Origin of the sequence: Mycolicibacterium arenosum (assembly GCF_024320865.1) — a bacterium.
GTDB lineage: Bacteria > Actinomycetota > Actinomycetes > Mycobacteriales > Mycobacteriaceae > Mycobacterium > Mycobacterium arenosum.
Genome location: NZ_JANDBD010000003.1, coordinates 574,137 through 631,807, shown reverse-complemented (window position 1 = coordinate 631,807; position 57,671 = coordinate 574,137). Strand labels below are relative to the sequence as shown.

40 protein-coding genes and 2 pseudogenes (2 of these 42 cut by a window edge) are annotated in these 57,671 nt (G+C 70.0%); 19 read left to right on the top strand and 23 right to left on the bottom strand.

All coding sequences use genetic code 11. The features are described from left to right. On the bottom strand, window positions 1-492 hold the 5' portion of the coding sequence (locus tag NM203_RS09990; protein WP_255059685.1) for a nuclear transport factor 2 family protein. Its footprint begins 93 nt before the window's first position; only the first 492 of its 585 coding nucleotides appear in the window; it begins with the start codon at window positions 490-492; its stop codon lies off the left edge, out of view. A gap of 134 nt (window positions 493-626) precedes the next feature. Between NM203_RS09990 and NM203_RS09985 the strand changes: the two genes are divergently transcribed. From NM203_RS09985 to NM203_RS09975, 3 genes are all read left to right on the top strand, one after another. Then, window positions 627-1,427, top strand: coding sequence for a helix-turn-helix domain-containing protein (locus tag NM203_RS09985; protein ID WP_255059684.1), 801 nt, complete (start codon window positions 627-629; stop codon window positions 1,425-1,427). 60 nt (window positions 1,428-1,487) lie between these two features. Next, complete coding sequence (locus tag NM203_RS09980; RefSeq protein WP_408633327.1) at window positions 1,488-1,721, top strand: DUF305 domain-containing protein; 234 nt, start codon at window positions 1,488-1,490, stop codon at window positions 1,719-1,721. Between the two features lie 349 nt (window positions 1,722-2,070). Beyond that, window positions 2,071-4,428, top strand: coding sequence for an arylsulfatase (locus NM203_RS09975; RefSeq protein WP_408633325.1), 2,358 nt, complete (start codon window positions 2,071-2,073; stop codon window positions 4,426-4,428). Window positions 4,429-4,536: 108 nt separating this feature from the next. On the opposite strand, the gene NM203_RS09970 is transcribed toward NM203_RS09975, so the two are convergent. The 3 genes from NM203_RS09970 to NM203_RS09960 are packed head-to-tail and all read right to left on the bottom strand — an operon-like array spanning window position 4,537 to window position 7,228. Continuing rightward, window positions 4,537-5,709: a sensor histidine kinase gene (locus NM203_RS09970; protein ID WP_255059683.1), complete on the bottom strand. Its 1,173-nt coding sequence runs from the start codon at window positions 5,707-5,709 to the stop codon at window positions 4,537-4,539. Further along, on the bottom strand, window positions 5,706-6,458 hold the full coding sequence (locus tag NM203_RS09965; protein WP_255059682.1) for a response regulator: 753 nt from the start codon (window positions 6,456-6,458) through the stop codon (window positions 5,706-5,708). Before NM203_RS09965 ends, NM203_RS09970 begins: the two co-directional genes overlap by 4 nt. A 59-nt stretch (window positions 6,459-6,517) precedes the next feature. Beyond that, window positions 6,518-7,228: a hypothetical protein gene (locus tag NM203_RS09960; protein ID WP_255059681.1), complete on the bottom strand. Its 711-nt coding sequence runs from the start codon at window positions 7,226-7,228 to the stop codon at window positions 6,518-6,520. A 200-nt stretch (window positions 7,229-7,428) separates the two neighbouring features. Here NM203_RS09960 and NM203_RS09955 point away from each other — a divergent pair, with 200 nt between their 5' ends. Beyond that, window positions 7,429-8,175, top strand: coding sequence for a hypothetical protein (locus tag NM203_RS09955; RefSeq protein WP_255059680.1), 747 nt, complete (start codon window positions 7,429-7,431; stop codon window positions 8,173-8,175). A 60-nt stretch (window positions 8,176-8,235) separates the two neighbouring features. Next, complete coding sequence (locus NM203_RS09950) at window positions 8,236-9,300, top strand: coiled-coil domain-containing protein (RefSeq protein WP_255059748.1); 1,065 nt, start codon at window positions 8,236-8,238, stop codon at window positions 9,298-9,300. A gap of 13 nt (window positions 9,301-9,313) precedes the next feature. Here NM203_RS09950 and NM203_RS09945 read toward each other — a convergent pair whose 3' ends face one another. From NM203_RS09945 to NM203_RS09915, 7 genes are all read right to left on the bottom strand, one after another. After that, window positions 9,314-10,483: a lycopene cyclase family protein gene (locus NM203_RS09945; RefSeq protein ID WP_255059679.1), complete on the bottom strand. Its 1,170-nt coding sequence runs from the start codon at window positions 10,481-10,483 to the stop codon at window positions 9,314-9,316. A 46-nt stretch (window positions 10,484-10,529) separates the two neighbouring features. Beyond that, window positions 10,530-11,801 (bottom strand): H(+)/Cl(-) exchange transporter ClcA, encoded by a 1,272-nt coding sequence (locus tag NM203_RS09940; RefSeq protein ID WP_255059747.1) that lies wholly within the window; start codon window positions 11,799-11,801, stop codon window positions 10,530-10,532. A gap of 91 nt (window positions 11,802-11,892) precedes the next feature. Next, window positions 11,893-14,031 carry a DNA gyrase subunit A gene (locus NM203_RS09935; RefSeq protein WP_255059678.1) on the bottom strand — a complete coding sequence of 713 codons (2,139 nt, stop codon included), beginning with the start codon at window positions 14,029-14,031 and terminating at the stop codon, window positions 11,893-11,895. A gap of 9 nt (window positions 14,032-14,040) precedes the next feature. Beyond that, complete coding sequence (locus tag NM203_RS09930; protein WP_255059677.1) at window positions 14,041-16,074, bottom strand: toprim domain-containing protein; 2,034 nt, start codon at window positions 16,072-16,074, stop codon at window positions 14,041-14,043. Window positions 16,075-16,160: 86 nt separating this feature from the next. Further along, complete coding sequence (locus NM203_RS09925) at window positions 16,161-18,209, bottom strand: AMP-binding protein (RefSeq protein ID WP_255059676.1); 2,049 nt, start codon at window positions 18,207-18,209, stop codon at window positions 16,161-16,163. A gap of 70 nt (window positions 18,210-18,279) precedes the next feature. Then, window positions 18,280-19,653 (bottom strand): DUF4407 domain-containing protein, encoded by a 1,374-nt coding sequence (locus NM203_RS09920; protein ID WP_255059675.1) that lies wholly within the window; start codon window positions 19,651-19,653, stop codon window positions 18,280-18,282. A gap of 250 nt (window positions 19,654-19,903) precedes the next feature. Then, the gene (locus NM203_RS09915) at window positions 19,904-20,209 is read right to left on the bottom strand and encodes a WhiB family transcriptional regulator (protein WP_255059674.1); all 306 of its coding nucleotides are present in this window, start codon (window positions 20,207-20,209) and stop codon (window positions 19,904-19,906) included. Between the two features lie 397 nt (window positions 20,210-20,606). On the opposite strand from NM203_RS09915, the gene NM203_RS09910 reads away from it, so the two are divergent. Beyond that, on the top strand, window positions 20,607-21,758 hold the full coding sequence (locus NM203_RS09910) for an FHA domain-containing protein (protein ID WP_255059673.1): 1,152 nt from the start codon (window positions 20,607-20,609) through the stop codon (window positions 21,756-21,758). Window positions 21,759-21,769: 11 nt separating this feature from the next. Here NM203_RS09910 and NM203_RS09905 read toward each other — a convergent pair whose 3' ends face one another. After that, the gene (locus NM203_RS09905; protein ID WP_308212820.1) at window positions 21,770-23,158 is read right to left on the bottom strand and encodes a MinD/ParA family ATP-binding protein; all 1,389 of its coding nucleotides are present in this window, start codon (window positions 23,156-23,158) and stop codon (window positions 21,770-21,772) included. Window positions 23,159-23,786: 628 nt separating this feature from the next. On the opposite strand from NM203_RS09905, the pseudogene NM203_RS09900 reads away from it, so the two are divergent. Beyond that, window positions 23,787-23,912, top strand: a pseudogene (locus tag NM203_RS09900) (ESX secretion-associated protein EspG); the annotation flags it as partial. On the opposite strand, the pseudogene NM203_RS09895 reads toward NM203_RS09900, so the two are convergent. From NM203_RS09895 to NM203_RS09875, 5 genes and pseudogenes are all read right to left on the bottom strand, one after another. Further along, window positions 23,909-24,193, bottom strand: a pseudogene (locus tag NM203_RS09895) (type VII secretion-associated serine protease); the annotation flags it as partial. The pseudogenes NM203_RS09900 and NM203_RS09895 overlap by 4 nt on opposite strands. Window positions 24,194-24,406: 213 nt before the next feature. Beyond that, a complete protein-coding gene (locus NM203_RS09890; protein WP_255059672.1) occupies window positions 24,407-24,664 on the bottom strand; it encodes an HPr family phosphocarrier protein in 258 nt (85 codons plus the stop codon). A gap of 34 nt (window positions 24,665-24,698) precedes the next feature. Further along, window positions 24,699-26,690 carry a PTS fructose transporter subunit IIABC gene (locus NM203_RS09885; protein ID WP_255059671.1) on the bottom strand — a complete coding sequence of 664 codons (1,992 nt, stop codon included), beginning with the start codon at window positions 26,688-26,690 and terminating at the stop codon, window positions 24,699-24,701. 21 nt (window positions 26,691-26,711) lie between these two features. Then, window positions 26,712-27,695 carry a 1-phosphofructokinase gene (gene pfkB, locus NM203_RS09880; RefSeq protein WP_255059670.1) on the bottom strand — a complete coding sequence of 328 codons (984 nt, stop codon included), beginning with the start codon at window positions 27,693-27,695 and terminating at the stop codon, window positions 26,712-26,714. 32 nt (window positions 27,696-27,727) lie between these two features. Beyond that, the gene (locus NM203_RS09875) at window positions 27,728-28,507 is read right to left on the bottom strand and encodes a DeoR/GlpR family DNA-binding transcription regulator (protein ID WP_255059669.1); all 780 of its coding nucleotides are present in this window, start codon (window positions 28,505-28,507) and stop codon (window positions 27,728-27,730) included. 102 nt (window positions 28,508-28,609) lie between these two features. On the opposite strand from NM203_RS09875, the gene NM203_RS09870 reads away from it, so the two are divergent. Beyond that, the gene (locus tag NM203_RS09870) at window positions 28,610-30,325 is read left to right on the top strand and encodes a putative PEP-binding protein (protein ID WP_255059668.1); all 1,716 of its coding nucleotides are present in this window, start codon (window positions 28,610-28,612) and stop codon (window positions 30,323-30,325) included. Window positions 30,326-30,374: 49 nt separating this feature from the next. Continuing rightward, window positions 30,375-31,346 carry a pirin family protein gene (locus NM203_RS09865; protein ID WP_255059667.1) on the top strand — a complete coding sequence of 324 codons (972 nt, stop codon included), beginning with the start codon at window positions 30,375-30,377 and terminating at the stop codon, window positions 31,344-31,346. Here the strand turns inward: NM203_RS09865 and NM203_RS09860 are convergent. Together NM203_RS09860 and NM203_RS09855 are read right to left on the bottom strand one after the other, a co-directional pair. After that, window positions 31,343-33,487, bottom strand: coding sequence for an FUSC family protein (locus NM203_RS09860; RefSeq protein WP_255059666.1), 2,145 nt, complete (start codon window positions 33,485-33,487; stop codon window positions 31,343-31,345). The genes NM203_RS09865 and NM203_RS09860 overlap by 4 nt on opposite strands. Continuing rightward, the gene (locus NM203_RS09855) at window positions 33,487-34,053 is read right to left on the bottom strand and encodes a TetR/AcrR family transcriptional regulator (RefSeq protein WP_255059665.1); all 567 of its coding nucleotides are present in this window, start codon (window positions 34,051-34,053) and stop codon (window positions 33,487-33,489) included. The genes NM203_RS09860 and NM203_RS09855 overlap by 1 nt, the downstream gene beginning before the upstream one ends. Window positions 34,054-34,243: 190 nt before the next feature. On the opposite strand from NM203_RS09855, the gene NM203_RS09850 reads away from it, so the two are divergent. From NM203_RS09850 to NM203_RS09805, 10 genes are all read left to right on the top strand, one after another. After that, a complete protein-coding gene (locus tag NM203_RS09850; protein ID WP_255059664.1) occupies window positions 34,244-34,879 on the top strand; it encodes a TetR/AcrR family transcriptional regulator in 636 nt (211 codons plus the stop codon). Window positions 34,880-34,996: 117 nt separating this feature from the next. Then, window positions 34,997-35,944, top strand: a complete 948-nt coding sequence (locus tag NM203_RS09845; RefSeq protein ID WP_255059663.1) for a class I SAM-dependent methyltransferase — start codon at window positions 34,997-34,999, stop codon at window positions 35,942-35,944. A 44-nt stretch (window positions 35,945-35,988) separates the two neighbouring features. Further along, complete coding sequence (locus NM203_RS09840) at window positions 35,989-37,383, top strand: aldehyde dehydrogenase family protein (RefSeq protein ID WP_255059662.1); 1,395 nt, start codon at window positions 35,989-35,991, stop codon at window positions 37,381-37,383. Window positions 37,384-37,440: 57 nt separating this feature from the next. Next, window positions 37,441-38,304, top strand: a complete 864-nt coding sequence (locus tag NM203_RS09835; RefSeq protein WP_255059661.1) for an SDR family oxidoreductase — start codon at window positions 37,441-37,443, stop codon at window positions 38,302-38,304. Window positions 38,305-38,335: 31 nt separating this feature from the next. Further along, window positions 38,336-39,310 carry an NADPH:quinone oxidoreductase family protein gene (locus NM203_RS09830; RefSeq protein WP_255059660.1) on the top strand — a complete coding sequence of 325 codons (975 nt, stop codon included), beginning with the start codon at window positions 38,336-38,338 and terminating at the stop codon, window positions 39,308-39,310. 25 nt (window positions 39,311-39,335) lie between these two features. Beyond that, a complete protein-coding gene (locus tag NM203_RS09825) occupies window positions 39,336-40,046 on the top strand; it encodes a haloacid dehalogenase type II (protein WP_255059659.1) in 711 nt (236 codons plus the stop codon). Window positions 40,047-40,050: 4 nt separating this feature from the next. Then, on the top strand, window positions 40,051-40,533 hold the full coding sequence (locus tag NM203_RS09820; protein WP_255059658.1) for a DUF456 domain-containing protein: 483 nt from the start codon (window positions 40,051-40,053) through the stop codon (window positions 40,531-40,533). Between the two features lie 34 nt (window positions 40,534-40,567). Continuing rightward, window positions 40,568-42,121: an HNH endonuclease signature motif containing protein gene (locus NM203_RS09815; protein ID WP_255059657.1), complete on the top strand. Its 1,554-nt coding sequence runs from the start codon at window positions 40,568-40,570 to the stop codon at window positions 42,119-42,121. 95 nt (window positions 42,122-42,216) lie between these two features. Then, complete coding sequence (locus NM203_RS09810; RefSeq protein ID WP_255059656.1) at window positions 42,217-42,537, top strand: EthD family reductase; 321 nt, start codon at window positions 42,217-42,219, stop codon at window positions 42,535-42,537. A 4-nt stretch (window positions 42,538-42,541) separates the two neighbouring features. Beyond that, entirely contained in the window at window positions 42,542-42,838 is a 297-nt protein-coding gene (locus NM203_RS09805) for a DUF503 domain-containing protein (protein ID WP_255059655.1), read from the top strand. Here NM203_RS09805 and NM203_RS09800 read toward each other — a convergent pair. From NM203_RS09800 to NM203_RS09785, 4 genes are all read right to left on the bottom strand, one after another. Then, on the bottom strand, window positions 42,835-43,647 hold the full coding sequence (locus tag NM203_RS09800; RefSeq protein WP_255059654.1) for a tyrosine-protein phosphatase: 813 nt from the start codon (window positions 43,645-43,647) through the stop codon (window positions 42,835-42,837). The two genes, NM203_RS09805 and NM203_RS09800, sit on opposite strands and share 4 nt — an antisense overlap. Further along, window positions 43,644-44,873: an acyl-CoA dehydrogenase family protein gene (locus NM203_RS09795; protein ID WP_255059653.1), complete on the bottom strand. Its 1,230-nt coding sequence runs from the start codon at window positions 44,871-44,873 to the stop codon at window positions 43,644-43,646. Before NM203_RS09795 ends, NM203_RS09800 begins: the two co-directional genes overlap by 4 nt. 77 nt (window positions 44,874-44,950) lie before the next feature. Then, the gene (locus NM203_RS09790; protein WP_255059652.1) at window positions 44,951-47,356 is read right to left on the bottom strand and encodes a PEP-utilizing enzyme; all 2,406 of its coding nucleotides are present in this window, start codon (window positions 47,354-47,356) and stop codon (window positions 44,951-44,953) included. 6 nt (window positions 47,357-47,362) lie between these two features. Then, window positions 47,363-57,671, bottom strand: the 3' portion of a protein-coding gene (locus tag NM203_RS09785; RefSeq protein WP_255059651.1) for a type I polyketide synthase. Its footprint extends 2,144 nt past the window's final position; 10,309 of the gene's 12,453 nt are visible here — the last part of the coding sequence; the start codon falls outside the window, past its right edge — the gene reads right to left on this strand; its stop codon occupies window positions 47,363-47,365.

Below are 57,671 nucleotides of genomic sequence, written 5' to 3'. Positions count from 1 at the left end.
CCGGATACCGAAGTAGTAGGCCAACATCCGATAGCTGGCCGGCAACGTCGCCCACCGCGTTCGGTCGATGGCAATGGCATCGCCGGGCTCTACCGGAGTGAGCGTGTCGCGCTCGTAGATCGTCGACAGGTCGCAGATTCGGAAGCGGCCCTCGCGGCGCTCCATCCGATAGACGCCGCGGGCGTAGCTGATGAGGTCAGCCTCGACGCCGTGCAGTTCGATGCGAAGCTCGATCGCCATCGGCATCGTCACCACCGCACGCTCCCCGCGGAGGTGAACGCTGGGAACCGATAACCGGTGTCGGGCGTGGTCCCCTCGCGCCGCCATCCCGCGCGACGCGGTGGCGAACTCCTGGCCGGTCCCGGTGAACCACATCGACCGCACCCGGGACTCCACGTGATAGGAACCGGCCATTTGATCCCACCACCCGCGATCGCGTCCCTCCCGTTCGTGCGCGATGACCTGCACGAGATCGGCGACCGAAACAGTCATGGCGAGAACCCCGTTCGTTGGCTGCGCTCCCCGATCGGTGCGCTCACCAACAAGTCTCAGCGGCCCCGCAACGATCTGGGTAGGCCCCGGTCATCCCGGGTACTGGCAGACCCACCCTTGGCTACGATGAGGTAATGACCAGCGGTAACGCGCTCGGCGAGTACCTCAGGCTGCGCCGCGGCCAGGTGCGGCCAGAAGACGTCGGACTGGTGCCCGGTCCACGCCGGCGCGTCGAGGGGTTGCGCCGTGAAGAACTGGCCGCGCTGGCCGGTATCAGCGCCGATTACTACTTGCGCATCGAGCAGGGCCGCAACGCGCATCCGTCACCGCAGATCCTCGACGCGCTGGCGCGGGCGCTCCGCATGGATGCCGCATCCAACGCTCACCTGCACCAACTGGCCCGTGACGACCGCCCCACCTATTCCGGCATCGAACACGTCTCGGACGAGGTTCTCACGCTCATCGACCAACTGGCCGTGCCCGCCTTCGTCGCCGGTAGGTGTCTGGACTGCCTAGCGTCGAACCGACTCGCACGCGCACTTTCGCCGAACTTCGCGCCGGGCCACAACCTGCTCCGACAACTGTTCCTGGACCCCGCCGAGCGCCAACTCCATGCCGACTGGGACGACGCCACCGCGGGCGTAGTCGCCGGACTCCGACAGGTCGCCGGCGGCCAAGCCACAGACCCCCGGCTCGACGTCATCGTCGACGAACTATGCGCCAGCAGCCCGCGCTTCCACATGCTTTGGGTGAAAGCCGATGTCGGCTACCGCCGAGCAGGCGCCAGCCACCTGCACCACCCCCTGGTCGGTGAACTACACCTGCGCCGCAACCGATTCCCCATTCCCGACTCCGACGGCCAACACTTGCAGCTCTACCACGCCCTACCCGGCACCGACACCGCCGACAAGCTCATGCTGCTGGCCAGCACTTGACGGAAAGACGATGGTGGGTGCCGTCACTCTTCGTGCGCGAAGACCGAGACGGCTGCAGCGATCGAGCTGATGCAGCGGTGGCTTCAGGACTGCGGCGCGTCCGCCACTCCCGCACCCGGTGGCGCTGACATGCAGGGACACGACATGCCCGGCCATCAGATGCCCGGCGCAGGCACGGGCGACATGACTGCGCTTCAGAACGCGCAGGGCGCTGAGGCCGGTCGGCTCTTTCTGACCCAGATGATTGAGCACCACCGGGGCGCGATGACGATGCAGGAGATGCTCGACAAGTAGCGGGTCGGCGGTGGGCCGGTCGAGATTGCGCCGAGTCCGGTGACACGGGTGAGTCGGCGGAGATCGACCCGCTGCCGCCGTAGCGTTCCTCGAGCGCGGTGACGCATCGGCGCGCCAGGCGATCGACGTCAATGGTGCTGTACAACATTGGCCATGGCGCGGGGTGGGATGAGTTGATGGGATTCGAGAAGCAGATCACCGCGTCGGTGGCCGGACAACCGGCTGCTGATTGTTTGACCAAGTCGTCAGGCTCCCTGACGACTGAAACGCGACCGGCGGCGTTCGTTTCCGCCCGCCTTTAACGAAGAGTCTGGCATCGTGAGCGATGACCGCTGAAAGGAAGTCACCCGTGCCGAACGGCTCACGCCACGTCCTCCCCATTCCCGACATCGTCCGGCCGGGCTACACCCCGTATGACGCCAAGGACCCTAACTCCCACTTCGCGCCGATCGAACCGCTGCGGCCACCCGCCGACGCGCCCAACATCCTGCTGGTGATGATCGACGACGCCGGCTACGGCGCGTCGAGTGCGTTCGGTGGACCCTGTAGCACCCCCACTTTAGAGCGACTGGCTGGAAACGGCCTGCGCTACACGAAGTTTCACACCACCGCACTGTGCTCTCCGACCCGGGCGGCGCTACTTTCGGGCCGTAACCATCACTCGGTGAACATGGGGGCCATCACCGAGATCGCCACCTCGGCACCGGGAATGACGTCCGCACGGCCCAACACGTGCGCGGCGCTGCCCGAGATCCTGAAACTCAACGGGTATGCCACCGCCCAGATCGGCAAGTGTCACGAAGTTCCGGTGTGGGAGACCAGTCCGATGGGTCCGTTCGACCACTGGCCCACGCCCGGAGGCGGTTTCGAGTACTTCTTCGGCTTCATCGGCGGCGAGACCGACCAGTACTATCCGTCGCTGTACGAGAACACCACCCCGGTGGAGCCGTCCGGCACCCCCGAACAGGGCTACACGCTCAACGAGGAGATGGCCGACAAGGCGATCGCCTACCTGCGTCGGCGCGCTGCGCTGACCCCGGACCGACCGTTCTTCATGTACTACGCGCCGGGCGCGACTCACGCACCGCACCACGTGCCGCCCGAGTGGGCCGACCGCTATCGCGGCGTATTCGACGAGGGCTGGGACAAGCTGCGTGAACGGATCCTCGCCCGGCAGATCGACCTCGGCACGATTCCGGCGGGCACCGACCTGACCGCGCGCAGCGAGGGTCTGCCGGCGTGGGACGAGATGGACGACGCTCTCAAGCCGGTGCTGATCCGCCAGGCCGAGGTGTACGCCGGCTTCATGGAGCAGACCGACTTCCACATCGGGCGGGTCGTTGACGAGATCGAGGAGCAGGGTCTGCTCGACGACACGCTGATCGTCCTGATCTGGGGCGACAACGGCGCGAGCGCCGAAGGGACGCTTCAGGGTTCGCTCAACGAGATGATCACACTCAACGGCATGCCCGAACTCGAGACACCGGAAATGCTGATCGCCGCCAAGGATCGCCTGGGTCTGCCCGGCACGGCGAACCACTACGCGGCGTCGTGGGCGCACGCGCTGAACACGCCGTTCCAGTGGACCAAGCAGGTGGCGTCCCACTTCGGGGGCACCCGCAATCCGATGGTGATCCACTGGCCGGCCCGGATCACGCAGTCCGGCATCCGACACCAGTTCGGTCATGTCAACGACATCGCCGCCACTGTCCTGGAGGCGGCAGGGCTACCGGAACCCACCGCGGTTAACGGCGTGCAGCAGCGCCCATTCGAGGGCACAAGCCTGGTGTACACGTTCGATGAGCCCGATGTCGACGAGCGTCACGACGTCCAGTACTTCGAAATGCTGGGCAACCGAGGCGTCTACCACAAGGGCTGGACCGCGGTAACCAAACACCGGACTCCCTGGGAGACCGGGGATGTCGAGTTGCCTGCCTTCGACGAGGACCGCTGGGAGCTCTACGACACCAGCTCCGATTGGAGCCAGGCCCACGACTTGGCCGCCGCACACCCCGACAAACTGGCCGAGTTGCAGCGCCTCTGGCTGATCGAAGCAGTCAAGTACAACGTCATCCCCATCGACGACCGCGCCGCCATTCGCGGCATGCCCGACGCGGCGGGCCGACCTGAACTGGCCATCGGCACCAGCCAGCGGATGTATCCGGGAATGAGCTTCGCCGAGGCGACCACCGTCAACACAAAGAACCGATCATTCGCGATCACCGCCCCCATCACGGTGCCCGACGCCGGTGCGGACGGGGTGATCATCGCGCTCGGCGGACACACCGGCGGCTGGTCGTTGTACGTGCACGAGGGCAGGTTGACGTTCTGCTACAACTTCCTGACGCTGAAGTACACCGTCGTGCGCAGCGCCGATGTACTGGCGGCCGGGGATCGGGAGGTGCGCATCGAATTCGGCTACGACGGCGGCGGTGTCGGCCTCGGCGGTACCGTCACTCTGTTCGTCGATGGTGCGGCAGTCGGCGCAGGGCACGTCGAACGCACTGTGCCCGCTGCATTTTCGGCCAGTGAGACCTGTACCGTCGGTGCCGATCCCGGCTCTCCGGTGTCGCAGGAGTACCCGGCCGGGAAGAACCGATTCACCGGAGGTATCGCCTGGGTGCAGATCGACGTCGGCGACCTCGACCCCCAACACCTTGCTCGCCAACGCGCCCAGCAGATCCGCGTCGCGATGGGTACTCAATGACGTTTGTGCCTGTACACCGTGGTGCGAGCGGACTTCCTTTCAACAAGTGTCCTCGAAGGCTCTGTAGCTGTTGACGCGCAAGTCGTGTCACATGGCTGTCCGTCTCTGTCAACCCGCCACGCGAAGGCTTGACACCTTGTCGTCTACGCCTGCCATGGGCAACTCGACGGTGAACGCGGCACCGGCGCCCGATCCAGCGCTCACCACCGAGATCGAGCCGGTGTGGGCCTCGACGAGGGCCTTGGCGATCGCGAGCCCCAATCCGGCGCCGCCGTGTTCGCGATCCCTGGCGGTGTCCGCACGATAGAAGCGTTCGAACACCCGCGGTAGATGCTCGTCGGAGATGCCCTCGCCGGTGTCGGCGACGACGATCCTCAGCCGTTCGCCGGCACGGACACAGCTGAGTTCGACGGATCCGCCGGCCGGGGTGTGCCGTAGGGCGTTGTCCAGCAGATTGCCCAGGATCTGGGACATTCGCTGCTCATCGGCCCACAGCGGCGGCAGCTCCGCCGCAATGCGGACGAACAGTGTCACCCCTTTGTCGACGTAGCGTTCCTCCACCGCCGCGACGCATTGTCGCGTCAGGCGATCGACGTCAATGATGGTGTACGACATGGAGACCGAACTCTCCTCGGCTTTGGCGAGGGCGGCGACGTCGTCGGAGAACCGCACCAGCCGACGGGTTTGATCGCGCAGCATGGCCGCAGTCTGCGGCGTGAGGGTGCGCACGCCGTCTTCGAGTGCCTCGATGTACGCCTCGAGCACCGCGACGGGTGTGCGGATCTCGTGCGCCAAGTCTCCGAACAACCGCTGTCTGGTCGAATCGACGGCCTGAAGCCGCGAAGCCATCTGGTTGAAAGCCGTTGACAGGGCGTCGAAGTCGTCGCCCAGATGCGGCGGTGACACGCGGATGCCGTAGTTCCCCTGAGCGACGTCGGTAGCGGCGGAGGCGACCTCGGTGATGGACCGTTGAAGCCGTCGGCTGACATAGAAGCTGACCGCCAGGGCGGCAAGCGCGGACACCGCGAGCGCACCTCCGATGGAGAGCATCGTCGCGTAGCCGTAGGCCTCCTCCGCGTGGACCTGCTCCAGCGAGTCCATCGGTACGCCCGCGCGGTGCAGATGCTCGCGAAACAGCGGCGGTCCGACGACGGCGGCCACGACGGCGGTCGTCACGACGCCGACTGCCAGCACGACGGCCTGCGCTGCCAGCAGTCGCAGACCGATGCCGGGGCCGCCCCGTGTTCGTCGTCGGCGGGTCGACGCAACCGGGGTACTCACTGCCCGGTCCCCATCCGGTAGCCCACGCCCCGCACCGTGATGAGGTAGCGCGGACGGGCGGCGTCATCGCCGAGCTTGCGTCGCAGATGGCCGATGTGGACGTCGACGAGGTGCTCGTTGCCCACCCACGGCCCGTCGCGGACGATATCGAGGAGTTGCCGTCGGCTCAGCACGATCCCCGGCCGACCCGAGAGGGCCTCGAGAATGTCGAACTCGGTGCGGGTCAACAGGATCTGTTCGTCGTCGATGCGCACCTCGCGGGCGGCGACATCGATGCTCAGCGCTCCGAACCGACGCGGGGGAGCGACGTCGAGTCCGGCGCTCGCGGTGGCCGATTGCAGGACGCGGGGCCGTCGCAGCATCGCGCGGATGCGCGCCACGAGTTCGCGCGGGCTGAAGGGTTTGGTGATGTAGTCGTCGGCGCCGACCGTGAGGCCGAGGACCTTGTCGATCTCGGCGTCGCGAGCGGTGAGCATGACGACGTAGGCGTCGGAGAAGGTGCGCACCTGCCTGCAGACCTCGAGTCCGTCGATTCCGGGGAGGCCGAGATCGAGGATGACGACGTCGGGGTCGAACTCGCGCGCCACGGCGATGGCGTCGACGCCGTTGCCGGCGACGACGGTCTCGAACTGCTCGCGTTCCAGATAGCTGGCCACCACTTCGGCCAGCGGAAGCTCGTCGTCGACCACCAGCGCGCGGTATCCCTTCGCGGTGTCAGGCGCCGACCGGTGATGCTCCATGGTCACCATGGTGCCCGCAGACGTGGACTCGGTGTCGCACGGTGCGCAACTGCCGCACCGCCTAGCTGTCAATGGCCGTGGTCGTGACCGTCGTGACCGTCGCCCGACGGTGCAGCCGGCGGTTCCGGAGCGCGGCTCGGTTCCGGTGCGCGGCTCGGTGCAGGCGCCGGTGCTGCCGGCGTCGCAGGCGCCGCCGGCTCGGGTCCGCTCACGTGATGACCGTCTGCATGCTCGGCGTCGGCGCCGTGGTGCTCGCCCTCCGCGCTGGCCGGCGAGTGATGGCCGTGCTGCAGGCCCGATGCGACTCCGACGGACGACGCCAGCGCGACCACGCCGACGGCGCCGACGAGGACCATCGCGCTGGCGAATACCGGCACCCGCTGACCGCGTAGCCCGCGGTGTAACACCCATCCTGCGCCCATGACGACGTACACCTGAAGCAGCAGCGCGCAGAGGTCCGCCGCCTGCACGATCTCCGGCACGCCCGCGTGCGGACCGAACGGGGCTCCGGCCGTCCTCGATACGGCCCAGAGGGCGATGGCTCCGAGGTTGGCCGCGATGCCGACTGCGAGCACTGCGGTCGTGGTTCTGGCCAACACCACCGTCGCCCACCCGAGTTGGAACATCGCCAGCGATGCGAAGAACAGTCCCGCCGGCATCCACTCCTGCCAGTGGTTCGGGACCACGGCGAAATGGATGACGGAGGCGCCGAGCGAGGCCAGCGCGGCCAGCCGTGCAGCGAGCCTGCTGTCGGTCTTCGTCGCCGTTCTTGTTGCCACTCGTCCGATGATGACAGCAGTGGACCCGATCAGTGGGGGCACGAAACCACATCTCAACGGGACCGAGACTGTTCCGTCACCGGTGGATTCGAGCTCCTCAGCGGCGATCTCGGCGGCGGGCCCGTAGGTGCTTGGCGATGGGTCCGATCCGTCGGGGGAATCCGGATCGCCTGCATGCCCGGTGGGTGCATCATGTGGCAATGGCGGCTGCCGCCCTCCTGCGGGCTCTCCGGCTGGGTGCCGCCATGACGCTGGCGGCGACACTCGCGACCGGATGCGGCGGAGCCGACGACGGTGAACCCACCGCCGGTCCTCCCGCCGAGGCGACGTTGGCCGTCGTCGGGATCGCGTACGACGCGACGCTGTCGCTGCGGTCCGCGCCCGGCGACGAGCAACGTGTCGTGGCTTCGCCGGGGCCACTCGCTGACGATCTGGTCGCCACTGGTCGAGCACGGCAGCTGGACTCGGCGATCTGGTACGAGGTCACGACCGACGGCGTGACCGGCTGGGCCGACTCGTCGGCGCTGGCCTACCTCGGGGCCACGTCCGACGCGACCGCCCGGATCGTCGACGAACTCGGGTCGCCTCCGACCGCTGCGTCGATGCTCGAGCTGGGCCGGATCGTCGCGTCGGCCGCGTCCCCCGAACCATCCCCGTCGTCTCGGGTGAGCGTCACCGCGGCGCCGACGGAGACCGACCCCGGCCAGGTCGTCTACGACGTGCTCGGGTATCAGGACGACTCCGTGGCAGGTGAGAGGCTGCGCGTAACCGGAACACCCGGAGCGGTTTTCACCCTCACGTCGATCGAGGCGACGGTGTATATGTCGGCGCGGCGTCTCGGACGACAGCAGGCGTCTGTGCGTATGACTCGTTGGTTGTCGGCCACTCGAGCCGTTCGGCGGTGGTGCTCACCGGGACGAGTGGACATCGACGACACCACTTCGTAGCCTGTCCGAGGCGCACGTCGCCAGTCCGAGATCGCTCCCGACAGGTTAAGGATCGCGACCATCCCGAGGATCGGCCACTCACTTCGGCGAACGGCGGCCGGTTGCGCGGCTGTCGTCGTCGTGCTCGCCATGTCGGTTGCGGGCGGAGTCAAGGCGGACCCGGCCGCCGATGCGATGGCCGAACTCAACGAGTTGTCCCGGCAGGCGGTCCAGACCCGTGAGGCCGTGACAGTGGCCCAACGCGACGTCGACGACAGGGTGGCCGAGCAGACGGTGGCCGAGGAGCGCCACCGCGCCGACCTGCAGGTCCTCGACGCCGCCAACCTCGAGCTCGCGCCGTACCAGGCGGCCGTCAACCGGCTGGCGTCGATGACCTACATGAGTGGAGGCACCGGTCAGCTGGCGGCACTGCTGACGGCGAGCTCCCCGCAACAGCTGATCGACCAACTCTCGCTGCAGCAGGTGATCGGCGGCGTGACGGCCGATCAGATGCAGAGGTTCAGTGCCGGGCGTGAGCGCGCCGCCGCCGCGGCCGCCGTCTCGCAGGCGTCGGCCGATAACGCCAGGGCCGCGGCCGAACAGGCTGCCGCGGTGCGCGCCGACCTGCAGAGCAAGTCGAGTGAACTGCAGCGTCAGATCATCGCCGCGGAGGCGAAGTACGCCTCGCTGACCCCGAACCAGCAGGCGGTGGTCGATCTCGCGGCCGCGGTGCCGCCGCAGCCGCAGGCTCCGCCCGCCGACCTCCCGCAGGCGCTGCCCGCGGACATTCCGGAGGCGCTGCCCGTCGGCGTGGCGAACGAAGCCGGGCTCCAGGCCAACACCGTGGTGGCAGCCCGCGCCGTCAGCGCTCAGTTTCCCCAGATCGCCGCCATCGACGGCGTGCGGCCGGATTCGAAACCGTGGCATCCGAGCGGCCTCGCGATCGACATCATGATCCCCAATTCCGAGAGTCCCGAGGGCATCGCGCTCGGCGACGCGATCCTCGCGTTCGCGATGAGCAACGCGGCTCGATTCGGATTGCAGGACGTGATCTGGCGGGGCACCTACTACACGCCCGCCGGTCCGCAGAGCTCAGGCTACGGCCACTTCGACCACGTGCACATCACCACGACACCGCGCCGCTGAGCCCGCGAATCCGCTAACGCGTCGGCAGCAGGGGATACACGGCGGACCCGACGAGGTGACGGCGCAACCGACCCTTCGACGCCCAGAAGAGGCTGTTCATCGCCGCGGCGGTGCCGCCGACGTCGTCGCGGGCGGTGAGGTAGGTCCACCGGTGCTCATCGGGAAGGCTGAAGAACCGCTCGAAGAAGACGGGCACGTCGGTGGGGGGCATCCGCAGCAGCGACTCCAGGCCGATCATGTGCACGTGGTGGACGAGCCGTGCGCTGCGCGACCACACGACCTCCCGCCCTGCCGCGAGCGCTCCGCCCCGGTCGCCCGGCAGGTTCGCGGCCAGCGCGGCCGCCACCTGCGGGGCGAGTCGCAGCGACGTGGCCAGGTTGAATCCGGTCGCCGGATGAATCAACGGCGCCGCCGCACCGAACCCGAGTGCCCCGCGGCCGCGGTGGCGCGGATGGTCGAGCCGGAACCACACCTTCTCGCTGCGGGCGTCCTCCGGGACCCGGACGCCGTGGCGGGCCAGCCGGGCGTGCAGGCGGCGTCGCAGCGTCGACATCGGGAGCCCCGGTCGTCGCGCCAGTGACGTCTCCTCCACCAGTACCCGGCCACCGCCGAGCGGTATCACGTAGAGGAACGTCGGCCACCCGGTCTCGCCGTGATCGGCGCGCCAGTCCATGAACAGGGCCTCGCCGGGCGCGATGAACGCCGCGGCGGCGTCCTCGTCGACGATCAATCCGTAGGCCGTCTGAGCCGCGGCCTCGCGCCGCGACACCGTCGGGTCCAGGGGCCGCGCGCCTCCGCCGGCGTCGACGACCACGGCGGCCCGCAGCTGCGACCCGTCGGCCAGGGCGACGACGCCGGACTCCGGCGATCCGACTGCGCGACCGCCGTGGACCCGTACCCCGGTCAGCCCCTCGACCAGGTGGCCTTGAAGAGCGGGCACATCGAGAACCGCGTACTCCCAACCCAATTCGTGTTCCGTCTGAGCGATCACCCGGCCGGCGGCGCGGGCCGCGATCACGGACTCCGGCAGGTGGGCGGGCAACTCGCGGCTCCACATCCCGTAGGTCGCCGTCCACGGCCGGTCCGGCGCCGGGTCCACCAGCCCGGTGGTCAGTCCGAGTCGCCCGCACGCCCCGGCCAACGCCACGCCGGCGGGCCCGCCGCCGACCACCAGAACGTCCATACCTCCATCGTGCCTTTCAGCTGCCGGTCTCCCGGACACGGGCCCGTCAGCTCTGCGGAGCCATCCGCTCGCGGAGGCTGTCGTAGATCGGCGGCGATCGCAGGAGCTCCGCGACGAGAACCGCCGCCGCCGTCGCGGCCAACATCGGCACTGCGACCGACGTCGTGCTCGTCATCTCGATGACGAGCACGATGGCCGTCACCGGTGCCCGCACGCTGGCGCCGAAGAACGCGGTCATCCCGACGATCGCCATCGGCACTGCCAATCCGGTGATGTCGCCGGGCCAGAAGGCGTTCACCGCGCCGACGAACAGCACGCCCCAGAGCGTGCCGACCGCCAGCAGCGGGGCGAACAAGCCGCCCGGCACGGCAGCGGCGTAGGACAGTGGACCGGCGACGAACCGCAGCGCCAGAAGGCCGGCGATTGCGAGCAACGCGAAGGTGTGACCGCCGAGAATCATCTGCGTCAAGGTGTCGCCCCCGCCGGTGGCGAGTGGCTGTAGGAACGTCACCAACCCGATGACCGCACCGATCACCGCCGCTTTCACGACCGCGGGAACGCGGGGTATCGATCGGACGCGGTCGAGAACGCTGAGCACCAACCGGTTGTAGACGGCGCCGAGGCAACCGGTGAGAAGGCCGAAGACGACGAAGAGGGGCAGCCAGGACAGCGACGGGGACGACAGTGAACCGACGATGAAGTCCGGGTGATCGCCGGCGATGAGTCGAGCGCAACCGACCGCGGTGGCGGTGGCGAAGACGGTGGCCAGAACGGTCAGGAGCCGGACGGACTTCGTCACCTCCTCGAGGGTGAAGAGGGCACCTCCGATCGGCGCATTGAAGGCGACCGCCAGACCGGCCCCGCCGAGGGCCGCCTGCAGCATCCTGATGTCCGCGTCGGGGAGGCGGGCGCGCCGCGCGGCTTCGGCTCCCACCGCCGCACCCATGTGCACCGTCGGCCCCTCGCGACCCAGGACGAGGCCCGATCCGATCGCCAGGACACCGCCGACGAACTTCGCCGGGAGTAGGCGCAGGAGCGGGGGCGTGGCGTCGCCCCGATGGACCGCCTCCACGTGCTGGATACCACTGCCGGCGGCCAGCGGCAGCCACCGCACGATCAAGGCCGCGAGGGTTGCGCCGATCGCCGTGGTGGCTACGAGCACGAGCCAGCCCGGTCCGGGCAGCCGGTGGGCCCAGTCGGCGAGGTCGACGCGCAACGCGTCCGCCGTCGCAAGACACCAGCGGAAGGCGCCGCCCACGAAGCCGATGACGACTCCGGCGACTATCGCGGTCACGCAGATGACGACGGCACCCCTCATGGACCGGCCGTCAGGAGCGCTGTCAATGAGCACCAACAGATTCTGCGGGTAGGTCCGGGTGTGGCGCAAAGGTGCGGTGTGCCGCGGGAACCTAACCGGCAGGCGTCACGTCCGCGCCGGATCCCTTGATCGACGACTTCGCCCGGCTCTCGGCGCGCACCGCCCGCCCGTTCCGCACGAAGCCCGTCTGCGAGATCGACGCCGACAGCACCGCGTCCTCACCGCTGACGAACGGGTGGAACCCGACGCCCGCGCCGCCACGGCCCTTCACCGGGATGTCGGCGACTTCGGTGACCTTCCAACCCTTTTCGGATGTCGACAGGATGGCCTCGCCGTTCTCACACGACACGGGTAGCGCGGCGATCACCTCGTCGCCGTCGGCGGCCAGCCTCACCCCGGCCACCCCGTTGCCCGCCGCGCCCTGCGGATTCACCGCGGCGGGGTCGATGCGCAGAATCTTCCCGCGCCGGGTCACCAGCGCCAGGTGGTAGCCGGCGGGCAGCACCCCCGAGCGCACCAGGCCGACGATGTCCGGCGCCACCGGGATGTCGCGGATCTTGTAGGGCAGGCCGCTGCCGGTGGTGAACTTGACCCGTCCGTCGGCCCACACCGCCCAGCCCAGCCCCGAGGTGAGCAGCTCACCGTGGCTGTCTGAGAACACGCCCCGATCATCGAGACGCCAGGAGGCGTTGACCTTCCGCTCGCGTGGCCCGTCCTCGTCGGTGCCGGCCGCAACGGGTGTCGCCGACGCGTCCAGTACGGTGCGACGGTCGAACTCGGTGCCCTTGAACAGTTTCGCGGTCTCCACCAACTCCTGGTCGATGACCTTGCGGCGGGCGTCGGGGTTGGACACCAGCTCGGTCAGCGCCGCGAACTCGGCGTCCAGCTTGTCGGCCTCGGCTTGCAGCTCGATGACGTCGAGCTTCGTCAGTCGCCGAAGTTGCAGCGCCAGAACGTAGTTGGCCTGCTCCTCGTCGATCTGGAACCGTTCCTGAAGACCCTGCCTCGCGTCGTCGACGGTGTCGGATCCGCGGATCACCGCGACCGCGGCGTCGATGTCCAGGTGGATCTTCATCAGGCCGGCCACCAGGTGGCGCCGCGCGGTGACCTTGTCCAGCCGATACTCGCTGCGCCGCAGCACCACCGAGTCGCGCAGGTGCAGGAAGGCGGAGATCAGTTCGCGCACCGACCACCAGCGGGGCACGCGATCCTCGTCGAGCGCGACCAGACTGGCGGCGAACGTCGACTCCAGCGGGGTCAGCGCGAGCAACTGGTCGCGGATCGTGTCCGCACTGTGTCCGCGTTTGGCGGTGACCACGATGCGCAGCCCGTTGCGGCGGTCGGTCAGATCGGACATGTCGGCCACGCCCGACATCTCGCCGGACTCGACCAGGGCCCGAATCCGTTCCTGCACGGTGTTACTCGCCACCCCCGGTGGCAACTCGGTGATGATGCAGTTCTTCCCGTCGACGGACACGGTGCCGCGCACGGTGAACTGTCCCCGGCCGGTGGTGATGTACTCGCGCAGCCCGGCCGTCCCGACCACGGTGGCCCCGCAGCCCCAGTCGGGGCCGGGAATGAGCTTCATCAACGTGTCGTCGGTCGTGTTGGGCCGCGCGAGCAGCGCCCGGCAGGCCGCCATGATCTCGCGGGGATTGTGGGCGGGCACCTTGGTGGCCCAGCCCTCGGCGATGCCGACGGCGCCGTTGCACAGGAGCACCGGCCACTGGGCCGGCAGCACGGTCGGCTCGGTCCACTCGCCGTCGAACGTCTGCACCATCGGGACGGCGTGATCGTCGAGTTCGGCGGTCAGCGCGGCGCCGGGCGCCGACAGCCGCATCTCGGTGTAGCGGTCGGCGGCGGGGATGTCGCCCTGGATGCGCGGGAAAGCGCCCTGTCCGTCAATGACTTTCACGCGCTGGAACTCGGCGGCCATCAGCGCGGCGGCGCCGTACATCGACGCGCCGCCGTGGGGGTGCAGGTTCCCGGTGACCGCCGAGCAGACCTTGGAGGACTTCTGCGGTTTGTTGCCGGGCAGCAGCTTCGAGTCGTGCATCTGATAGAGCAGACGCCGCTGGCCGGGCTTGAGCCCGTCGAACGCCGACGGGATGGCGCGGTCGCTGACGCTGTAGAGCGCGAAGGTCAGCTGATAGCGGTTCCAGTAGTCGTCGGCGCTCTGGTCGAGCACCAGGTCGGGATTCTGTTCGGGTACGTCCAGGGTGGCGGTCACGGTGATTCCCTACGTCAGGTCCAGCGAGGAGGTGTCGACGACGGCGGCGACATCGGCCATCCACGTGCGTCGACCCTCCGGCGGTCCACCGAACAGAGTGTGGTGCAGCTTCTTCTCACCGTCGTCGAGATGCACGCGAATCACCGTGCGCCGCTGCGGATCCAGCACCGTGTTCCAGAAGTCGTCGGCGTCCATCTCACCGAGACCCTTGTTGCGCTGCACCTCCACCCGGCGTTTGGACGTCGCTTTCATCTGGGCCACCGCGGCGTCGCGTTCCGACTCGTCCTGGCAGTACACCCGCTGGGTTCCGTCTTTGACGACGAACAGCGGTGGCAGCGTCACGTACACCATTCCGGCCTCGACGAGGGGCCGATAGAAGTCGAGGAACATCGAGATGAGGCTCGAGTTGATGTTGCCCCCGTCGGGGTCGGCGTCGGAGGCGAACAGGATCCGGTCGTAGCGGCACATCTCGGGGTCGCAGTTGTCGCGCACACCGCAGCCCAGGATGCGTTCGATCGAGTCGAACTCGTCCTTGATCCGCGCCTTGCTCAGGGTGAAGCCGTACACGTTGGGCGGCTTGCCCTTCAGCGGGAACGCCGCCTGGAAGGTGGCGTCCCTGGCGGCCTTGATGGTGCCCAGCGCCGAGTCGCCCTCGCACAGGAACAGTTCGGCTCCCGACCCGCGCCCGGTTTCCCGGCTGGGCAGCAGTTTCGGCGGCAGCGACAGGTTCGTCCCGAGGCCCTTGGCCTTCGACGCCGCCCTGGAGCGGGCTTTCGCACCCTCGGCGCTGCGCCGCGCCCGTGCGGACTCGAGGGCCAGCTTGGTCCACAGCGTCACGGTGTCCCCGTTGGCGGGGTTGGCCGCCCAGATGGTGACGGCACGCGCGACGTCGGGGGCCATCGCCACGTTCAGCGACCGCGACGACACCGCCGTCTTGGCCTGGGAGTCCCACGACACGTCGGGGGCGCGGGTGTCGACGGCCAGCGCGGTGACCGCCGCGAAATCCTGCGGTTCCGGCCCCTCCTCGCCCTTGGCCAGGCCGAGATCGCGGATCCGGGAGGCCCGCTCCGCCAGGGCTTCCGACAGGCCCTTCATGGCGGCCGTCAGATGGGATCCGCCGCCGGGCGTTCGGACGGTGTTGCAGAACGCGGCCACGGTCGCCGGCTCGGCGGGTCCGGCGCTCAGCGACCAGCGGAACGGGGTCGGGCCGCGTCCGGTGGTGTACTCACCGCGACCCTCCACGACGGCGCGGACGCTCGGCACCGGGGTGTCGGCGGCGGTGCACATGAGGTCCAGCAGTGTCTCGGTGCCCCACGGGCCGTGGAACGGCTCGACCAGCGCGGGGGGCACCTCGTCGCCGGGCCAGCCCTCGTCGACGACGGCGAGATGCACCCCCGGCGACATCCGGGCGGCCGCGTGCGCGCGCAGCAGGACCTCGCCGATGTCCACGGTCGAGTCCGGCACGACGACCGGATCGAAGAGGATGCGCACCGTGGTGCCGTGCGCGTCGGGTTTGCGGTTGCCGGTGCCGCGCAGTTTCTGCGTGTCCGCGCGGGTGAACGGGGCGGCCGGATCGAAGTCCTTGCCCTCGAACACACCGGGGTAGCCGCCGCCGAAGCTCTGCAGGTAGGTCTTGCCCGCCCGGCGCACCGTCACGTCGGTCCGCGCCGAGATGAACACCGCTGCCGCGGCGCCGATTCCGTTCAGGCCGGCTCCCGTGCTGGCCGCGTCGGTGTGTGCGGAGAACTTGCCGCCGGCCCGCGCCGTTCCCAGGGTCTTGACGATGCCGTTCTTGCCGTTCACGGGGTCCGAGTCGACGGGCAGGCCCCGGCCGTCGTCCGCGACGCTGACCGACCCGTCGGCGTGCAGGGTGATCGTCACGCACGAGCCGCCGTGGCCGGGTTCGGCGACCTCCTCGATCGCGTTGTCGACGATCTCGCGCAGCGCGGTGTTGAGCACGTCGAGGCCCAGGTTGACCGCCGGCCGCAGGCGTGTGTGCTGGACATCGTCGAGCTCGGTGATGTCGGCGGCGGTGTAACTCACTGCTGATCCTTCTCCATCAGGTGCACGGGGGTGGCGTACGCATTCTGCCCTGCACCACCGACGCTGCGCGCGTCGCCTCGCCGTGATCAGCCCGCCAACTGGCGTTTCAGTATCTTCCCCGTCACAGTGCGCGGCAGTTCGTCCACGAATGTGACGTCACGCGGAATCGAGAAGCGACTCAGCCGGTTTCGCACGAAGTTCTTGACCATCGCCTCGTCGAGCGTCGCCCCGTCGGAGCGGACGATGTACACGGCGAGGCGTTGACCGTATTCGGGATCGGGAACGCCGACGACCGCGACTTCGCTGACTTGCGGCAGCAGGGCCAGCGCCTCCTCCACGGGACGTGGGAAGACGTTCTCACCACCGGAGATGATCATCTCGTCGTCGCGGCCCGCGATGAACAGGCGCCCGCTGGCGTCGAGGTAGCCGAGGTCGCCGGTGTCCATCAACCGGTCGGCGACGGCGGGCGATGCCGCGTTCGTGTAGCCGTCGAAGAGCATGTCGTTGCCGACGAAGATGCGACCGACGGCACCGACGGGCAGGGGATTGCCGTCGGTGCCGAGGACGGCGACGCGCGTCCCGAGGGGTGGCCGGCCCGCGCTGGTGGGGGCGAGGCGAAGGTCGGTGGGATCGGCGATGGTCGCCCACGACACCTCGGTGGAGCCGTAGAAGTTGTACAGCACGTCGCCGAAGGTGTCCATGAACCTGGTGCAGGAGGCGCCCGGAATCGGAGATCCGCTGCTGGCAACGACTTTGAGTGAGGACGTGTCGTAGCGACTGATCACGGAGGCGGGTAGATCGAGGATGCGCTGAATCATGATCGGCACCACGACCAGGACCGTACAGCGGTGTCGGGCAACGGATTCGAGGCACTCCTCGGCGTCGAAGCGTTCCAGCAGTACCACCGAGGCGAGCAGCGGAGTGCTCAACTGCAGCGCGGCGAGGCCCCAGGCGTGGAACAGCGGAGCGGACAGCAGCATCACCTCGTCGCGGCGCAGCGGCATCCGCGACAGCATCGCGGCGATCGCCCCGAATCCGGGTGGCGTGGGGCGGCGGGCACCCTTCGGCGTGCCGGTGGTGCCCGAGGTGAGAACGACCAGTCTGCCTGGCTTCTTCGGGGGTGCCACCGGCGTCGCCTCAGTGCCGGCGGAGATGACGTCCTCGATCGAACGACGCTGGGCCACCGTCGATCTCGGGTGCGTCGAGAGTCGCACGATCCGGTCGGGGAGGTAGCGCACCAGCGGTTCGAACTCGTCGTCGACGAACACCACGTCGACCGCGTGGGAGGTGACGATTTCCTCGATCGCGCGGGCTGCCAGGCCGGGGTTGAGTAGCAGGGCGTTGGCCCCCAGCTTGCTCGCGGCGATCATGCACTCGACCATCGCCGCGCTGTTGCGGGCGAGGATCGCGAACGTGCTGTCCGTCGTCCAGCCCTCGGCGGCCAGCCCCGACGCGATGAAACCGGTGCGCGCGGCCATCTGCCCGTACGTCGTCGTCCCGTGCCGGTCGATCGACGCCACGGTGCCCGGTGAGCGCGCCGCCGCGGCACCCAACCCGCCCGCGAGGGTGAAGCCCCACTTGGCCAGCGAGTTGAGCTGCCGAAGACCGCGGTCGGGCCGGGAGGCGCGTGCGACGCCGCTGGCGATCATCGTTCTCAGGACGCTGAGTTGCAGTGAGTGCGCTTCCCCGGAGTTGGCCAGCACCGACGTCTGCTCCCCGTCGAGATACTCGGAGATGCGCAGCAGGCCGCTACGGACCCAGTCGCGAACGGCGCCGTCGCCGGTCTTCGCGAAGTCGGGGTGCAGCTGGCCGAGGGCGAAGATCCGCACCGTGATCCTCGCGCCGCCACCCTCCGGGACCAGCCGAATCGACGCGAAGCACCGACTCATCTGCGTCGCCTCGAGCCGCATCTCCATGATGGACTCGCGGAGCACCTGGCGCATCTGAAGCTGGACAACCGTGCCGCGCGGGCTGATCAGGCGAACGTGGAACAGGTGGGCCATGTCGGTGTGCAGCTCGCAGGAGCCGATGCCACGGAAGAACCGGGAGTACAGATCGGGTTCGCGCAGGATGCCCCAGACCGCCGGACACGCGTGATCGAGCGCCGTGTCGAAGGCGAGCACGTCGTGTGCCACGTCGGCCATTGTGGGTCATCCGCGGGCACCGCGGACCCGTTTCCCCGGCGGCCGTGGAACGCCGAGCGGGTTAGCTATCGGCGGGTGGCAGTTCGCGGACGTCGTCGCCCGCGCGAATCGCACTGTGCGCCGGACGCTTCGGGCCGTCGACCTCCACGACGAGAACCTCCTCGACCGGTTCGGCGGTGTCTTCGGTCTGCTCGGTCGTCACGCTCACCCGGTGGCTGCGCCGCAGGCTGAAGTGGATCTCCTCGGTCTCCTCGTACACCTGACGGGCGGCCCGCAGTGGCCGGGTGGTGGTGTCGATGGCGCTCGCGATGATCGGCGGCACGAACGGGCGCATCCAGCGCGCGGCCGCCTCGGCCACCTCGGGCACCACCGGCAGGACCGTGCGCCTCGCGGGCAGCGTCTCCCGCACGGCGGGTAGGGCCGCGGGCTCGTCGACCGGGGATTCGGCCACCACCTCGGGGACTCGCTCGGAGGCGACTCGCGTCGGGACCTCCAGTGCGGACGCCACTCGTCGGCGCTGCTCCTCGGAGTCGATCTCCGCCTGTGCTGCGACGGCGAGCCGCGCACTCTCGAGCTCCCGCTCGGCCCACATCGTCTCGACGGCGGCACGCACCTCGGCCTTCTTGACCGCGATCGCGGTGTCGGCCTCGATATCCGCTCGTTCCCGCTCGGCGAGTGCGGACGCGCGGCGATCCTCCGTGGTCTTGGCGCGCGAGATCCGGAGCAGTAGCGGAAAGAGGAACGCCAACACGAACACTCCGGTGAGCAGGGCCCGCAGCACGATCGCCGCGGGGCTCGCGAGCGTGTGGGCGTTCATGGCCAGCCAGCGGGCGCCGAACCCGCGGTCCGCTCCGGCGATCGCGGCGTCGCGCGCCCGCGTCAGCGCGGCCTGGTCGGCGGCGACCGCGGCGTCGAGCGCAGGCGCGAGCCGGTCGCGTTCGGACTCCGCCCTGTCGAGGCTCCGCTGCGCGTCCGCGAGGAACTCGTCGGCCGTGCGGAGTCCGGGTCCGGCGCCGGGCACACCGGTTATGCGGGTGGGCGGGCACTGCGGTGCCGCGCTGAACTCGCAGCGGGCGACGACCAGCGCGTCGTCGCGCCGGCGACTCGCCTCGGTGACGTCGTCGTCCAGAGCGGCTCGGGCCTGTCGCGCTCGCTCCAGGTCGCCGGCTGCCGCGACCACGGCGGGAGCCGTATCGGCGCCGCGAACGGCCTGGTCGTCGAGCCGGCGGTCGCTGGAACCCGCGAAGATCAGCATGGCGGCGAGCTCGCCGACGACGACACCCAGGACGACCGCCGCGATCGCGTAGGCGATGCCGCGCGGCCACGTCAGTGCGGCGGGGAAACGCTTGTCGAACATCGAAACTCCCGGAAATTCGGTGATGTTGAGCTGCGGCGGTGTCATCACGCCGGCGTGAGTGAAGCCATCGTCGCACATCGCCGAGCGCCTTCGCCGGTCTCGAAGGCGTGGAAACAGTCGAGCCGCCGACGCGTGTGCGTCGGCGGCTCAACGGGACGGTGCCGTCATCGCGCCTCTCGGCAAGTGGTCGCTCGAAGCGACTTCTGGGGTGGTACCCGGGGCATGTCCGGCACCGTCGGTTATTCGAACGGTGGAGGTGCCGCGGGTATTCCCCCGACCGCCGCCCGCGCTGCCGCCCCCTCGAATCGGCAGCGACGGCGGCGGGTGGTCAGGCGGCGTCCTCGACCGCTTCCAGGAACACCCGCCTCCCGGTGCGGACCGGATAGCCGTTGCGCTCGGCGAGGTCGCGCAGCTGACGGAGTGCGTGGCCGCGCCCGCGGCCGCCCTCGGGGATGACGACGCCGGCCCAGAGGCCTTCGGCGCGCGGCAGTTCGACGGCATCGCGAGCGCAGGCCCAACGCCTCGGGCACATCCGGCAGATGGCCTTCGCGTCCTCGTCCGCTGCCGTCACCCACTTCTCGGGGTTCGCGGTGCATGCGCCGATGGGCAGGCCGTCCAGTGCAACTGCGTTCATGGATCCTCCTTTGTCAGGCGCTGCCGTGGGTGCTGCGCTTCGGTGAAACGGAATCTATAGCAATAACCGTAGCGATGCAACAGTTTGAGATGGCGAGGTCAGCCGCTGCTGGGCGGTGGCGGTCCGAGTTGCGGAATTACACCGATGTACTCGCTGTGCTGCTGAGATGCAGGTGTCGCGCGATGCCCCAGGTAGGACTCGATGTTGCCGTCATCAGCCGAGCGTTGTCACCGCTACAGTTCAAGCGTAGCGACGACACGGTTAGGAACTGTTGCACTGGTGATCGACGGTCTGAAAACGCTTCGGAAATTCGCAGCCCAAGCCATAGCACTGCAGCGGGATTGGCTATCATTGCGGCACCGCGCAGCAGCCGCGCGACACCGTGTGGGGTATCGAGATGACGAGTTCAGAGGCGAACCTGGAACCGGGTTCGTTGGTCGTGCGGACCGACCGCTCGACGTACGTCGTGTCCCCGCGGATGGGCACCGCGACCATCGGCCGCGACCCGCACGCGCAGGTGCAGCTGGACGATTCGCGCATCTCCAGGGTGCACGTCCGTCTCGAACTCGTCGACGGCGCGTGGGTTGCCTCCGACACCAGCATGAACGGGATGTTCATCGGGTCGTCGCGAACCCATTCGGCGGTGCTCACCGACGGGATGGCCGTTCGATTGGGTGATCCGGCGGCGGGACCGCTGGTGCGGTTCGAGGTCACGCCCGTCCCGCCGCGGCCTGCGGAGGACGAGTCGACCAACCTCCTGGTGCCGATCGAACGGGATGAGGACGAGTCGACCGTGTCGCTGCACCCCGGCATGGTCCGTGCGGGCGCGGCCGCGGCGGCACGCAGGCGAGAGCTCGACATCAGCCAACGCAGCCTCGCCGCCGAGGGGATCATCAACGCCGGCGCGCTCATCGCATTCGAGAAGGGGCGAAGCTGGCCACGCGAGCGCACGCGAGCCAGGCTCGAAGAGGTCCTGCAGTGGCCGTCGGGCACCATTGCCCAGATCAAGGAGGGCCGGTCGACCCCGCCGACCCAGCCGAGCGGCGTCGTCTACGTCCAGCCACCCGCGACCCCGAGCGCCAACCCGACCCCGGCCGCGCAAGCCGGTGTGGGCGGAGACGAGTCGGCGCTGATCGCACAGGCGGTGGAGGCCGCGGTGAACAGCCTCGGGTCGACCATCGACGCGCTACCCCCGCTCGAGGACGCCGACTTCACCCCGCGCGCGAGTGCGATCCTGGTCGACCTGCGGCAGCTGGAGGCGGTCGCCGCTCGGGCCACCCGAATCGGCCGGGTGACGCCGACGCTCATCAAGGCGCTGAGCACCGTGCGGCGCGAGATCGAGGAGCTCACCCTGCTGGCGTCGACGGCGAGCACGGCCACGCTGGGCCAGCGGTTGTACGCCGCCCGGCGGCGCGCCGCGCTGACGGTCGGGGAGATCGCGCAGGCGGCGGGCGTACCGGAGGACGTGCTGGCGCAGGCGGAGGCGGATCAGCCGGTGTCCGCCGCGGAGACCGCGCTCATCGAGGCGCTGCTCGAGCAGCTCGCCTGACTGGGTGGGTCTTAGCGCTCCCGGTGGCGATCGTCGTTGGTGGGGAAGTGCTCGGCCAGCGCCGCGGCGATCTCGACGAACTTGCGACGTGTCGCCGGCGCCAGATCGCGGGTCCCCGAGATGACCCCGCCCGGTCGCAGGTGCGCGTCGAACGGCACCTCGATCACGGCCTGACCCTGCCCGGCGAACTGCTGCGCCAGGATGGCGCGAGTGCGCTTGTCGACGTGCCCGTCCGAGTCGTTGAGCACGACGACGGTGCGTCGCAGGAGGCCGGTCAGTCCGCGGTTGGCCAGCCAGTCCATGGTCTGGCCGGCCGTCGCGGCACCGTCCACCCACGGCGACGACACCACGATGAGGGCGTCCAGGTCGCGGAGCACTTCCTGGGTGACCGGGGAGTCCATCGTCGAACTGCAGTCGACGATCGAGATGGTGAAGTAGCGGTCGAGCCTCGCGGTCGCCTCGCGGTAGATCGCCGGGTCCAGGACGCGCCTGCGCGCCGGGCTGGCCTCGCCCGCCAGAACGAAGAGGCCCGCGGCGTTGTTGCCGACGCGGCTGCGGACGTCGGCGAACGTCTCGAGGTGCTGATCGGTGGCGAGCTCCCAGTAGGACCCCATCGCCTTGGGGTCGACGCGGCTGCCCAGCTTGCCGAAGGACGTGTCGGCGTCGATGGCGACCACCCGATCGTCCTGGCGCAACTCAGCGAAGATCGACCCGATGGTGGCCGACACGGTGGTCTTGCCGACGCCGCCCTTTCCCATCACGCCGATCTTGTAGTGCCCCCGGAGTACCGATCGAATGCGGTTCTCCTGCGCGGCCTGCTGGATCTCGTCCGGGGACTGGCCGGGGTTGACCAGTCCGAAAGTGGCGCGATACAGCAGTTTGCGCCAGCCGCTCCCCGGCGGCGTGCGCTTGGTGGGGACCAGTTGGTCGGCCCGAATGCGATCGGCGTAGGAACCCGTCGGTGGGGGCGGCATCACCTGCGCTCCCGGCGGCGGGTAGCCACCGGCCCAACCCGGGTGCAGCTGCTGACCGGGCGCGGGGCCCTGCGGGTGTGACGGCCGCGACGCGGGGGGCTGCGGGGGTGGCTGATGCTGGGGCGGCGGAGGGCCCTGCCAGCCGGGCTGTGCAGTCCATTGCGGCGAGCCGTCGGGCCGGTTCAGCGGCCCGGTATCCCTGGGCGTGCCGGGGGGCGGCCCGAATCGCTGTGACGCCGGGCGGCTCGGAGGCTCGCGCGGCGGCTCCGGTGCGGCCTCGGGCGGGGTGTACTCGACGGGCGGACGCGAGGGCAACGGCGTCGCGGCCGGGGTGAACGTCGGCTCCGCGGGCGTCGGTTCGTAGTCGGCGTCCTCGGGTCCGGTCCAGCCCAGATCCCTGCGCAGGGCGTCGTCGCGGTCGCTCACGGTGGTGGGGCTCCTTTCCCGTCCACTCAAGTATCAACCACGGACGGGCGGCGACGGTGAGATCCGGGACTGAGCGGCTGCTCAGCTAACCGATGGCAGACGGGGCGCATCCACCGGTGGGGGATGGCTGGGGGGCCGGGCCGAGCGGCCCTGCGGGGACCGGTTGGCGGCACCGCCGGGGTGGCGTGGGACGCGACGTTCGGAGGAGGAATGTCGACGAAATCTTCTCAGGCCGGTCGTAAAAGGCTGGTGCACAGGGTTATTCACGTGAAACATTCGCTTTTCCGCCGACGTGGCGAACTGGCGCCGTGGCGGAGAATTGGTGCGCCGGGCCCCTCGAAACCGCTGATAGGCTCGCTTCCGGCGAAAGGGGCGGCAGGCATGAAACGGCTCGATCTGGTCGCGCGGGCGAATGTCGGCGCGGGACAGCTTGGCAAAGGCATGGCACAGGATGGCCGTCCACTCCGATGACGGCTACTTTGGGTCGAGATCTGCCACGCGCCGTGCCGCCCGCGACGACGAGGTAGTAGATGGAAAGCGCTCAGGGGGTCCCACACATGTCCACGGAGTTGCGTGTGCACGTCACGCACCCCGGCGAGCCGGCGGCCGCGCGCGCCGAGGTCGGCGCATGACGGGGCACCTGGAAGACGTCGTCGCCGTCGAGGTCACCATCGACGGCATGCTCGTCATCGCCGACCAACTCCACCTCAGCGAGTTCCCGGTGACGATGGCCATCCTGCCCAACATTCCCCAGTCGCCACCGGGCTCGGCGGGCACCCGCGGCGACCCGTTCACGCCGGTGTCGATGACCGCGACGGTGACGCCGGCACCGGTGGCGAACTTCTGCGCCTCGGCGATGCGGAGGTAGTCGTTGGGCCACGGCTTGTCGACGAAGTTCGAGTTCGGAAAGGCCGTCGGCGTTCCGCATACGGCGCGCTGCTCGGTCGGCTGGTCGGGCCCCGTCTCGTCGGGTGGGAGTGCGGCGGGATCGATGACGGGGGGTTCGATGGCAAAGGCCGGAGGGGCGCTCAGCATCGCGAGCGTGAACGCGATCAGCAGGATGACGACACGCCGCAAGGCACGCCACCCCCTTCGGCGCATCGCCCTACGCTTAGCCCCCTGACCTCTTGCACCAGGTCATCCTATGGTGTCCCGACAGGGGGTCAGTCCGGTTTCTCGGCCGCCCGAACACGAAGGGCGGCGACGGCCCTGTTCAGGCCAATCGCCGCCCCTCGGGGGTGACTCAGCTCAGGCGTCGAGGTCCTGCGCGACGAGATCCGCAACGGTGTTCAGCGCGGCTTCGTCGTCGGACGCGACGGTCACCTGGGCTCCGTTCCCGGCGCCCAGCGTCATGATCATCAGCGCCGAACCGGCGTCGACGGGTTCACCTCCGTCGACGGCGAGGGTGACGGGCACCCCGGCGCTGACGACGGCTTCGGCGATGACGGCGGCGGGACGGGCGTGCAGGCCGATGGCGGAACCGACGGTGACGATCTTGGATGGCATGGCGTTCTCCTTCGAGGGGTTGGGGTTGATTGGATCAGACGGTGGCCAGCGCCGGGCTTTGCTCGGCGTCGACCTTGGGCTTGCCGAACTGCTTGGCGACGACGACGGCGGCGGCGCCGGCGACGGTGCCCGCCAGGATCGCGATGACGAACCACAGCTTGTTGTCGATCGCGAACAGCACGAAGATTCCGCCGTGCGGGGCCCGTGACGTCGCTCCGGCCGCCATGCAGATGGCTCCGGTGATCGCTCCGCCGAACATCATCGACGGGATGACGCGCAGCGGGTCGGCGGCCGCGAACGGGATGGCGCCCTCGGAGATGAACGACGCACCGAGAAGCCATGCGGCCCGACCGTTCTCACGCTCCGGCTCGCTGAACAGCCCCGGCCGGACCACGGTCGCCAACGCCATCGCGAGCGGCGGCACCATGCCCGCGGCCATGACGGTGGCCATGATCTCGAAGCTCGAGGTGGTGGCCGCCGCCAAACCGGCGGTGGCGAACGCGTAGGCGGCCTTGTTGACCGGGCCACCGAGGTCGAAGCACATCATCAGACCGAGGATGACGCCGAGCAGGATGGCCGACGTACCGGACAGACCGGTGAGCCAGTTGGTGAGGCTGGTGTTGACCCAGGCCAGCGGACGGCCGATGAGGAAGAACATGATGAGACCCACGACGAGCGAGGCGAACAGCGGGATGATCACCACCGGCATCAGGCCGCGCAACCACCGGGGGACGTTGAAGCTGCTGATCCAGAGGGCGGTGAAGCCGGCGATCACACCGCCCGCGATACCGCCGAGGAAGCCGCCCCCGACGAACACCGCGAGCGCGCCCGCGGTGAATCCGGGTGCGAGACCGGGTCGGTCGGCGATCGCGAAGGATATGTAACCGGCCAGCGCGGGCACCAGGAAGCTGAACGCCAGGCCGCCGAGCGTGAAGAGGATCGCGCCGAGGTACTGCATGAACCCGCCCTCGGGCAGGTTGGTCAGCGAGTTGTTGAGCGCGATGTCCTTGCCGTTGTCCGCGATCTCGTATCCCGCGAACAGGAAGCCGAGTGCGATCAGAAGACCGCCCGCGGCGACGAACGGGATCATGTAGGACACGCCCGTCAGGAGGATCTGCCGGGTGCGGGTGCCCCACCCGACCCCACCTCCGGCCGGGGTACCCGAGGACGGCGACGACGAGCCCGCGGCGGCTTCGACCCGCGCCGCGCTGGGATCGCTTGCCGCACTGACGGCTTCGCTGATCATCTTGGCGGGCTCGTTGATGGCGCGCTTGACGCCCGAGGCGATGACCGGCTTACCAGCGAATCGGCCGCGGTCCTTGACGCCCACGTCGGTGGCGAAGATGACGGCGTCGGCGGCGGCGATGGTCTCGGGTGACACCGGGGTGCTTCCCGAGGAGCCCTGCGTCTCGACGTGCAGGGTGACGCCTGCTTCCTTGGCTGCCAGCGCCAGCGAATCGGCGGCCATGTAGGTGTGCGCGATTCCGGTGGGGCACGCGGTGATCGCGATCAGCGTCGTGGTCCGCTTCGGCTCCACGGCGGGTGCCGGGGTGGCGGCTTCGGCCGCGGGGGCGGGGGCCGGGTTCACGACGCCCTCGACGAGCGCGACGATGTCGTCGGCCGACGCCGCGGTGCGCAGCGACTCGACGAACTCCTTGCGGACGAGGGCGCGGGCGAGGCTCGAGAGCAGCTTCATGTGCTCGGAGCCGCCGGACTCGGGAGCCGCGATCAGGAACGCGAGGTCGGCCGGGCCGTCGGGCGCGCCGAAGTCGACCTTGGGCGCCAACCGCGCGAACGCGATGGTCGCGGTGTCGACGTGCGGGGAGCGGCAGTGCGGGATCGCGATGCCGCCGGGCAGGCCGGTGGCGGACTGCGCCTCCCTGGCCATCGCCGCGGCGACGAGGCCGTCGCGGTCGGTGGTGCGGCCCGCGCCGTCGACCAGGGTGGCGAGCAGGCCGATGACGGCCTCCTTGTCGCCGCCTGCGTCGACATCGAGGGCGACGAGTTCAGCTGTGGTGGTGGACATCTCGCTACTTTCTGGTTGGTGTTACGGACGGGTGGACGCGGGTGCCAGTGCGTGCACCCTGACGGCGGACAAATCGAGATGCGCAGGCGACGGCAGTGCCGATCCCGGCAAGGCGGCCGCCGCACTGCCGTACGCGACGGCCATGCGGAGGCGTTCGGCCGGTTCGGCTCCCGCGACTTCGGCGCGCAGGTACCCGGCCAGCGAGCTGTCACCCGCCCCGACGGTGCTGCGCGGTGTGATCGGCGGCGGCGCGGCCATCCAGGCGCCGAGGCGGTCGACGAGCACCGCCCCCGCCGCCCCGAGCGTGACGAGGACGGTGCCCACTCCCTCGTCGACGAGCCGGCGCGCCGCCGACACCACGGGGCCCGGATCGCCCTGCGCCGCAGCCTGTTCGAGATCGTCGGCGGAGGCGCCGACCAGGCTGGCGAGCTCCTCGGCGTTCGGCTTGATGAGATCCGGGGCTGCGGTGCCGAAGGCGCGGGCCAGGGCGGCCAGCGGTCCCTCGGAGGTGTCGACGGCGACGCGGCAGGGCAGGTCGGCCAGCGTCGCCACCACGTCCGCGTACCAGGACTCCGGCATGCCCGGTGGAAGCGAGCCCGATAGCACCACCCACGACGCGTCCTGGGCCGCGGCGACGACGGTCTGTGTCAGCGCGACCAGTGCCGCCCCATCGAGGTGTGCGCCGGGCTCGTTGAGTTTCGTTGTGGTGCCGTCGGATTCGGTGATCGTCAGGTTGGTGCGAACGGCACTCTCGACGGGTACGCAGCGCGCGGGCACCGCGGCCGCCACCAGCGCGGCGACGAACGGATCGGACTCGGCGGCGGGCAGCAGCGCGACGGCGTCGACGTCGGCGAGTGCGAGCGCGCGGGCGACGTTGACGCCCTTGCCGCCCGGTTCGGAGGTCGCCGAGGTGACGCGGTGCACGGCGCCACGGGTCAGTGCGCCGCCGAGGGTGACGGTGCGATCGATGCTCGGGTTCGGGGTGACGGTGACGACTGTGGTCATGCGCGATCCGCCTTCGGCTACTCGCTGTGTGCTCATTCGGAAGCTCCTGCGGTGATGACCTCGACGCCTGCGGAGGTCAGTTGACGGCGGTCGTCGTCGTCGATCTCGGCATCGGTGATCAGGGTGTCGACGTCCTCTATGGGCGCGAAGCTGACGAGATCCTCGCGGCCGACCTTGGTGGAGTCGGCGGCGACGACGACGTAGTTGGCGCACTGGACCATGGCGCGCTTCACGGCGGCCTCCTCACTGTCGGGAGTGGAGAGGCCGTGGCGCACGCTGATGCCGTTGGTGCCGACGAAGGCGATGTCGACGCGCAGCGAGTCGAGCACCCGCAGTGCCTGCTCGCCCACCGCGGCCTGGGTCAGTCCGCGCACTCGACCGCCGAGCAGTTGCAGCGTCACCGAGCTCACGCCGGCCAACCGCGCGGCGATCGGGACGGAGTTGGTGACGACGACGAGTTCGCGGTCGGTGGGGAGGATCGAGGCGATACGGGCGGTGGTGGTGCCCGCGTCCAGCAGCATCGAGGCGCCGCTGAGGGGGAAGAACTCGGCGGCGGCCGCGGCGATGGCGTCCTTGTAGTCGGCCCTGGTCTCCTCGCGCTCGCCGACACCCGGTTCGACCAGGTGCAGGGCGCGGGCGGGAACGGCGCCGCCGTGCACGCGCCGCACGACGCCCGCCCGGTCGAGGGCGGCCAGGTCGCGCCGCACGGTTTCGGTCGTGACGTCGTACGTTTTGGCGAGGTCGGCCACCGATGCCCGTCCCTTGTTGATGACGTGCGCGGCGATGGCCTGTTGGCGCTCTTCGGCGTACATGCCCCTCCGTCCCTGTGGGAAATGCCCGGATTGAATGTTGATATATGTTGTTTTACTCCCGACCGTGTTGACTTGTCAATCATTTCTTGTAATCTGGTTCACATGAGTTCGTCGACTACGACTACGTCACCCTCCACCGCCGGCACCCTCGCCGCCGGAACCGTCCTGCAGGGCGTTCCCGCCGTCGCGGGTGTGCAGTACGCACCGGTGATCAGGCCCGGCAGCCGCCCGCGACTGGACGCCGACGCCCCGGCTCCGGACGTCGCAGAGGCGGATCGGCCCGCCGAGGCCGCCAGGTTCACCGCCGCCGCCGGTGCGGTGGCCGCGCGGCTCCGAGACCGCGCCGCCCTCGCGACCGGGGCCGCCTCGGAGGTGCTTGCGGCTACCGCGACGCTGGCTCAGGACCGGGCGTGGATCGGTGCCGCGGAGAAGCGGATCGGGGGAGGCGCACCCGCCGTCACCGCCGTGATCGGGGCGGTCGATCAGTTCGTCACGATGTTCACCCAGCTCGGCGGCTTGATGGCCGAGCGCGTGACCGACCTGCGCGACATCCGCGACCGCGTCATCGCCGAGCTCACCGGACTGCCCGAACCCGGCGTGCCGGTGCCGGACGTTCCGTCGATCCTGTGCGCCGAGGACCTCGCGCCCGTCGACACCGCGGGGCTGGACGCGTCACTGGTCGTCGCGCTCGCGACCACCCTCGGCGGGCCCACCAGCCACACCGCGATCATCGCCAGGCAGCTGGGGATCCCGTGCGTCGTGGCCGTCGACGGTCTCGACGCGGTGCCCGTGGGCACGATGGTCGCCGTCGACGGGACACTGGGCACCGTGACCGTGTCGCCCGATCCACAGACCGCCGCCGCGGCCGTCGCGGGTTCGCAGCGCGACGCCGATCTCGCGAACCAGTGGACGGGCCCCGGCGCGACGGCGGACGGCCAGGTCGTCGCGATTCTGGCCAACGTCCAGGACGGCGCCGCCGCGCGCGCAGCGGCCGAGACGCCCGCCGAGGGCGTCGGCCTGTTCCGCACCGAACTCTGCTTCCTGAACCGCGACACCGAGCCGACGGTCGACGAGCAGGCGGCCATCTACGCCGAGGTCCTGAACGCCTTCCCCGGCCGCAAGGTCGTGGTGCGCACGCTCGACGCCGGGTCGGACAAGCCGCTGAAGTTCGCAGGCCACCCCGACGAGGCGAACCCGGCGCTCGGGGTGCGCGGTATCCGCATCGCGGACGGCAACCTCGGCATTCTGACGCGGCAGCTCGAGGCGATCGCGCAGGCCGCCGAGGCCACCGGCACGTCGCCGTGGGTGATGGCGCCCATGATCGCGACGCCCGCCGAGGCCGCGCACTTCGCCGGCCACGTGCGCGCCGTCGGCCTGACGCCCGGCGTGATGATCGAGGTGCCCGCCGCGGCGTTGCTCGCCGATCGCATCCTCGACCACGTCGACTTCCTGTCCATCGGTACCAACGACCTCACGCAGTACACGATGGCCGCGGATCGCATGTCCGCCGAACTCGCCACGCTGACCGATCCGTGGCAGCCCGCGGTGCTCTCGCTGGTGGCGACCGCTGCCAAAGCGGGCGCGGCCGTCGGCAAGCCGGTCGGCGTCTGCGGCGAGGCCGCCGCGGACCCGGTGCTGGCGTGCGTGCTCGTCGGCCTCGGGGTGTCGTCGCTGTCCGCGGCGGCCGCGGCCGTCGCCGCGGTGGGCGCGAGGCTCGGCCGCGTGACGCTGGAGCAGTGCCGCGCCGCCGCCGAGGCCGCGCTGACGACGGCGAGCGCGGCCGACGCCCGCGCCGCCGCGATGACCGCCCTGGAATAATCGGACCGCAGTCCGGTTATACGCGGTAGTTCCGACCGAGGAGTTACCGATGCCAGCCATCACCGCAGACACGTTCACCCTTCCCCGTATCGCCGACCCGACGGTGACCGAACGTGACCGCCCGGTCCGTTCCATCACCACCGGCCCGCGCGGCTACGAGGGCGAGGGCTTCCCCGTCGTGCGCGCCTTCGCCGGCGTCCGCGCGGCCGACCTCGACCCGTTCATCCACATGGATCAGATGGGCGAGATCGAATACCAGCCCGGTCAACCGCGCGGGACCGACTGGCACCCGCACCGCGGCTTCGAAACCGTCACCTACATGATCGACGGCCGCTTCGCCCATCAGGATTCGCACGGCGGCGGTGGCCTCATCACCGACGGCGCGACCCAGTGGATGACGGCGGGTGCGGGCATCCTGCACATCGAGACGCCGCCTGCCGAACTCGTCGAGAGCGGCGGCACTTTTCACGGCATCCAGCTGTGGGTGAACCTGCCGCGCAAGGACAAGTTCGCGACGCCGAAGTACCAGGCGATCGAGGGCGGCGACGCCGCGCTGCTCGCCTCGGGTGACGGCGGCACGCTGGTCCGCGTCATCGCCGGTGACGTCGACGGGCATCGCGGCCCGAGTGGCACGCACACCCCGATCACATTCGTGCACAGCACGATTCAGCCGGGTGCGACGCTGAGCCTGCCGTGGAATCCGGACTTCAACGCGCTGGTTTACGTGCTGTCCGGCCGCGGCACCGTCGGGCCCGAGGGCAACCCGATCGAGCAGGGTCAGCTGTCCGTGTTCGGCAAGGGCGATCGCATCACGGTCGCGGCGGCTGGCCGGCAGGATTCGAACCGGCCGGCGCTCGAGGTGCTGGTGCTGGGTGGGCAGCCGATCCGCGAGCCGGTGTTCCACTACGGGCCGTTCGTCATGAACTCCAAGATCGAGCTGATCGAGGCGATGGAGGACTACCAGGCGGGCAGGTTCGGCACCATTCCGCCGAACGCTCTGATGCCGCACACCTCCCGCTAAATCTGCAAAGCGACAACGGGTTCGGGGTAGAGCAGCTCCAGCTCGCCGATGTTGGCGGCGACGGTCAGCAGCGGTAACGCGGCCGACACGGACAGCTCGCTGCCGTCGGACTCGGCCCGCAGCGCGAGCACGAAGTCGTCGCTGATGGGTCCGATTTCGTGCTCGGGCGCGCTGCCCCGAACCCGGTCGCATACCGCAGCGGTGTGCGTCTCGAGCACGCGGCGCACCCGCGGGTACGCGGCCAGCGGCGGCGGCGTGACGTCGGCGATCAACTCGGCGGCGTTGCGCAACCGCACGGCCCGGTTCGATGCGCGAATCACCGGTGCGCGCAGATCGGTCGGTCCGCTGCTCTCCGAAAGGTATTGCCGGACGGCGTCATCCAGGGTGCGCGACGCGGTGAGCGCGTCGTGGCCGAGAGCCGTGACCCGGTCATTGGCCTCCTCGTAGGCGCCGCGCGTCACGCGTCTCACGGTGGCGGTCAGGTAGTCGCTGCCCACGGCGTAGGCCGCATCGACGATCCTGGCCACCCGCGAAGTGGCGCCGCGCGGCCACAGCAGTGTGGACACCACGACTCCGACCAGTGCGCCGACGACGACGTCCTCGATCCGGATCAGGCCGACGCTCCAGCCCGTCGGCACGATCAGGTTGAAGATGATCAGCACCATCATGGTGAACATCGCCTGTCCTGCAACAAAACTCGCGACCTCGGGGACGTAAGCCGATCCGAACGCGACGATGGGCAGCAGCACCCACATCACCGGCGGATCGACACCGAGAAGTTCGATCAGCACCACGCCGAGCAGGAAGCCGAGCGTGGTCCCCGCGACGGCGCGCACGACGCGCGTTCCGGTGGTGAGCGCGCTGCTGCGCAGCACCGACATCGCCCCCAGCACCACCCAGAACCCGTGCTGCACCGGGAACACGTGCGTCACCGCCACCGCGAGCGCCAGCCCGAGTCCGGTGCGCACGCTGTTGCGGACGACGACGGCCCGCGTCTCGATGAAGCCCGCCGTCAGGTGGGCGATCGCCTCGGACTCCGACAGCACCCGGTCGGCGGCCCCCGCTTCGGGTAGCCGCCTGCCCAGCACGCGCGCCCACACCGGCCGCGCGTCGGCGGCCGCGGCGAGGCCGATGACGCGACCCGTCGCGGCGACACACGCCGAGATCGTCCGCAGGCTCAGCAACCGCCTGCCCGATCCGATCGCGGAGGCGTCGCTGGGTTCACCGAGGATCACCGAGAGGTCGTCGCGGTAGCGGTTCTGGGCGATGACGCGCTGCTCGGCCAGCGCGGCGGACAGTTCGGCCTGATAGCGCGCCCGGTCCTCGCCGCGCGGGGTGCGTAGGACGCCCGCGCTCGCCCGCAGCACGCGGACCAGCGGGATCCGCATCTCGAAGAGGTCGGCGCCGGTGGTCTCGGTGACGCGGTCACTGAGCCACTGCAGGTCGTCGACCACGCGCACCAGGGCGCGGCTTCCCGCAGTCAGCCCGACGGGCCGGTAGTCGGCGCCGAGGAAGTTGTCCTTCAGCGCGGTCATCGCGGCGGTCACGTCCTCGCCGGTCGCGCTGTTCTCGAGCCGGTCGGCCAGCGTGCGGCAGGCGGCGGCGGCGTGCCTGCGCAGATCGTCGTGGTGGCGCGGCGGGAACAGGAACATCGCCGCGGGCAGCGCGAGCGCCAGCGCGATCGTCCAGCCGAGCAGCCGCTCCGGGATCGGCCCGACCGGCGTGCAGGCGGGCAGCACGAACGTCAGCAGCGTCGAGCGCTGCCCGGCGGCGACGATCTCGCTGAGCACGCCGGAGAACGTCACCGCCACGGCGAGCGTGAACATCGTGGCGACCGCCAGCCACGGGTGCGGCGCCACCAGCGTCCCGACGGTGATCAGGACGAAACCGTTGAGTCCCAGCCCGCAGTAGGCCAGCGCGCGTGCCGGGCGGTTACCCGGGAAGTCGGCGATGACCACCAGCGCCACCGATCCGAAGATGGCGAACAGCGGCGTCTGCGAGCCGCCGACCGCGAACCCGACGACAGCAGCCAGTGGCAGCACGATGCCCGCGCGGAGCGCACGGCGGAAGGCGTCGTTCTCGGGATCGCGTTCGCGGATCCGCTGTACCGCTCTACGCCACAGGTCAGCGGGCGTCGGCATCAGTCGGCGTCGGGGGCGGTGCCGAACCGGCCCGAGTCCAACGCGTCGAGCAGCTGGTCGGCGATCCAGCGCAGATCCTCGGGGGTACACCGGACGAGCGCCTGCTCGTAGCCGACCAGCAGGTACAGCCCCCACGACGCGAACAGCCCAGCCTGGCGCTCGTTCCCGAGGATCTCCAGCGCGGAGTCGTGCAGGACGTCGAAGCGCTGCTGGTCCACGTCGAGTTGCACCGTGTGGACGTCGCGGTCGATGGAACTCCAGACGCGGATGGCGGACTCGGCGCCGTGCGGCAGGCCCAGGGCCTCGTTGATGAGGGCGCCGATGCGGGTTCGGGGGTTGGGCTCGCGCGCGAGCGTCTCGATGACGCCGACCGTGCGGACCTGCTCCCAGTGCGCAACGAGATCGCGGGTGTAGGCCGACCAGTTCGCGAAGTAATGATAGAAGGAGCCGGTCGTGACGCCGAGACGGTTGCACACCTCGGCGAGCTTGAGCCCGCCGTATCCCAGGTCGGACAGCACGTCGAGGCCGGTTTCGAAGTACGCCTCCCGCGATACCACGCTGGCCATGGGTGCAAACCCTAGTTGTCGCGCCTACCCCCTCACCTACGGATTCCGTCACGCAAGCGTCAGAGATGGTCGGCCGAAACGCGTGAAGTGCGGCGACTTACGTCCCTGTCGGTTTGCTGGAAGGAAAAGATTGACGTTTCCGCAACTGATTCGTAGCGGAATATCGCATGTCTTATGGCACAATTTGACCGTGCCGTATACCGCAACCAGGGGTCCTGGACGTCCGCCCGCAGCGAAGGCGGCTGAGACCCGTGAGCGCATCGTGCGGGCCGCTCGCGAAGTGTTTAGCGAACTCGGCTATGACGCAGCGACTTTCCAGGCGATAGCTGTTCGCGCCGATCTCACCCGTCCGGCGATTAACCACTACTTCGCAAGCAAGCGTGTTCTCTACCGCGACGTCGTCGAGAAGACGAACGAGATGGTGGTTGCCGCGGGCATGGAGAAGGCGCAGGGGCAAACCGCACTTCTGAAGCGTCTCTCGGCGTTCTTCTCGGCGGCGATGCAGGCCGATTCCCGTGATCGCTCGGCGGCGGCCTTCCTGGTCACGTCCGTGCTGGAGTCCCAGCGCCACCCGGAGCTGAGCCGGGACGAGCACAACTCGCTCAAGACGTCGCGCGCCTTCGTCACCTGGGCTGTCACCGACGCGATCGAACGCGGCGAGCTGACGACCGACACCGACGTGCCGACTCTCGTCGAGATGCTGGTGGCGGTCATGTGGGGGATGGGCTTCTACGCGGGTTACGTCGGCGGGCACGACGAACTCGGCACGATCGTCGACACCCTCGAGCGACTTTTGGCGAACAAGCTCTGGACCCTGCGCGACTGATTCGGTCCGCACCGCAGGTCGCTCGCGGGCAGCGGATAGCTTGCCTAACTTCATTTCGGTAGCATCGCGAAAGACTTGCGGCGGATTTGCTGCAAGCGCGAATCGACTGGAGTACCGATGAGCTCTCTGCGTTCCCACGACGACACCTGGGACATTGCGACGAGCGTCGGGATGACCGCCGTCATGGTCGCGGCGGCACGGGCCGCGGAGACCGACCGCGACTTCCCGCTCATCTCGGATCCGCACGCGAAGCTCCTGGTGGCCGGCGCGGGTACGGGCGCCTGGGAGTACATGCTCGACCCGGCTTTCGTGGCGCGGGTGTCCGAAGAGGACCCCGAGGTCGGCGCCGTCTTCGTTCACATGGCGAACTACCAGGCGGTGCGCACCCACTTCTTCGACGGCTTCTTCACGACGGCGACCGCGGCGGGCATCCAGCAGGTCGTCATCCTCGCCTCGGGACTGGATTCGCGGGCCTACCGGCTGGACTGGCCCGCGGGCACCGTCGTCTACGAGATCGATCAGCCCAAGGTGCTCGAGTACAAGTCGGCGACGCTGGCCGAGCACGGCGTGATACCCAGCACCGAACGCAGGCAGGTGGCCGTCGACCTGCGGCACGACTGGCCGGCTGCCCTTCTGGACGCCGGCTTCGATCCGGAGAAACCGACGGCGTGGCTGGCCGAGGGACTGCTGATGTACCTCCCCAGCGAGGCACAGGATCTGCTGTTCGAGCGGATCACCGAGCTCAGCGCCGCAAGCAGCCGCATCGCCGTCGAAACCGTCGGGGTGCAGGCCGCCGACCGCCGCGAGCGGATGCGCGAGCGGTTCGCGCAGCTGTCGGAGAAGTTCGACATAGAACAGACGATCGACATCGCCGAGCTGATGTACAACGACGCCGACCGCGCCGATGTCACCGAGTGGCTGAACGCTCACGGCTGGGCGGCGTCGGCGGTGACCTCGCAGGAGGAGATGACCAGGCTCGACCGCTGGGTGTTGCCCGCCGAAACCGACGGCCAGCCGATCGACGAGCGCGCGTTCTCCGAGTTCGTGACCGCGCAACGGGGCTAGCACGCTCTGTTCCCCAACCAGCTGGTTGGTTAGGATCGGCTGCTATGACGACCGTCGCGCCTGCGAGCACCGATACCTCCGACATCCCCAGCGTCGTCGCGAAGCTGCGAAAGACGTTCGCGACGGGGCGCACCCGCGACGTGGCCTGGCGTAAGCGCCAGCTCGAGGCGCTGGAGAAGCTGGTCACCGAGAACGAGGGCGCCATCGCCGAGGCGCTCGAGAAGGATCTTGGCCGCAAGCCGTTCGAAGCCTGGTTGGCGGATATCGCCAGCACGGCGAGCGAAGCCGCCGACGCCGCCAAGAACGTCGGCAAGTGGACCAAGCGCAAGCACCGGCTGCTGGAGAAGGCGCAGCTGCCCGGCCGCGCGTGGATCGAGTACGAGCCGTTCGGTGTGGTGCTGGTGATCGGCGCCTGGAACTTCCCCTTCGCCCTGACCCTCGGCCCGGCCGTCGGGGCGCTCGCCGCGGGTAACGCCGTGGTGCTCAAGCCGTCCGAGGTGTCGCCGGCGTCGTCGGCGCTGATGGCCGAGTTGGTGCCCAAGTACCTCGACACCGACGCCGTCGCCGTCATCGAGGGCGACGGAGCGGTCAGCCAGGAGCTCATCGCGCAGGGCTTCGACAAGCTCTGCTTCACCGGCGGCACCGAGATCGGCCGCAAGGTCTACCAGGCCGCCGCCGAGCACCTCACGCCCGTCACGCTCGAACTGGGCGGCAAGAGCCCGGTCATCGTGGCGGCCGACGCCGACATCGCCGTCGCCGCCAAGCGGATCGCATGGACCAAGCTGATCAACTCCGGCCAGATCTGCATCGCGCCGGACTACCTGCTGGTCGACGCATCCGTTCGCGACGAACTCGTCGCGAAGATCGGTGAGACCATCGCCAAGTTCGAGGCCGGGTCCAGCGGCAAGAAGATCGTCAACGAGCGGCACTTCGGCAGGCTCACCGCGGCGCTGGCCGCCACCAAGGGTGACGTCGCGGTCGGTGGCGGTTCCAACGCCGCGAACATCGAGATCGAGCCGACGGTCGTCGTCGATCCCGCGCTGGACGAACCGCTGATGACCGACGAGATCTTCGGCCCCATCCTGCCGATCGTGACCGTGAAGAACCTCGATGAGGCAATCGATTTCGTGAACTCGCGGCCCAAGCCCCTGGCGGCCTACCTCTTCACGAAGAGCAAGGCCACTCGTGAGCGCGTCATCAAGGAGGTGACCGCGGGCGGCATGCTGGTCAACCACCTGCTGTTCCAGTTCTCGACCACCAAGCTGCCGTTCGGCGGCGTCGGTCCGTCGGGGATGGGCTCGTATCACGGCCGGTTCGGCTTCGAGGAGTTCAGCCACCGCAAGTCCGTGCTGACCAAGCCGACCCGACCCGACTTAACGACCATGATCTACCCGCCGTATACAGATAAGGCGTGGAAGCTGGCGCGCAAGCTCTTCTGAGTTCGGGCGCCACCCCTCGTCAGTTGTTTCAGCGTCGAACGAGAGATTAGGAAGTTCATGCCCGGAGTACAGGATCGCGTCGTCGTCGTCACGGGAGCAGGCGGAGGGCTGGGCCGCGAGTACGCCCTGACGCTCGCCAAGGAGGGCGCGAGCGTCGTCGTCAACGACCTCGGCGGCTCGCGCGACGGATCGGGTGCCGGCCACAACATGGCCGACCAGGTCGTCGACGAGATCAAGGCGGCCGGTGGCCGCGCGGTCGCCAACTACGACAGCGTCGCCGAACCCGAGGGCGCGGAGAACATCATCAAGACCGCTCTCGACGAGTTCGGCAAGGTCGACGGCGTCGTCAGCAACGCGGGCATCCTTCGCGACGGCACGTTCCACAAGATGACGTACGAGAACTGGGACGCCGTCCTCAAGGTGCATCTCTACGGCGGCTACAACGTGATCCGCGCGGCGTGGCCGCACTTCCGCGAGCAGAGCTTCGGCCGCGTCGTCGTCGCGACCTCGACCAGCGGCCTGTTCGGCAACTTCGGCCAGGCCAACTACGGCGCCGCGAAGCTCGGGCTCGTCGGCCTGATCAACACGCTGGCCCAGGAGGGCGCGAAGTACAACATCAAGGCCAACGCGATCGCACCCATCGCCGCGACCCGCATGACCGAGGACATTCTTCCGGCCGAGGTGCTCAAGAACCTCACCCCGGAGTTCGTCGCTCCCGTGGTGGCCTACCTGTGCACCGAGGAGGTGCCCGACACCGATGCGATCTTCATCGTCGGCGGCGGAAAGGTGCAGCGCACCGCGCTCTTCCAGAACGAGGGCCTGACCTTCACCGCGCCGCCGTCGGTCGACGACATCGCCGAGAAGTGGGCCGAGATCACCGATCTGTCCGCCGCGAAGCAGGCCGCGTTCAACCTGCGATGAGCGCTCGCGCGAAGAGCCATTGGCTGCGCTGATGAAGGCGATTGTCGCGCAGTCGCTTTCGGGCCCGGATGGACTGGCCTACACCGACGTCGACGAACCCGTTGCCGGCGACGGCATGGTGGTCGTCGACGTCGGTGCGGCCGGTGTCTGCTTTCCCGACCTGCTGCTGATCCGGGGCGAGTACCAGCTCAAGCTGGACCCGCCCTTCGTACCGGGCACCGAGGTGGCCGGCGTCGTGCGGTCCGCCCCGGAAGGCTCGGGACTGACTGTCGGGCAACGGGTTTCGTCGGTGTCGATGCTGGGCGGCTGGGCTGAGCGGGTCGCGGTGCCCGTGACGAGCGTCGTGCCCACGCCGGCCGGTGTCGACGATGCGGCGGCCGTGGCGCTGCTGGGCAACTACTACACGATGTACTTCGGGCTGGAGCGCCGCGGCGGGCTTCGCAGCGGCGAGACGGTGCTGGTGCTCGGGTCGGCGGGTGGTGTCGGCACCGCCGCGATCCAGATCGCGAAAGCCATGGGTGCGCACGTGATCGCCATGGTGCACCGGGAGGGCGCCGAGGACTTCGTGAGGTCCCTCGGTGCGGACGTCGTGCTGCCGCTGAGTGACGGCTGGGCACAGGCGGTGCGCGACCACACCGACGGCCGCGGCGTCGACCTGGTGGTCGATCCGATCGGCGGGCCCGCCTTCGATGACGCGATCCGGGTGCTCGCCACCGAGGGCCGGTTGCTGGTGCTGGGCTTCGCGTCCGGTGGTGGCATTCCCACCGTTAAGGTGAATCGGCTGCTGCTCCGCAACGTCAGCGTGGTCGGCGTCGGTCTCGGCGAGTTCATCAACCGCACACCGGGATCGCAGGCCGAGATCGCCGCGGGTGTCGCGAAATTGGTGGAGGAGGGCCTACGTCCACCACCGCCGGTGCGGTACCCGCTCTCCGACGGCCGGGCGGCGCTGCAGCTGCTGGCTGACGGGGGAGTGAAGGGGAAGCTGGTGCTGGAGCCGGGCCGATGAGCGCTTGCGCGAAGAGCCTCCGGTAATGGCATTGCGCGCGTTGGCCTTCGATGTCTTCGGCACCGTGGTGGACTGGCGGAGCAGCATCATCGGCGAGCTCGAGATGTTCGGCGAGAGGCACGGCCTGGCCGAGGACTGGCCGGCCTTCGCCGACGCCTGGCGGGCCGGTTACCCGGCGGCCATGGACCGGGTGCGCACCGGCGAGCTGCCGTGGCTGAAGATCGACGACCTGCACCGGCTGATCCTGGACGAACTCCTCGACCGCGCGGGCATCGTCGTGCCGGATGACGATGTCGCCGAGTTGAATCGCGCATGGCACCGGCTGGACCCGTGGCCGGAAGCGGTCGAGGGGCTGACGCTGCTGAAGCGCTCCTTCACGATCACCACGCTCTCGAACGGCAACGTGTCACTGCTGACCAACATGGCCAAGCGGGCGGGGCTGCCGTGGGACTGCGTGATCTCCGCCGAGCTGTTCCGGCACTACAAGCCCGATCGCGAGGCGTACCTAGGGTGTGCGGAGTTGCTCGACGTGGCGCCCGGAGAACTCGCCCTGGTGGCTGCGCATCCCAGTGATCTGCGCGCCGCGCGGGACGCGGGCCTGATGACCGCCTACGTGGCCCGGCCGCTGGAGCGCGGCCCCGGCCGCAGGCCACCCCGCGTCGAGGACGGCGAGTTCGATTACACCGCTGACGACTTCGTCGACCTCGCGCGCACGCTGGCCAGCCGCATAGGCTGAACCTGTGGACACCCTGGGACTGGTACTGGTCGGCGTCGCGATCTTCGTCGGCTTGCTCGGCATCCTGCTGCCGCTGCTACCCGGAACGCTGCTGGTGTTCGCCGCCATCCTGGTCTGGGCGCTGGTCGAGCGGACCACGATCGGGTGGGTGACGCTCGGCGTCGTCACGGTTCTGCTCGGAGCGGCGCTGCTGATCAAGTACCTGTGGCCGGCCAAGCGGATGAAGACCGCCGAGGTCGGCACGTGGAGTCTGCTCGCCGGCGGCGTACTCGGCATCGTCGGCTTCTTCGTGATCCCCGTGGTGGGACTGATCATCGGGTTCGTGCTGGGCGTCTACCTCGCCGAGTTGGGAGTGCGGAAGGACCAGCGGCTGGCGTGGACGTCGACCAAGCACGCGATGAAGGGCGTCGCGCTGTCGATCCTGGTCGAACTCGCGGGTGCGCTGCTCGCGGCCGGGGTGTGGCTGGGCGCGGTGCTGGTCTTCTAACGGAGTGTCCTACCCGCAATCTATAGTCGAACATGTGTTCGAAGACTTGAGTGCGGCGGCGTTGGTGGACGTGATCACCGCGCGTGCTCGGTCCAGTGCGGCTGCGGATGCGGAGAAGTACGCGGCGATCGCGGAGTTGGCGCGGCGCCGGCTGCGCGACGGCGTGGAGCTGGAGGACGCTGCCGCCGATGCCGTCGACGGGGCGGCCGCGGAGATCTCGGCCGCGTTGAACATCGGGCACGGCCGCGCGCTCGGGGAGATCGAGATCGCGACCATGTTGCGCGACGGGTTCCCGCGCGTGGCGGAGTTGTTCCACGGGGGTCTGGTCACCGGTCGCCGGGTCTGGATCCTGGCCAAGCGCACCGATCTCGTCGTCGATCCGGACGTGATGGCGCAGTTGGATCGGGTGCTGGCCGACCGCATCCTCGGGTGGGGTCCGGTCTCGGAGTGGAAGTTCGAGCAGCTCGTCGACGCCGAGATCGCCCGCATCGATCCCGCCGCGGTGCACCGGGTCCGCGAGCAGGTCCGCGACCGCGACTTCGTCGTCGGCCGCCACGACGGGTCGGGCACCGTGGCCTACTGGGGTCGGATGGCCGGCCCCGACGCCGCGATCGCCGTCACCCAGATCCGGCGGATGGCGCGCAGCGTGTGCCCCGACGACCCCCGCACCCTCAAACAGCGCCGTGGTGACGCGCACGCCGCGCTGATGGCCGGATCCACCGTCCTGGCGTGTCGATGCGAGAACCCGGACTGCGCCGCCGCCGAGGGGGACGACGCCGCGGCCGGCAGTGTGAGCATCCACGTCATCACCGACCGGGCCACCCTCGACACCGCCCTCGCCGGTAGTGCCAGTGGCGCGGCCGAGTCCGATCTGCACGGCCCCCGCACCGTGGAGGGCGAACTCGACGAGATGATCGACGAGGTCGAGGAGGACGCCCAGCACGACGCCGACACCCGCCCCGACGACCACGTCGAGGAACCACCCGTCCCCGACGACGGGCCCGAGTCACGGCCCTTGGCGATCATCCCCGGCCACGGCGTCGTCCCCCCGCCCCTGCTGGCCGACCTCATCGCCCGCGGCAGCAGAGCCCGAGCGATCCGAATCCCGAAAGCCGACCCCGACACCGGCTACCGTCCCTCGGCGGCCACCGATCACTTCGTTCGCCTGCGCGACCTCACCTGCCGGGCACCGGGCTGCGATCGGCTCGCCGAGTTCACCGACATCGACCACACCGTGCCGTATCCGGCCGGGCCGACGCATGCCGGTGGTCTCAAGTGCGATTGCCGAAAGCATCATCTGATCAAGACGTTCCACGCCGGCTGGTCCGAGGAACAGTTGCCCGACGGGACGGTCATCACCACCACGCCCACCGGGCACACCTACACCACCAAGCCCGGCATCACGCTGCTGTTCCCCGGCGCCGACGTCACCACCCCCGCACCCCGACCCACCCGGCCACCGCCGCCCAGCCCGTACCGCTCGATGATGATGCCCCGCCGAAAACGCACCCGCGCTCAAGCCAGAGCGGATCGCATCAAAGCCGAACGCGCACAGAACATGCGCGACGAGGAACCCCCACCGTTCTGAGTCGACACCTGCATCCGGGTCTGCGCTGCCCGGTGTCGCGGCGGCCACGCTGCGATACTAGGAGTCCGCGCGTTGCCCACCTCGAGGAGCCTCCCATGTCCGAAACGAAGGTCACGGTCATCTACGACAACCCGGTGGATCCGGAGGCCTTCGAAGCGGCTTACGAGGCAGAACAATTGGAGGCCGCGCGAGCGATCCCCGGACACACCCGGTTCGAGACCTCCAAGGTGTGGCCGAAGGAGGACGGGTCACCGACGCCGGCCTACCGGATGATCGACCTGTACTACCCCGACTACGACGCCGCATGCCTCGCCGTGACGACGCCGGAGGCGGGCGTGTTCTTCGAGGCGCTGGGGCGGTTGTCCACCGGTGGGGTCCGCATCCTCATGTCCGACGTAGAGGTCCCGCAGGGCTGAGACCGTGTGGATCGGCTGGCTCGAATTCGACCTACTGCTCGGCGATGTGCATTCGCTCAAGGAGAAGCGGTCGGTGATCCGTCCGGTGCTGGCGGAACTGCGGCGTAAGTTCACGATCTCGGCAGCGGAGACCGGCGCGTTGGATCTGCACCGCCGGGCGGGCATTGGGATCGCCGTGGTGGCCGCCGACCGGGCGCACGTCGTCGACGTCCTCGATGCGGCCGAGCGACTGGTGGCCGCACGCCCCGAGTTCGAGCTGCTGTCAGCCAAGCGGCGACTGCGCCACAGTGACGACGATTAGCCGATCAGGGTGGCGCGCAGCCGATCCACGTCCGCCGTGGTGACGCCGAGGGCCTCGAGATAGCCGGGCACCGAACCGAACTGGTCCTCGACGACCGACAGCGCGGTGTGCAGGTACACGTCGCGCACGCCGAGTACCTCCTCGGTGAGCCGCGCTTCGGCGAACGTGACGATCTCGTCGGTGGTCTCCTCGGTCCGGTTCCGGATCGACTCGAGGATGCTGTCCCGCAGCCGAGGCACCGCCTGGTTGCTGCGCAGGAAGTCGGTCAGGATCGCGTCGCGGTTGATGCCGACGGCCTCGAGCACGATCGCGACCGTGAAGCCGGTCCGGTCCTTGCCCGCGAAGCAGTGCGTGATCACGGGCTTGCCGTCGGCGAGTAGCGAAATCACTTCGCGCACAGCGGTTTGCGCACCCGCGAGGGTGGGGAAGTTCCGGTACTCCTCAGTCATGAACCGGCCGGCGGCGACGGCTGTGTCTTCGGGGTCCTCCCGCCCCTGATTCTCCTCCATCAACTTCTGGAAGCTGCTCTCGTGCGGCGCCTCCGCGCCCGGCTTCGACAGCTCGTGAAACGGCAGCCGGTGGATCGCCACCCCGTCGGGCACCTGGCCCGCGCCACGCCGTTCAACCTCGCGGTCGGACCGCAGATCCGCCACCTGGGTGATGCCGAAGCCGAGAAGCGCTGCCCGCCCGGCGTCGTCGAGCCCGCTCAGCTCACTCGATCGGAAGAACCGGCCCGGCCGGATGCCGGTCTCCTCGGCGACGTCACGGAAGTTCCACGCCCCTGACAGGGCGTCAGGGTTCGACGTCACCTGCCGGTGACCGCCGCGGCGAGGACCGACTTCTCCCGGCCCAGTTCGGCCCGCGCGATGCTGCGGATGTGCACCTCGTCGGGCCCGTCGAACAACCGCATGGCGCGGTGCCAGCCGTAAAGCCGGGCCAGCACGGTGTCGTCGCTGACACCCGCGGCGCCGTGCACCTGAATGGCGCGGTCGAGCACGTTGCACGCCATCTGCGGGGCGACCGCCTTGATCATCGCCACCTCGTTGCGCGCTTCCTTGTTGCCCTTCTCGTCGATCACCCACGCCGCCTTGTGACACAGCAGCCGCGCCTGGTCGATCTCGTTGCGCGACAACGCCACCTGCTGCTGCACCACGCCCTGCTCGGCCAGTGGCTTACCGAACGCGATGCGGCTGTTCACCCGATCCACCATCAACGCCAGCGCCCGCTCGGCCACGCCGATCGCTCGCATGCAGTGGTGAATGCGGCCCGGCCCCAGCCGCGCCTGCGCGATCGCGAAACCGCTGCCCTCCTCGTGCAGCAGGTTCGTCGCGGGCACCCGGACGTTGTCGAAGGAGATCTCGCAGTGCCCGTGCTGATCCTGCCAACCGAACACAGGCAGCGACCGCTCGATGCTCACCCCCGGCGTATCGGTGGGCACCAGGATCATCGACTGCTGCTGGTGACTGGCCGCATCCGGGTTGGTGCGGCCCATCACGATCAGGATCTTGCAGCGCGGGTCGGCGGCACCGGAGATCCACCACTTGCGGCCGTTGATGACGTAGTCACCGCCGTCGCGCAGCATCGTCGTCTGGATGTTGCGCGCATCGGAGGAGGCCACCGCGGGCTCGGTCATCGCGAACGCCGACCGGATCTCGCCGTTCAACAGCGGTTCGAGCCACTGCTTGCTCTGCTCCTCAGTGGCGAACAGGTGCAGCGTCTCCATGTTGCCGGTGTCGGGAGCCGCGCAGTTGGTGGCCTCGGGCGCCAGCTCCATGCTCCAGCCGGTGAGCTCGGCCAACGGCGCGTACTCGAGGTTGGTCAGCCCGGACTCCGAGGGCAGGAACAGGTTCCACAGCCCCCGGTCGCGGGCCAGCTTCTTAAGCTCCTCGACCACCGGCGGAACGGTGTGGTCCTTGGGCCCCTTCTCCTCGCGATACGCGTCGTAGGCGGCCTCGGCCGGGAACACGTGCTCGACCATGAAATCGGTCAGCCGGTCGTGGTAGTCCCGGCCCTTGGCCGACATCGCGAAGTCCATGACCGTCACGATATGACACCCGTCGAGAACAACGACGGGCAGCTAGCTTGTCTGATGGTTCCTCGCGCAAGCGCTCGTCACGCGAGGACCGTCACCGTCCCCGTGGCCCCGTCGACCTCGATCAGGGCACCCGGCGTCAGGCGCGTCGACGCCCCGCGCGCGTTCACCACACACGGCACGCCGAACTCCCGCGCGACGATCGCCGCGTGCGAGATGGGCCCGCCCAGTTCCGTGACCACGGCCGCCGCGTAGGCGAACGCCGGGGTGTAGCCGACGTCGGTCACCTTCGCGACGAGCACCTCGCCCGGCTGCAGCTCGCCGATGGTCTCGGGCGCGATCACCCGGACCCGCCCTGTCATGCGGCCGCCGCCGACCCCCATGCCGTGCAGGACCTCGCCCGGCGCCAGCGGAGCCATCGGCGCGGGCGTCGGGTCCCAGTGCCCGCTGAACGCCTCCGGCGGAACCATCTCGGTGAGCGTGCGCTGCTGCGCCCGCCTGCGCGTCACCACCGCGGCCATGTCGGGCGGCGGCGCCTCGAGCTCGTCGACTTGGAGGTAGAAGACGTCGTCGACGGTGTCGAGCAGACCCTCGTCGACCAACCGGCGACCGGCCTCGCGCAGCAGCGTTCGCACCACCCAGATCGCCCGCACCATCCGGTCGCGCCGGACCTCCCGCTCACGCAGCTGGGCGGCCGCCGCGGCGGCGACGGGCCGGACCCAGAGCGGCACGTCCGGCGGCGCTGGTGCGTTGCGCGGGCCGTGCTCCGCGGCCTTGGCGACGATGCGCATCAGCAGGCTCGGATCGTCCGAATAGGTGGTGCTGCGCATCTCCACCTCACCGGGCCCGCGGTGACCGATCAGCGCCAGCTCGTTGCGGAAGGCGGCGGTGAACTCCGGGACCTGTGCGGCGAGGTCGTCGAACGTCACGCCCGGCGTGGCGAGCAGCTCGGCGGTCGGCGCGTCCGCGCGAGCGGCGGCGGCCAGCCGGTGCACGGCGCCGAGCGACTGCGCGCTGGCCAGCTCGGGACCGGTCGAGGGGAGAACCTCACGCCCGCAGAGGAGCCGGAGGATCACGCCGTACGCGGTGCACACCAGGATGGACGCCGACGCGAGTACCCAGCCCTGCACCGCGTGGTCGCGGCCGAGCAGGATCAGCGTGCGCAGATCGCGGTCGTCGAGCGATTTCGGCTCGCCCGCAAGCTCTTCCAGCCGCGCGACGTCGGCGACGAAGTCGCGGCTGTCGATCTTCGACCCCGCCGACAGCACCAGCAGGTTGTTGGCGAACGTCACCACGGCACGCAGGAAGCGCCCGACGGTCTGCGGTTCGACCGGTGGACGTTCGGCGCCGAACAACTCCAGCCCCTCGGCCGTCCTACCGAAGAAGCCCGACAGGATCATGTCCGGTTTCACCAGAGGCACCGTCGTGGCCATGAAGTAGCCCGACGTCATGCCGGCGTACAACCGGTGGCCGAACACCCCGGTGGTGCGCACGGCCATCTCCCGCTGCACGGCGCCGCCGGGACGCAACCGCGCCGCGATCACCATGCCCGCCGCACGCGTGCCTAGGACGGACACCGATGCCGACGACGGCGTGAACGGACCGGCCAGCGCCTCGGACAGATTGGTGGCGATGAATGCGGGGAACCGGGGGTCGATCGGGGTGTCGAACTCGCCGTTGGTCAGCCCGCTGCCCGCGGGCTGCGGCGCCACCCCGTCGGCCGACGGGGCTTCCGGCGACGGGATCGACCGCACCCGCGGCAGTCGCCACGGGAAGGCGAGCAGCCTGTCGCCCAGCGTGATCCGACCGCGGCAGGCGAGTGCGAAATCCTCCACGCACCGCTCGGCGGTCCACGCGGGGGCCACGCCCCACTCGGTGAGCCGCACGGCGTCGGGCTCGAGTTGCGGCGCGGCGGCACGGCCGGGTACGACGCGCCGCCCGATCGCGCGGGCGATGGCCCGCACCGACGTGTGACCGGGCGCGGCGACGTCGACGAAACCGCCGGGCAGCGTGTGGTCGAGCAGCGAGCGGACGTACACGCGCTGCACGTCCTCGGGGTGGACGACTCGCAGCGGTGCGTCGGCTGCGGAGCTGCGGATGACGGGCCCGGTGAACTCGCGCACGGTGGCGTCATCGACGTTGCGGCCCAGTACCTTCGCGGTTCTCACCACGATCACGCCGGGGGCGTCCGAGCCGGTGTCGAGCGCCGTGACGACGCGCGGCACGCCCGAGTCGGCGGCGGTGCGGGCGAACACCGTCGCCTCGTTGGCGTCGGCGCCGAAGTGCGCGGCGGCGTCGGCGCCGACGAACGCGAACGCGAGCGTGGCGTCGTCCATGGTGTCGAGTTCGACGAAAACGGCTTTGCCGTACCAGCTTTCAGGCCGACGCGGGCCGACGCCCACGACGTCGTGGCCCATGTTGGTCAGTCGCTGCGCCACCCCGACGCCGACACCCGAGCCGTCGAGCCCGCCGAGAACAACTCTCATCGGTCCTTATGCGTCCTCGTCGTCGTCGAACGCCGCCAGCAGGTCCTGCAGATCCATGTCCGCGATGTCCTGCGTGCGATCGCCCGCATCGGCGGGGGCGTCGTCGACGGCGTCGGGATCGGCAGCCAGGTTCAGCAGCATGTCGAGCACCCCGGCCTGACGCAGCCGCTTGATCGGGATGGACGCCACGACCCGCTGGAGTTCCTCCTCCACCTTGGTGGTCGCGGGCGCCGCGCCCCCGTTGTCGGCGTCGTCGCTGAGCTGGGCGCGAAAGTACTCGGCGAGCGCCGACGGGTTCGGGTAGTCAAAGATCAGCGTCGGCGACAGCGTGAGCCCGGTGGCGGCCTTCAACCTGTTGCGCAGTTCGACGGCGGTCAGCGAGTCGAAACCGTGCTCCTGGAACGCCAGATCGGCCGCGATGGCCTCGGGCGTCGGCAGCCCCAGCACCGTCGCCATGTGCGAGCGCACCAGCGACAGCAGCACGGCGTGCTGGTCCTCCACCGACAGCCCGGCGAGCTTGGCCGTGAGCGCCGACCGCGACTGTGCGGCCGCGAGCGAGTCGCCGACCTGGCGGCGGGCCGGGCCCGAGATCAGCTCGATGAACATCGGCGGCAGCGTGCCCGCGGCCGACTTCGTGCGCAGCGCAGCGCGATCGATGCGCGCCGGCACCACGTACGGCTCGTCGACGATCAGCGCCTTGTCGAACAGACCGAGCGCCTCGTCGACCGACAGCGCGAGGATGCCGTCGCGGGCGAGCCGCGCGATGCCCGCGCTGTCCAGGTCCTGCGCCATGCCACCGGCCTGGTCCCACAGGCCCCAGCCCAGCGCGACGCCGGGCAGGCCGAGGTCGCGGCGGTGCGCGGCGAGCGCGTCGAGGTACGCGTTGGCCGCGGAGTAGTTGGCCTGGCCCGATCCGCCGACCAGTCCCGCCATCGACGAGAACAGCACGAACGCGGACACGTCGAGGTCGCGGGTCAGCTCGTGCAGGTTGTCGGCGGCGTCGACCTTCGCGCGCAGCACGGTGTCGACCCGCTCCGGGGTCAGCGACGTGACGACGGCGTCGTCGATCACACCGGCGGTGTGGAACACCGCGGAAAGCGCTCGCGGATGGTCGATTTCCGCGAGCACCTTGGCCAGCGCGTCGCGATCGGACACATCGGCGGCGACCACCCGCACGCTCGCACCCGCCGCACCGAGTTCGGCGACGAGGTCGGCTGCGCCGGGCGCATCCGGTCCGCGGCGGGACACCAGCAGCAGGTCCCGTGCGCCGTGTTCGGCCACGACGTGCCGTGCCACCGCGGAGCCCGCCATGCCGGTGCCGCCGGTGATGAGCACGGTGCCCGCGGCCCATGCGTCCGGCATCGTCATGACGACCTTGCCGATGTGCTTCGCCTGGCTGAGGTGCCGCAGTGCGGCGGGCGCGCGGCGGACGTCCCACGTGGACACGGGCAGCGGCTTCAGCACGCCGGTACGGCTCAACTGCGCGACGCCGGTCAGGATCTCGGCGACCCCGTCGGCACCCGCCTCGAACAGGTCGAAGGCGCGGTACCGCACCCCCGGATGCTCGGCGGCGACGGCGTCCGCGTCGCGCATGTCGGTCTTGCCCATCTCGAGGAAGTGCCCGCCGCGCGGCAGCAGACGCAGCGAGGCGTCGACGAAATCACCTGCCAGCGAGTCCAGCACGACGTCGACACCGCGACCGCCGGTGACGGCCAGGAACTTCTGCTCGAAGTCCAGTGTGCGGGAGTCGCCGATGTGGTCGTCGTCGAAGCCCATGGCGCGCAACGTGTCCCACTTCGGCGTGCTCGCCGTCGCGAACACCTCGAGGCCCCAGTGCCTGGCCAGCTGGACCGCTGCCATGCCGACACCGCCGGTGGCGGCGTGGATCAGCACGGATTGGCCGGGTTGCACGTCGGCGATGCGGCGCAACGCGAAGAACGCGGTGGCGAAGCCGACGGTGAAGCCCGCGGCCTGCGCGTCGCGCCAATCCGACGGCACCGGAAGGACGACGCGCGCATCGGTGGTGGCGACGGTGCCGGTGCCCTCGGGGAACAAACCCATCACGCGGTCGCCGACGGAGACCCCCGTGACGCCCGCGCCGATCTCGGTGACGACACCGGTCGCCTCGATGCCCATCACGGCGTCACCCGGATACAGCCCGAGCGTGATCATCACGTCGCGGAAGTTCGCCGCGATGGCGCGGATCGCGACCCGGATGCGGCCCGCCTCCAACGGGGCGTCGGCGTCGGGAATCGGTTCGAGAACGAGGTCTTCAAATGTCCCCGACGTTTCCGACTTACTGACGGCCAACCGCCAGGCGTCCGCTGGCGGGGTGAGGACCGCCTCGGCTGCGCGGCTCGGCAGCACCCGCGCGTGATGCAGGATTCCGCGCCGGATGACCACCTGGGGTTCACCGGTGGCGATCACGGCGGGCAGGTCGATCGGCTCCTGAGTGTCCGTGTCCACCAAGACCACTCGGCCCGGATGCTCGGTCTGCGCGGCGCGCACCAGACCCCACGCGGTCGCACCCGCGAGGTCGGTGAGCTGCTCGCCCGGCAGGGCCACCGCGCCGCTCGTCATCACGACGAGCGTGCCCGCGGGTTCGGCGAGCCAGGTCTGCAGCCGCGCCAGCGCGGTGTGCGCCGTGTCGTAGACGCCTGCGATCCCCGGCTCAGCCGCGGTACGCAGGTCGAAGACCGGAATCTCCTCGTCCGACGGGGTGACGTCCGCGGGAGTGACCGGCGCCCAGATGACCTCGAACAGCTCGCCGTTGTTGGTCGTGCCGATGGCCGCCGCAAGTTGGGCGGCCGTCACCGGCCGGGCCACCATCGCACCGACCGACAGCACGGGCAGACCGAGGCCGTCGGCGAGGTCGATCGACATCGAGCTCGGGCCGGTCGGCGCGATCCTGGCCCGCACGGCCGAGGCGCCCGAGGCGTGCAGCGACACCTTCTGCCAGGAGAACGGCAGGGCCAGCTCGTCGGAGTCCATGCCGAGAATCACCGCGTGCAGCGCACCGTCCAGCAGCGCGGGGTGCACGCCGAAGCCGGTGGTGGACACGTCCTGCGGCAGCCGCACTTCGGCGAAGATCTCGTCCCCGCGCCGCCACATCGCGGTCAGCCCCTGGAACGCGGGACCGTACTGGTAGCCGCGCGCGGCCAGCACCCCGTAGGCGTCCGCGACGTCGATCTCGCGGGCACCGACCGGAGGCCACACCGACAGCTCGGCGCCGGGCGCGGACACCTCGGCGCTCAGCTCGCCTTCGGCGTGCAGGGTCCAGGCAGCGCCGTCGGCGTCGGGCCGGGAGAAGATCGAGAACACCCTGGCGCCACCGGCATCGGGGGCGCTGACGACCACCTGGACCGCGACGCCCTCGGGCGCCAGCACCAGCGGCGCGTGCAGCATTAGCTCGTCGACCGCGTGGCAGCCGACCTCGTCGCCGGCCCGGATCGCCAACTCGACGAAGCCCGCACCGGGGAACAGGGTGACGTCGGCGACGGCGTGATCGGGCAGCCACGACTGCGTCGAGGCGGCGAGCCTGCCCGCCAGCACCACGCCGCCGGTGTCCGGTGACTCGATGACCGCACCGAGCAGCGCGTGCTCGGTGCCGCCGAGACCGAGGCCCGTCGCGTCGGTGGCCCCCGCGGTCCGGCTCGAGAGCCAGAAGCGGCGACGCTGGAAGGCGTACGTCGGCAGGTCGGCGAGCCTGCCGCCGCTCGCCGGGCCGCGCCACGCGACATCACCACCGCTGCAGGAGTATTCGGCGAGCGCCGCTAGCAGGGTGGTCGCCTCGGGGCGGTCCTTGCGCATCACCGCGGCCGCGACCGGCTCGGTGACGGCGTCCGGGTTGTCCAGCGTCTGGGTGATCGACGCCGTCAGGCCGCTCGCGGGGCCGAGTTCCAGGAAGCGCGTGACGCCGTTGGCGGACAGTGCTCGCACGCCGTCGGCGAACCGGACCGCTTCCCGGATGTGGCGCAGCCAGTACGCCGAGGTGCCGAAGTCCGGACCCGCGACCTCACCGGTGACGTTGGAGATCACGGGGATGGTCGGGGCGGACACCGACATGCCGCCTGCGAGGGTGTTGAACTCGAGCAGCATCGGCTCCATCAGCGACGAGTGGAACGCGTGCGACACCGACAGCTGATGCGTGCGCCTGCCCTGCTCGCGCAGCACGTCGGCGACGGCGGTCACCGCGTCGTGCGGACCCGAGATCACCACGGAGCCGGGCGCGTTGACGGCGGCCACGGACACTCCTGCGGCGACCTCGCGCTGCAGCAGCGGGATGACCTCGTCCTCGGTGGCGGCGACGGCGACCATCGAGCCGCCTTCGGGCAGCCGCTGCATCAGCCTGCCGCGCGCGACCACCAGGGCCGCCGCGTTCTCGATGGACAGCACGCCTGCGACGTGCGCCGCGGTCAGCTCGCCGATGGAGTGGCCGATGAGGTAATCGGGCCGCACACCCCACGATTCGAGCAGCCGGAACAGCGCCACCTCGACGGCGAACAGTGCTGGCTGAGCGAACTCGGTGCTGTCGAGCAGCGCCTCGTTGGCGCCCCACATGACGTCGCGGATCGGCCGCAGCAGGTGCCGGTCGAGCTCGAGCGCGCACGCGTCGAGCGCCGCCGCGAACACGGGGTGCGCGGCGTACAGCTCGCGGCCCATGCCGAGCGACTGCGAGCCCTGACCGGGGAAGACGAACGCGGTCTTGCCGCCGCCGGACGCCCGGCCGCGGACCAGTCCGACGGCGGGTTCATCGGCTGCGAGTGCGCCCAGGCCGGCCAGCAGCTCGTCGCGGTCGGCGCCGACGACGACGGCGCGGTGCGCGAACGCACTGCGGCCGCCGAGCGTCCAGGCCACGTCGCGGGTGTCCAGCTCGGGGTGCGCGGTGACGTGTGCGGCGATGCGCCCGGCCTGAACCGTCAGCGCCTCAGGCGATTTCGCCGACAGCACCCACGGCAGCACCGGCTGCTTCTCGGGAGTCTCGGCCGCGGGAGCCTCTGCCGCGGGGGCGTCGACGGCCGGCGCCTCCTCGATGATCACGTGGGCGTTGGTGCCGCTGATGCCGAAGCTGGAGACACCGGCCCTGCGGATGTGGCCGTTCGCCGGCCACGGCCGCGCCTCGGTCAGCAGCGCGACGGAGCCCATCGTCCAGTCGACGTGCGGGCTGGGCTCGTCGACGTGCAGTGTCGCGGGCAGGGTTTCGTGCCGCAGCGATTGGATCACCTTGATGATGCCGGCGACGCCCGCGGCGGCCTGGCTGTGGCCCATGTTCGACTTGATCGAGCCGAGCCACAGGGGCTCCGACCGGTTCTGGCCGTAGGTGGCCAGCAGCGCCTGCGCCTCGATCGGATCGCCGAGAGTGGTGCCGGTGCCGTGCGCCTCGACGGCGTCCACGTCGGTGGGGGTGAGGCCGGCGTTGGCGAGCGCGGCCCGCACGACGCGCTGCTGGGACGGTCCGTTGGGGGCGGTGAGTCCGTTCGACGCGCCGTCCTGGTTGATGGCCGAGCCGCGCACCACGGCGAGCACGGGGTGGCCGAGTCGCTTGGCGTCCGAGAGCCTTTCGACGAGCAGCACGCCACCGCCGTCGGCGAAGCCGGTGCCGTCGGCCGCCCCGGCGAACGGTTTGCAGCGGCCGTCGGCGGAGAGTCCGCGCTGTCGGCTGAACTCGACGAAGATGTCGGGTGTCGCGTTGATGGTGACGCCGCCCGCGAGCGCGAGGTCGCACTCGCCGAGGCGCAGCGCCTGAACGGCCATGTGCAGCGCGACGAGCGACGAGGAACACGCGGTGTCGATCGACACCGCCGGGCCCTCGAGTCCGAGCACGTAGGACACGCGGCCCGACGCCACACTGGACGCCTGCCCCGTGAGCCGGAAGCCCTCGGCGCCGTCGGCACCCATGCCGTAGCCCTGGGCGTACACGCCCGCGTAGACACCGGTCGCGCTGCCGCGCAGCGACGCGGGATCGAGACCGCCGCGTTCCAGCGCCTCCCAGGCGAGTTCGAGGAAGAGTCGCTGCTGCGGGTCCATCGCCAGCGCCTCGCTCGGCGACACCCCGAAGAACGCCGGATCGAACCCGGCGATGTCGTCGAGGAAGCCACCGGTGCGGGCGTACGACTTACCGGGTGCGTCGGGGTCGTCGTTGAACAGTCCGGCGAGATCCCAGTCGCGGTCGGTGGGGAAGTCGGTGACCACGTCGCGGCCCTCGGCGACCATGTCCCACAACGACTCCGGCGAGTCGACCCCGCCGGGGTAGCGGCACGACATGGCGACGACGGCGATCGGCTCGTCGATAACGGAGATGGAGGTGGCGGCCTCGACGACCTCGGGTGCCGCGCCCGCGAGTTCGGCGCGCATGTATCCGGCCAGCGCGGCCGGGGTGGGGTAGTCGAAGATCAGCGTCGGAGACAGCGCCAACCCGGTCGCGGTCTTGAGCCGGTTGCGGAACTCGACCGCCGTCAGGGAGTCGAAGCCGTGATCGGAGAACGCGAGATCGGCGGCGATGGCGTCGGGTTCACCGGTGCCGAGGACCGAGGCCATGTGCGCGCGCAGCAGGTCGAGCACGACCGCCTGCTGCTCGTTCTCGGAGAGACCCTGCAGGCGTTGCGCCAGAGCCGACTTCGACTTGGCGGCCACCAGCGAGTCGTCCACGCGGCGGCGGGTCGACGCCGTCGCCAGCTGGCTGAAGATCGGCGGCAGCAGGCCCTGTGCGGACCGGGCGCGCAGGGCGCTGCGGTCGATGCGGGCGGGCGCCTGCAGGGGATCGCCGATGACGAGAGCGGTGTCGAACAGCGTCATCGCGTCGTCGCTCGTCATCGCGAGGATGCCGTCGCGGCCGAGGCGCGACAGGTCGGCATCGTCGAGGTGGCCGGTCATGGCGCTGGCCTGATCCCACAGGCCCCACGCCAGTGACGTGGCGGGCAGACCGTGGGCGCGGCGGTGCGCGGCGAGAGCGTCGATGAAGGTGTTCGCGGCGCTGTAGTTGGCCTGGCCGGGCGAGCCGACGACGCCGGCCATCGACGAGAACATCACGAAGGCAGCGGGATTCGCGTCGCGAGTGAGCTCGTGCAGGTTCCAGGCGGCGTCGACCTTGGCCCGCAGCACCGGTGCCACACGGTCGGGGGTCAGCGATCCGATCACGGCGTCGTCCAGCACACCCGTCGCGTGCACGACGGCCGTCAGCGGGACGTCGATACCGGCCAGCGCGGCCTTCAGCTGTTCGCGGTCGGCGGCGTCGGCGGCGACGACGCGGACGTCGGCGCCCGCGGCGGTCAACTCGGCGATGAGTTCGTCGGCGCCCGGAGCGTCGGGTCCGCGGCGGGACAGCAGCAGCAGGTGCTTGACGCCGTGCTCGGCGACGACGTGCCGGGCCACGACGGCGCCCGCCATGCCGGTGCCGCCGGTGATGAGGACCGTGCCGCGGCTCCACGCACCCGGCATCGTCATGACGATCTTGCCGATGTGCTTGGCCTGGCTCAGGTAGCGCAGCGCGGCCTGCCCGCGGCGGACGTCGAACGTCGTGACGGGAAGCGGTGTCAGCACACCGGATTCGAAGAGCTGCGACAGCTCGACGATGAACTCCTGCATGCGCGGGCGGCCGGGTTCGAACAGGTCGAAGGCGCGGTACCGCACACCGGGGTGCGCGGCGGCAACGGCGTCGGCGTCGCGGATGTCGGTTTTGCCCATCTCGAGGAACATGCCGCCGCGCGGCTGCAGCCGCAGCGAGGCGTCGACGAATTCGCCCGCCAGCGAGTCCAGCACCACGTCGAAGCCGCGACCGCCGGTGACGTCGAGGAACTTCTGTTCGAAGTCCAGGGTGCGGGAATCGCCGATGTGATCGTCGTCGAAGCCCAACGCCCGCAGCGTGTCCCACTTGGGTCGGCTGGCGGTGGTGTAGACCTCCATGCCCCAGTGCCTGGCCAGCTGGATCGCGGCGAGGCCGACACCGCCGGTGGCGGCGTGGATGAGGATCGACTGACCCGGCTGGACGTCGGCGAGCTCGCGCAGGCCGAGGTAGGCGGTGGTGAACACGACGAGCGCGGCGGCGGCCTCGGCGTCGGACCACCCGGTCGGGATCGGCGCGACCAGGCGGGCGTCGGCCCACACCCTGGTGCCCGTGCCCTCCGGGAAGAGTCCCATCACGCGCTGGCCGACGGTGAAACCGGTGACGTCGGGCCCGATCTCGACGACGACGCCGGCGGCCTCGCTGCCGATCAGCGCGTCGTGGGTGAACATGCCGAGCGTGATCATCACGTCGCGGAAGTTGGCGGCGACGGCGTTGATCTCGACGCGGATGTGGCCGGGCGGCAGGTCGGCGTCGGAGTTCGGCACCTCCTGCAGCGCGAGGTTGTCGAACGTGCCTGCGGTGGTCACGCCGAGGCGCCACGGCTTGCCGCCCTCGGGCGGGGTCAGGATGGAGTCGACGGCGCGGTTGCGCACGACCCGCGGGCCGTACAGCTCGGTGCCGCGCACCACCAGCTGCGGCTCGCCGATGGCGAGCACCGCGGCGGGGCTGCCGAGCTCGTGGTCGGTGTCGACCAGCACGATGCGGCCCGGCTGTTCGGTCTGGGCCGAGCGCACCAGACCCCACACCGCCGCGCCCGCGAGATCGGTGACGTCCTCGCCGGGCAGTGCGACCGCGCCGCGGGTGATGACGAGCAGCGTGCCCTCTCGCGTGGCCAGGTGGGCTTGCAGGCGTTCCAGTGCGGTGGTGACCGCGTCGCGGACGAGCTCGGGAAGGTTCGCGGAATCGCTTGCCGCAGGCGCGGATTCGAAGATCTCCAGCGCGTCGGGCGCGGCGGGGATGGAATCGGGGAGGGCGACCGGCGCCCACTCGACGGCGAAGAGCTCGCCGGAGCCGGGCCCGCGGGACGCGGTGGCCAGCTGCTCGGCGCTGATGGGGCGGGTCGCCAGGTTGCCGACCGTCAGCACGGGGAGGCCGAGGCCGTCGGCGAGGTCGATCGACACCGAGTTCGGGCCGGTCGGCGCCAGCCGGGCGCGCACCGACGTCGCGCCCGCGGCGTGCAGCGTCACCTGCTGCCAGGAGAACGGCAGCGCCAGTCCGGCCGACGGGTCGAGCCCGGCGACGACGGCGAGCGCGTGCAGTGAGGAGTCGAGCAGGATGGGGTGGACGCCGAACTCGCCGGCCTGAACATCCTGTGGAACGGAGACTTCGGCGAACAGCTCGTCACCCCGGCGCCACAGCGCGGTGAGGCCGCGGAACGCCGGGCCGTACTCGTACCCCTTGGCGGCCAGCTGCTCGTAGGCGTCGGACACGTCGACGGAGGCGGCGCCCGCGGGCGGCCACGCCGTCAGTTCGGTTCCGGTGTCGGCCGATTCGGCGATCACGACGGCCTCGGCGTTGCAGACCCAGCCGGACCCGTCCTCACCGGGCTGTGAGAACACCGAGACCACGCGCTTCTCGGGGTCGCCGCCCTCGCCGGGGGCGCCCACCACCACGCGGATCGGCACGCCCGTCGGCGGGATCACCAGCGGCGCCTGCAGGGTGAGTTCGTCGATCACCGGGTGGCCGACCTCGTCGCCCGCGCGGATCACCAGGTCGACGAAACCCGTTCCGGGGAAGAGCACGACGCCGTTGACGGCGTGGTCGTTGAGCCACGAGTGCGTGGCCGCCGACAGCCTGCCGGTGAGCACGACGTGGCCGGACTCGGGGATCTCGATGACGGCGCCGAGCAGCGCATGCGCGGCACCCGAGAGGCCGAGGCCGGTGGTGTCCGTGGAGCCGGAGCCACCACCGGACAGCCAGTACCGGCGCCGGTCGAACGCGTAGGTGGGCAGATCCAGCAGCGCGCCGGTGCCGCAGACGTCGCGCCATGCGACGGCGACGCCACCGGTGTAGGCCTGGGCGACCGAGGAGAGGAAGCGGTCCAGCCCGCCGTCGTCGCGGCCGAGTGACGGCACCACAACGGGTTCGGCCGTCTCGCCGAACACGTCGGACGCGGTGTCCTCGATGCCGGCGATCAGCGCCGGATGCGGACTGCACTCCACGAAGGCCCGGAAACCCTTGCCGCAGGCGGCCCGCACGGCGGCGTCGAACTCGACGGTCTGCCGGATGTTGCGGTACCAGTACTGCGCGTCAAGGCCCGCGGTGTCGATCGGCTCACCGGTGACGGTGGAGACGAAAACGGTTCGGGCGCTGCGCGGTTCGATGTCGGCGAGCGCGTCGATCAACTGCTCGCGGATGGCCTCGACCTGCACCGAGTGCGACGCGTAGTCCACGTCGATGCGGCGGGCCCGCATCTCGAGCGCCTCGCATGTGCGGATGAGTTCCTCCAGCGACGCGGTGTCACCCGACACC

What these genes read in the sequence shown, in the direction of transcription:
- NM203_RS09985 (WP_255059684.1), top strand. Translation starts at nt 627, where the DNA reads ATGACCAGCGGTAACGCGCTCGGCGAGTACCTCAGGCTGCGCCGCGGC.
- NM203_RS09965 (WP_255059682.1), bottom strand. Translation starts at nt 6,458, where the DNA reads ATGGTGACCATGGAGCATCACCGGTCGGCGCCTGACACCGCGAAGGGA.
- NM203_RS09955 (WP_255059680.1), top strand. Translation starts at nt 7,429, where the DNA reads ATGGCGGCTGCCGCCCTCCTGCGGGCTCTCCGGCTGGGTGCCGCCATG.
- NM203_RS09945 (WP_255059679.1), bottom strand. Translation starts at nt 10,483, where the DNA reads ATGGACGTTCTGGTGGTCGGCGGCGGGCCCGCCGGCGTGGCGTTGGCC.
- NM203_RS09940 (WP_255059747.1), bottom strand. Translation starts at nt 11,801, where the DNA reads ATGAGGGGTGCCGTCGTCATCTGCGTGACCGCGATAGTCGCCGGAGTC.
- NM203_RS09920 (WP_255059675.1), bottom strand. Translation starts at nt 19,653, where the DNA reads ATGTGCGACGATGGCTTCACTCACGCCGGCGTGATGACACCGCCGCAG.
- NM203_RS09915 (WP_255059674.1), bottom strand. Translation starts at nt 20,209, where the DNA reads ATGAACGCAGTTGCACTGGACGGCCTGCCCATCGGCGCATGCACCGCG.
- NM203_RS09910 (WP_255059673.1), top strand. Translation starts at nt 20,607, where the DNA reads ATGACGAGTTCAGAGGCGAACCTGGAACCGGGTTCGTTGGTCGTGCGG.
- NM203_RS09890 (WP_255059672.1), bottom strand. Translation starts at nt 24,664, where the DNA reads ATGCCATCCAAGATCGTCACCGTCGGTTCCGCCATCGGCCTGCACGCC.
- NM203_RS09885 (WP_255059671.1), bottom strand. Translation starts at nt 26,690, where the DNA reads ATGTCCACCACCACAGCTGAACTCGTCGCCCTCGATGTCGACGCAGGC.
- pfkB (WP_255059670.1), bottom strand. Translation starts at nt 27,695, where the DNA reads ATGACCACAGTCGTCACCGTCACCCCGAACCCGAGCATCGATCGCACC.
- NM203_RS09875 (WP_255059669.1), bottom strand. Translation starts at nt 28,507, where the DNA reads ATGTACGCCGAAGAGCGCCAACAGGCCATCGCCGCGCACGTCATCAAC.
- NM203_RS09870 (WP_255059668.1), top strand. Translation starts at nt 28,610, where the DNA reads ATGAGTTCGTCGACTACGACTACGTCACCCTCCACCGCCGGCACCCTC.
- NM203_RS09865 (WP_255059667.1), top strand. Translation starts at nt 30,375, where the DNA reads ATGCCAGCCATCACCGCAGACACGTTCACCCTTCCCCGTATCGCCGAC.
- NM203_RS09860 (WP_255059666.1), bottom strand. Translation starts at nt 33,487, where the DNA reads ATGCCGACGCCCGCTGACCTGTGGCGTAGAGCGGTACAGCGGATCCGC.
- NM203_RS09855 (WP_255059665.1), bottom strand. Translation starts at nt 34,053, where the DNA reads ATGGCCAGCGTGGTATCGCGGGAGGCGTACTTCGAAACCGGCCTCGAC.
- NM203_RS09845 (WP_255059663.1), top strand. Translation starts at nt 34,997, where the DNA reads ATGAGCTCTCTGCGTTCCCACGACGACACCTGGGACATTGCGACGAGC.
- NM203_RS09840 (WP_255059662.1), top strand. Translation starts at nt 35,989, where the DNA reads ATGACGACCGTCGCGCCTGCGAGCACCGATACCTCCGACATCCCCAGC.
- NM203_RS09835 (WP_255059661.1), top strand. Translation starts at nt 37,441, where the DNA reads ATGCCCGGAGTACAGGATCGCGTCGTCGTCGTCACGGGAGCAGGCGGA.
- NM203_RS09830 (WP_255059660.1), top strand. Translation starts at nt 38,336, where the DNA reads ATGAAGGCGATTGTCGCGCAGTCGCTTTCGGGCCCGGATGGACTGGCC.
- NM203_RS09825 (WP_255059659.1), top strand. Translation starts at nt 39,336, where the DNA reads ATGGCATTGCGCGCGTTGGCCTTCGATGTCTTCGGCACCGTGGTGGAC.
- NM203_RS09810 (WP_255059656.1), top strand. Translation starts at nt 42,217, where the DNA reads ATGTCCGAAACGAAGGTCACGGTCATCTACGACAACCCGGTGGATCCG.
- NM203_RS09795 (WP_255059653.1), bottom strand. Translation starts at nt 44,873, where the DNA reads ATGGACTTCGCGATGTCGGCCAAGGGCCGGGACTACCACGACCGGCTG.
- NM203_RS09790 (WP_255059652.1), bottom strand. Translation starts at nt 47,356, where the DNA reads ATGAGAGTTGTTCTCGGCGGGCTCGACGGCTCGGGTGTCGGCGTCGGG.